The 57,671-nt window shown below is 48.2% G+C and carries 53 protein-coding genes and 4 pseudogenes (2 of these 57 cut by a window edge); 32 read left to right on the plus strand and 25 right to left on the minus strand.

What is annotated here, in order from left to right; translation table 11 throughout:
• The 4 genes from SPI9445_RS0117945 to SPI9445_RS0117960 all read left to right on the plus strand — a co-directional run.
• Nucleotides 1–132, plus strand: partial view of a CPBP family intramembrane glutamic endopeptidase gene (locus SPI9445_RS0117945; RefSeq protein ID WP_033374013.1) — the 3' end only. The gene continues 756 nt to the left of window position 1, outside the view; the window shows 132 of its 888 coding nt (coding positions 757–888); the start codon falls outside the window, past its left edge; it ends in the stop codon at nt 130–132.
• A 108-nt stretch (nt 133–240) separates the two neighbouring features.
• Nucleotides 241–1,662 (plus strand): NupC/NupG family nucleoside CNT transporter, encoded by a 1,422-nt coding sequence (locus SPI9445_RS0117950; protein ID WP_017306155.1) that lies wholly within the window; start codon nt 241–243, stop codon nt 1,660–1,662.
• 19 nt (nt 1,663–1,681) lie between these two features.
• Nucleotides 1,682–2,374, plus strand: coding sequence for a hypothetical protein (locus SPI9445_RS0117955; RefSeq protein ID WP_017306156.1), 693 nt, complete (start codon nt 1,682–1,684; stop codon nt 2,372–2,374).
• Between the two features lie 356 nt (nt 2,375–2,730).
• Entirely contained in the window at nt 2,731–3,300 is a 570-nt protein-coding gene (locus tag SPI9445_RS0117960) for a DUF3318 domain-containing protein (protein WP_017306157.1), read from the plus strand.
• A 133-nt stretch (nt 3,301–3,433) separates the two neighbouring features.
• On the opposite strand, the gene SPI9445_RS0117965 is transcribed toward SPI9445_RS0117960, so the two are convergent.
• A complete protein-coding gene (locus SPI9445_RS0117965) occupies nt 3,434–3,802 on the minus strand; it encodes a hypothetical protein (RefSeq protein ID WP_017306158.1) in 369 nt (122 codons plus the stop codon).
• A 268-nt stretch (nt 3,803–4,070) separates the two neighbouring features.
• On the opposite strand from SPI9445_RS0117965, the gene SPI9445_RS0117970 reads away from it, so the two are divergent.
• From SPI9445_RS0117970 to SPI9445_RS0118005, 7 genes are all read left to right on the plus strand, one after another.
• Entirely contained in the window at nt 4,071–4,391 is a 321-nt protein-coding gene (locus SPI9445_RS0117970) for a hypothetical protein (protein WP_017306159.1), read from the plus strand.
• A 43-nt stretch (nt 4,392–4,434) separates the two neighbouring features.
• Nucleotides 4,435–5,412, plus strand: a complete 978-nt coding sequence (locus tag SPI9445_RS0117975; protein WP_017306160.1) for a glycosyltransferase family 2 protein — start codon at nt 4,435–4,437, stop codon at nt 5,410–5,412.
• A 53-nt stretch (nt 5,413–5,465) separates the two neighbouring features.
• Nucleotides 5,466–6,140 carry a TVP38/TMEM64 family protein gene (locus SPI9445_RS0117980; protein ID WP_017306161.1) on the plus strand — a complete coding sequence of 225 codons (675 nt, stop codon included), beginning with the start codon at nt 5,466–5,468 and terminating at the stop codon, nt 6,138–6,140.
• Nucleotides 6,141–6,428: 288 nt separating this feature from the next.
• A complete protein-coding gene (locus SPI9445_RS0117985; RefSeq protein ID WP_017306162.1) occupies nt 6,429–8,606 on the plus strand; it encodes a transglycosylase SLT domain-containing protein in 2,178 nt (725 codons plus the stop codon).
• 69 nt (nt 8,607–8,675) lie between these two features.
• A complete protein-coding gene (locus tag SPI9445_RS0117990) occupies nt 8,676–10,457 on the plus strand; it encodes a M61 family metallopeptidase (protein ID WP_026079911.1) in 1,782 nt (593 codons plus the stop codon).
• 699 nt (nt 10,458–11,156) lie between these two features.
• Nucleotides 11,157–11,480 (plus strand): nucleotidyltransferase family protein, encoded by a 324-nt coding sequence (locus SPI9445_RS0118000; protein ID WP_017306165.1) that lies wholly within the window; start codon nt 11,157–11,159, stop codon nt 11,478–11,480.
• Nucleotides 11,461–11,805 (plus strand): HepT-like ribonuclease domain-containing protein, encoded by a 345-nt coding sequence (locus SPI9445_RS0118005; protein ID WP_026079913.1) that lies wholly within the window; start codon nt 11,461–11,463, stop codon nt 11,803–11,805. The genes SPI9445_RS0118000 and SPI9445_RS0118005 overlap by 20 nt, the downstream gene beginning before the upstream one ends.
• Nucleotides 11,806–11,994: 189 nt before the next feature.
• Here the strand turns inward: SPI9445_RS0118005 and SPI9445_RS27070 are convergent.
• The 3 genes and pseudogenes from SPI9445_RS27070 to SPI9445_RS0118020 all read right to left on the minus strand — a co-directional run bounded on the left by SPI9445_RS27070 (nt 11,995) and on the right by SPI9445_RS0118020 (nt 13,634).
• Nucleotides 11,995–12,277 (minus strand): annotated as a pseudogene (locus SPI9445_RS27070) (hypothetical protein).
• A gap of 338 nt (nt 12,278–12,615) precedes the next feature.
• Complete coding sequence (locus SPI9445_RS0118015) at nt 12,616–13,098, minus strand: VOC family protein (protein ID WP_017306168.1); 483 nt, start codon at nt 13,096–13,098, stop codon at nt 12,616–12,618.
• Between the two features lie 23 nt (nt 13,099–13,121).
• The gene (locus tag SPI9445_RS0118020; RefSeq protein WP_017306169.1) at nt 13,122–13,634 is read right to left on the minus strand and encodes a TIGR02652 family protein; all 513 of its coding nucleotides are present in this window, start codon (nt 13,632–13,634) and stop codon (nt 13,122–13,124) included.
• A gap of 136 nt (nt 13,635–13,770) precedes the next feature.
• On the opposite strand from SPI9445_RS0118020, the gene SPI9445_RS0118030 reads away from it, so the two are divergent.
• A complete protein-coding gene (locus SPI9445_RS0118030; protein ID WP_017306171.1) occupies nt 13,771–14,292 on the plus strand; it encodes a gamma carbonic anhydrase family protein in 522 nt (173 codons plus the stop codon).
• Between the two features lie 625 nt (nt 14,293–14,917).
• On the opposite strand, the gene SPI9445_RS0118035 is transcribed toward SPI9445_RS0118030, so the two are convergent.
• Nucleotides 14,918–16,339, minus strand: a complete 1,422-nt coding sequence (locus SPI9445_RS0118035; RefSeq protein WP_017306172.1) for an NADP-dependent isocitrate dehydrogenase — start codon at nt 16,337–16,339, stop codon at nt 14,918–14,920.
• A gap of 133 nt (nt 16,340–16,472) precedes the next feature.
• Here SPI9445_RS0118035 and SPI9445_RS0118040 point away from each other — a divergent pair, with 133 nt between their 5' ends.
• Nucleotides 16,473–17,174, plus strand: coding sequence for a response regulator (locus tag SPI9445_RS0118040; RefSeq protein WP_017306173.1), 702 nt, complete (start codon nt 16,473–16,475; stop codon nt 17,172–17,174).
• Between the two features lie 172 nt (nt 17,175–17,346).
• Here the strand turns inward: SPI9445_RS0118040 and SPI9445_RS0118045 are convergent, their stop codons facing one another.
• Both SPI9445_RS0118045 and SPI9445_RS0118050 read right to left on the minus strand, forming a co-directional pair.
• A complete protein-coding gene (locus SPI9445_RS0118045) occupies nt 17,347–17,814 on the minus strand; it encodes a ferritin-like domain-containing protein (RefSeq protein ID WP_017306174.1) in 468 nt (155 codons plus the stop codon).
• A gap of 53 nt (nt 17,815–17,867) precedes the next feature.
• Nucleotides 17,868–19,166, minus strand: coding sequence for a DnaJ domain-containing protein (locus SPI9445_RS0118050; RefSeq protein WP_017306175.1), 1,299 nt, complete (start codon nt 19,164–19,166; stop codon nt 17,868–17,870).
• A 29-nt stretch (nt 19,167–19,195) separates the two neighbouring features.
• Between SPI9445_RS0118050 and SPI9445_RS26040 the strand changes: the two genes are divergently transcribed.
• A complete protein-coding gene (locus SPI9445_RS26040) occupies nt 19,196–19,456 on the plus strand; it encodes a hypothetical protein (protein WP_017306176.1) in 261 nt (86 codons plus the stop codon).
• On the opposite strand, the gene SPI9445_RS0118060 is transcribed toward SPI9445_RS26040, so the two are convergent.
• Complete coding sequence (locus SPI9445_RS0118060; RefSeq protein WP_017306177.1) at nt 19,416–21,125, minus strand: transglutaminase-like domain-containing protein; 1,710 nt, start codon at nt 21,123–21,125, stop codon at nt 19,416–19,418. The two genes, SPI9445_RS26040 and SPI9445_RS0118060, sit on opposite strands and share 41 nt — an antisense overlap.
• Nucleotides 21,126–21,474: 349 nt before the next feature.
• On the opposite strand from SPI9445_RS0118060, the gene SPI9445_RS0118065 reads away from it, so the two are divergent.
• The 3 genes from SPI9445_RS0118065 (at nt 21,475) to SPI9445_RS0118075 (ending at nt 25,153) form a co-directional block, all read left to right on the plus strand.
• Nucleotides 21,475–22,227, plus strand: coding sequence for a DUF928 domain-containing protein (locus tag SPI9445_RS0118065; RefSeq protein ID WP_017306178.1), 753 nt, complete (start codon nt 21,475–21,477; stop codon nt 22,225–22,227).
• 383 nt (nt 22,228–22,610) lie between these two features.
• Entirely contained in the window at nt 22,611–23,924 is a 1,314-nt protein-coding gene (locus SPI9445_RS0118070) for a nucleoside recognition domain-containing protein (RefSeq protein ID WP_017306179.1), read from the plus strand.
• Nucleotides 23,925–24,034: 110 nt separating this feature from the next.
• Entirely contained in the window at nt 24,035–25,153 is a 1,119-nt protein-coding gene (locus SPI9445_RS0118075) for a hypothetical protein (protein WP_017306180.1), read from the plus strand.
• Nucleotides 25,154–25,362: 209 nt separating this feature from the next.
• Here SPI9445_RS0118075 and SPI9445_RS0118080 read toward each other — a convergent pair whose 3' ends face one another.
• On the minus strand, nt 25,363–26,217 hold the full coding sequence (locus SPI9445_RS0118080) for a methyltransferase domain-containing protein (RefSeq protein ID WP_026079914.1): 855 nt from the start codon (nt 26,215–26,217) through the stop codon (nt 25,363–25,365).
• Nucleotides 26,218–26,436: 219 nt separating this feature from the next.
• Complete coding sequence (gene glcD, locus SPI9445_RS0118090) at nt 26,437–27,918, minus strand: glycolate oxidase subunit GlcD (RefSeq protein ID WP_017306183.1); 1,482 nt, start codon at nt 27,916–27,918, stop codon at nt 26,437–26,439.
• 212 nt (nt 27,919–28,130) lie between these two features.
• Here glcD and SPI9445_RS32290 point away from each other — a divergent pair.
• From SPI9445_RS32290 to SPI9445_RS0118105, 3 genes and pseudogenes are all read left to right on the plus strand, one after another.
• Nucleotides 28,131–28,232 (plus strand): annotated as a pseudogene (locus SPI9445_RS32290) (helix-turn-helix domain-containing protein); the annotation flags it as partial.
• Nucleotides 28,233–28,259: 27 nt separating this feature from the next.
• Nucleotides 28,260–28,869: pseudogene (locus tag SPI9445_RS26045) on the plus strand (RNA-guided endonuclease InsQ/TnpB family protein); the annotation flags it as partial.
• Between the two features lie 455 nt (nt 28,870–29,324).
• Nucleotides 29,325–31,739, plus strand: coding sequence for an NACHT domain-containing protein (locus SPI9445_RS0118105; RefSeq protein WP_017306186.1), 2,415 nt, complete (start codon nt 29,325–29,327; stop codon nt 31,737–31,739).
• Between the two features lie 163 nt (nt 31,740–31,902).
• Here SPI9445_RS0118105 and lepB read toward each other — a convergent pair whose 3' ends face one another.
• Entirely contained in the window at nt 31,903–32,940 is a 1,038-nt protein-coding gene (gene lepB, locus SPI9445_RS0118110) for a signal peptidase I (RefSeq protein ID WP_017306187.1), read from the minus strand.
• 20 nt (nt 32,941–32,960) lie between these two features.
• Nucleotides 32,961–33,812 carry a diaminopimelate epimerase gene (dapF, locus tag SPI9445_RS0118115; RefSeq protein ID WP_017306188.1) on the minus strand — a complete coding sequence of 284 codons (852 nt, stop codon included), beginning with the start codon at nt 33,810–33,812 and terminating at the stop codon, nt 32,961–32,963.
• Nucleotides 33,813–33,893: 81 nt separating this feature from the next.
• On the opposite strand from dapF, the gene SPI9445_RS0118120 reads away from it, so the two are divergent.
• The 4 genes from SPI9445_RS0118120 (at nt 33,894) to SPI9445_RS0118135 (ending at nt 36,386) form a co-directional block, all read left to right on the plus strand.
• Complete coding sequence (locus SPI9445_RS0118120) at nt 33,894–34,106, plus strand: Hfq-related RNA-binding protein (RefSeq protein WP_017306189.1); 213 nt, start codon at nt 33,894–33,896, stop codon at nt 34,104–34,106.
• Nucleotides 34,107–34,231: 125 nt separating this feature from the next.
• Nucleotides 34,232–34,774: a late competence development ComFB family protein gene (locus tag SPI9445_RS0118125; protein ID WP_017306190.1), complete on the plus strand. Its 543-nt coding sequence runs from the start codon at nt 34,232–34,234 to the stop codon at nt 34,772–34,774.
• A gap of 212 nt (nt 34,775–34,986) precedes the next feature.
• Entirely contained in the window at nt 34,987–35,646 is a 660-nt protein-coding gene (locus tag SPI9445_RS0118130; RefSeq protein ID WP_026079915.1) for a sigma-70 family RNA polymerase sigma factor, read from the plus strand.
• Between the two features lie 233 nt (nt 35,647–35,879).
• Nucleotides 35,880–36,386, plus strand: coding sequence for an anti-sigma factor family protein (locus SPI9445_RS0118135; protein WP_017306192.1), 507 nt, complete (start codon nt 35,880–35,882; stop codon nt 36,384–36,386).
• 8 nt (nt 36,387–36,394) lie between these two features.
• On the opposite strand, the gene SPI9445_RS0118140 is transcribed toward SPI9445_RS0118135, so the two are convergent.
• Nucleotides 36,395–36,964 (minus strand): gamma-glutamylcyclotransferase family protein, encoded by a 570-nt coding sequence (locus tag SPI9445_RS0118140; protein WP_017306193.1) that lies wholly within the window; start codon nt 36,962–36,964, stop codon nt 36,395–36,397.
• Between SPI9445_RS0118140 and SPI9445_RS26050 the strand changes: the two genes are divergently transcribed.
• The 3 genes from SPI9445_RS26050 to SPI9445_RS28815 all read left to right on the plus strand — a co-directional run bounded on the left by SPI9445_RS26050 (nt 36,883) and on the right by SPI9445_RS28815 (nt 38,880).
• Entirely contained in the window at nt 36,883–37,560 is a 678-nt protein-coding gene (locus SPI9445_RS26050; protein WP_033374015.1) for a hypothetical protein, read from the plus strand. The two genes, SPI9445_RS0118140 and SPI9445_RS26050, sit on opposite strands and share 82 nt — an antisense overlap.
• A gap of 193 nt (nt 37,561–37,753) precedes the next feature.
• Complete coding sequence (locus tag SPI9445_RS0118155; protein ID WP_017306196.1) at nt 37,754–38,485, plus strand: class I SAM-dependent methyltransferase; 732 nt, start codon at nt 37,754–37,756, stop codon at nt 38,483–38,485.
• 41 nt (nt 38,486–38,526) lie between these two features.
• On the plus strand, nt 38,527–38,880 hold the full coding sequence (locus tag SPI9445_RS28815) for a transposase (protein ID WP_237747982.1): 354 nt from the start codon (nt 38,527–38,529) through the stop codon (nt 38,878–38,880).
• A gap of 141 nt (nt 38,881–39,021) precedes the next feature.
• Here SPI9445_RS28815 and SPI9445_RS0118160 read toward each other — a convergent pair whose 3' ends face one another.
• The 3 genes from SPI9445_RS0118160 to SPI9445_RS0118170 form a co-directional block, all read right to left on the minus strand.
• Nucleotides 39,022–40,146 (minus strand): hypothetical protein, encoded by a 1,125-nt coding sequence (locus tag SPI9445_RS0118160; RefSeq protein ID WP_017306197.1) that lies wholly within the window; start codon nt 40,144–40,146, stop codon nt 39,022–39,024.
• Nucleotides 40,147–40,171: 25 nt separating this feature from the next.
• Nucleotides 40,172–41,512 (minus strand): coiled-coil domain-containing protein, encoded by a 1,341-nt coding sequence (locus tag SPI9445_RS0118165; protein WP_017306198.1) that lies wholly within the window; start codon nt 41,510–41,512, stop codon nt 40,172–40,174.
• 141 nt (nt 41,513–41,653) lie between these two features.
• On the minus strand, nt 41,654–42,841 hold the full coding sequence (locus SPI9445_RS0118170; protein WP_083883559.1) for a pentapeptide repeat-containing protein: 1,188 nt from the start codon (nt 42,839–42,841) through the stop codon (nt 41,654–41,656).
• Between the two features lie 133 nt (nt 42,842–42,974).
• Here SPI9445_RS0118170 and SPI9445_RS26055 point away from each other — a divergent pair, with 133 nt between their 5' ends.
• The 3 genes from SPI9445_RS26055 (at nt 42,975) to SPI9445_RS27785 (ending at nt 45,514) form a co-directional block, all read left to right on the plus strand.
• A complete protein-coding gene (locus tag SPI9445_RS26055) occupies nt 42,975–44,576 on the plus strand; it encodes a tetratricopeptide repeat protein (protein ID WP_164674550.1) in 1,602 nt (533 codons plus the stop codon).
• Nucleotides 44,577–44,684: 108 nt separating this feature from the next.
• A complete protein-coding gene (locus tag SPI9445_RS0118180; protein WP_017306201.1) occupies nt 44,685–45,257 on the plus strand; it encodes a Uma2 family endonuclease in 573 nt (190 codons plus the stop codon).
• A 53-nt stretch (nt 45,258–45,310) separates the two neighbouring features.
• Nucleotides 45,311–45,514 (plus strand): hypothetical protein, encoded by a 204-nt coding sequence (locus SPI9445_RS27785; protein WP_017306202.1) that lies wholly within the window; start codon nt 45,311–45,313, stop codon nt 45,512–45,514.
• On the opposite strand, the gene SPI9445_RS26065 is transcribed toward SPI9445_RS27785, so the two are convergent.
• The 4 genes from SPI9445_RS26065 to SPI9445_RS0118205 form a co-directional block, all read right to left on the minus strand.
• Nucleotides 45,504–46,907, minus strand: coding sequence for an MlaD family protein (locus SPI9445_RS26065; protein WP_071525309.1), 1,404 nt, complete (start codon nt 46,905–46,907; stop codon nt 45,504–45,506). The genes SPI9445_RS27785 and SPI9445_RS26065 overlap by 11 nt on opposite strands.
• 21 nt (nt 46,908–46,928) lie before the next feature.
• Nucleotides 46,929–47,717: an ABC transporter ATP-binding protein gene (locus SPI9445_RS0118195; protein ID WP_017306204.1), complete on the minus strand. Its 789-nt coding sequence runs from the start codon at nt 47,715–47,717 to the stop codon at nt 46,929–46,931.
• 287 nt (nt 47,718–48,004) lie between these two features.
• Entirely contained in the window at nt 48,005–49,678 is a 1,674-nt protein-coding gene (locus SPI9445_RS0118200) for a serine/threonine protein kinase (protein ID WP_017306205.1), read from the minus strand.
• A 352-nt stretch (nt 49,679–50,030) separates the two neighbouring features.
• On the minus strand, nt 50,031–51,398 hold the full coding sequence (locus tag SPI9445_RS0118205) for a hypothetical protein (RefSeq protein ID WP_017306206.1): 1,368 nt from the start codon (nt 51,396–51,398) through the stop codon (nt 50,031–50,033).
• A 173-nt stretch (nt 51,399–51,571) separates the two neighbouring features.
• On the opposite strand from SPI9445_RS0118205, the gene SPI9445_RS0118210 reads away from it, so the two are divergent.
• Both SPI9445_RS0118210 and uraD read left to right on the plus strand, forming a co-directional pair.
• The gene (locus SPI9445_RS0118210; RefSeq protein WP_017306207.1) at nt 51,572–52,540 is read left to right on the plus strand and encodes an Npun_F2552 family protein; all 969 of its coding nucleotides are present in this window, start codon (nt 51,572–51,574) and stop codon (nt 52,538–52,540) included.
• A gap of 100 nt (nt 52,541–52,640) precedes the next feature.
• A complete protein-coding gene (uraD, locus tag SPI9445_RS0118215; RefSeq protein WP_164674551.1) occupies nt 52,641–53,138 on the plus strand; it encodes a 2-oxo-4-hydroxy-4-carboxy-5-ureidoimidazoline decarboxylase in 498 nt (165 codons plus the stop codon).
• A gap of 186 nt (nt 53,139–53,324) precedes the next feature.
• Here uraD and SPI9445_RS0118220 read toward each other — a convergent pair whose 3' ends face one another.
• The 5 genes and pseudogenes from SPI9445_RS0118220 to SPI9445_RS26075 form a co-directional block, all read right to left on the minus strand.
• Nucleotides 53,325–53,753: a VOC family protein gene (locus tag SPI9445_RS0118220; protein ID WP_017306209.1), complete on the minus strand. Its 429-nt coding sequence runs from the start codon at nt 53,751–53,753 to the stop codon at nt 53,325–53,327.
• Nucleotides 53,754–53,975: 222 nt separating this feature from the next.
• Nucleotides 53,976–54,848, minus strand: coding sequence for an intracellular short-chain-length polyhydroxyalkanoate depolymerase (phaZ, locus tag SPI9445_RS0118225; protein ID WP_017306210.1), 873 nt, complete (start codon nt 54,846–54,848; stop codon nt 53,976–53,978).
• Complete coding sequence (trmB, locus tag SPI9445_RS0118230) at nt 54,849–55,508, minus strand: tRNA (guanine(46)-N(7))-methyltransferase TrmB (RefSeq protein ID WP_017306211.1); 660 nt, start codon at nt 55,506–55,508, stop codon at nt 54,849–54,851.
• A 93-nt stretch (nt 55,509–55,601) separates the two neighbouring features.
• Nucleotides 55,602–56,835: pseudogene (locus tag SPI9445_RS27075) on the minus strand (RNA-guided endonuclease InsQ/TnpB family protein).
• A gap of 105 nt (nt 56,836–56,940) precedes the next feature.
• Nucleotides 56,941–57,671 carry the 3' portion of a hypothetical protein gene (locus tag SPI9445_RS26075; protein WP_017306213.1) on the minus strand. 103 nt of this gene lie beyond the right edge of the window, so the window shows 731 of its 834 coding nt (coding positions 104–834); the start codon falls outside the window, past its right edge — the gene reads right to left on this strand; its stop codon occupies nt 56,941–56,943.

The raw sequence follows: 57,671 nt of genomic DNA on the forward strand, positions 1-57,671 counted from the left end.
GAACTGATGACCTACTCCACGGAAAGAGGGCAATGGTTCACCGGATGGCAAGGCAAACCTCTTGCAGGAGTCGGAGGCCTATTCTGTTTACTCTTCACAGGCCTAGTGTTAGGAAAGTTTGCGTTTTTCTAAAAAACCATCTCAAGGGCAGAATTTTCAGGTATCGTCTTGTTTAAGTTCCTGTTGAACCCCTGTCTAAACAATAGGTCTTGTTGTCTTTACTCTAGTTGAGAGCAACCCGTGGACTTTTCAATTCTCAACATTATTTCCCTCGTCGGAATCCTTGGCTTTTCTGTCATTGCTTGGTTAGGGTCAGAAAATAAACGTCTGATCCCCTGGAATACCATTATTTTTGGTATTGCTCTACAACTAATCATTGGAGCATTTGTTTTTATCGTGGGGAGTCAGGTTGTTGAGGGGTTAAACAACCTACTCAATGCCGTTCTTGATGCCTCCGAAGCGGGGGCGCGTTTTTTATTCGGTTCTGGGATTGTACCGGAACCCGGTCGCACCGTTGGCCCCGGTGTAGCAGGGCGTTGGATTGTCCGCGCTGTCGGAGATCCTTTAGTGACGGTGCCGGGGGATACCATCGGCTACGATAACTTGAATCTGGGCTATATTCTCGCCTTCCGCGCCCTCCCCCAGGTGATTTTCTTTGCAGGATTGGTCAGTTTACTCTATCGCTTGAAATTGATTCAACCCGTAGTGAAAATTTTCGCCATCCTATTCAGTCGCACGATGAAAATTAGTGGGGCGGAATCCCTCTCCGGGGCCGCCAATATTTTTGTCGGCATTGAATCCGCCTTGGCCGTCAAACCCTTTTTAGGCAGTATGACGCGCAGTGAACTCTGTGCCATCTTAACCAGTTGTTTCGGCTCCATTGCCTCGTCAGTTTTGGGACTCTATGCCGGGATTTTACGCCCGACCTTTCCCTCCATTGCCGGACATCTCGTTTCCGCCTCCATTTTGACCATTCCCGCCTGTTTTGTGATTTCCAAGTTGCTGGTTCCTGAACAGGGAGAACCAGAAACCATGGGTCATGTCCCCGATGAACCGGAAGAAGAGGGCAAAACTCGCCCCAGTCCCGTCGATAGTCTGATTGTGGGGTCATTGGATGGGGTCAAAATGGCTGTAGGGATTGCGGCCGTGTTGATTGCCATTTTGGGCTTATTGGCCTTGGTCAATGCCTGTTTTAATGGTTTAGCGGGCTTATCTAACAGTCCCTACACCCTCTTAGCCACTGTTGGGGGGATCTTCGAGTTGATCACCATTCAGAACATCCTTGGGGTGTTATTCCTGCCCTTAACGGCCTTAACAGGGGTTTCCTTGGATTGGAATGAACTGTGGGAATGTTCCTTAATTATTGGGCGGCGCTTGGTGGAAACCAGTATCCCTCCCTACCAAACCTTAGCGGTTTTATCTGCTCAGGAGGTGTTGAGTAGTCGGGCGTTGTTAATTGTGAGTTATGTCCTGTGTGGTTTTGCTCATATTGCCTCCTATGGGATTTTCGTGGGGGGATTGGCGACCCTGATTCCTGAACGGCGTTCTGAGGTGTCGGCGTTAGGGTTTAAAGCCCTGTGGGGTGCGACGTTGGCCACCTTAATGACGGGCTGTGTCGCGGGTCTGTTCTATTTTGGTCAACCGACGGCCTTGGGGTTGTAGTGATATGGAAAGAGGAAGGATGAAACGGAAATATTTATGGCGGATTGGACTAGCCTTGCTGACGGCGGTCTTGTTGGTGGGGTTGGGGCGATCGCCTTTTAACGCCAACATCGCTCTAAGTCCTACTCCCGCAAGGGTTGCCGTGGCTCAAACTCCTAGCCCTCCCCCCGAGGGAGCAACAGAGGAAGCACCGGAAGAAGCCCCAGAAACAGAAACCCCAGAAGCAGAAGCCGCCCCCACCCTCCAAAGTGCTGTACAGGTCGAGGGAACGTATATAGACCCCGGCCAACGTTTTCAGGTCGGGATTTTGAACGGTTATAAGTCCTCAGTGATTGCTGGGGTTCCCCTGTTTGAGTCAGAAAATGGTCAGTTAGCCTATTCTGTCGCCGTGCGTCCTCGGGCAGCGTTAGAGGAAGAATTTAGTGATGCCGCCTTAGCCCAGGTAGCTATTGACACTTTCCGCCAAGGGGAAGGCTTTACACCAGGCTTTTTTGAACCTACCCTTTTCGGTGGGGCGCGCATTCCTTGGCGGGGAACCATGACCATCGGCCGCAATAGTCAGCCCATGCAAGGGGTGATGTTATCTCGGGCGTTGCCTATGCCGAACCGGATTGTTATTTTAATGATTGCGGCTACGGAGTCGGAAGCGGATCAAGTCGAAACGGTATTTTCGACCCTGGCCCCCACTTTAACGGAAGTCGAGAATGAGTAAGGCTTGCGGGAATAGGGAGAGGGGGAGAGGGGGAGAGGGGGAGAATTGATAATTAGGGCTTGCTGAATAAGTCCGAGAGTTGGGGAATCGGGAGTCGGGAGTCGGGAGTCGGGAGTCGGGAATAGGCAATCGTGCCAGTTTTAGATGATCTGTTCCCTGTTAAGAGTTCCCTGTTCCCTTGTTGAGCCTAGCATAGGCGTGTTATTCAGCAGACCCTAATTATTCCCTATTACCTATTCCCTATTACCTATTCCCGACACCCTAGGGCGCAAGCATTGCGCCCCTACACCGACTCCCAATTCCCTGTTCCCTGTTCCCGACTCCGCACTAGCAGACCTATTCAGCCATCCCTTGTAATGAACCTTGATCAAGAAATTGCCCATCTCCGGGAATTAATGCCCGCTTCTGGGCGAATGTCCCTCAAAATTGTCCCCACCTCCCAAGGAAGTCAGGTGATTAGTACCCCCACCCCGAAACCTTGGGAACGCAAGATGCGCCCCATTTACCTCAATATGTCGTTATGGGAAAAACTGTCTCGGGGACAACGGGATTTAGTGTTTTTGCGCTTGGTGGCCTGGTCTACAACGATTCCCTGGTTAAAACCTAACTGGTATCAAACCCTTGCCCTCGTGGGGGTGGTGGGAACTGTGGCTCAGTTTACCCAAGGGGATGCGGTGGGTGTAGTGATTGCGGGGGGGTTAAGTGCGATCGCCGTGCGTCAACTCTGGCGAAATTATCGCGGAACCGAACGGGAGGTAGAAGCGGATGAAGTCGCACTCAAAGTCGCCACCAGACGGGGCTATAATCCCCCAGAGGCGGCGAGAAACCTGTTAGAGGGCATTCAAGCGGTTGCCGAATTAGAAGGGCGTTCTAAGCTCAGTTTCAGTGAGTTATTGCGCATTCAGAACTTAAAAACCTTGGCCTAGTCTCACTTGGGGATAGGGAACGGGAAATCGGAGTCGGGAGTCGGGAGTCGGGAGTCGGGAGTCGTGCCAGTTTTAGATGATCTGTTCCCTGTTCCCTTGTTGAGCCTAGCGTAGGCGTGTTATTCAGCAGATCCTAGTCAAAAAACCCCCCCGTATCACCCCCAGCCCAGCATCCCCCTTCACATTCTGGAAATACTTCGTCCGCCAATTGTTTAAACGCAGTCGCGGCACTAATATCTTGTCCTTCATATCCCATTGGATGGAAAATCTGACCTATATAGCGTCCTTGAAGGCGAATTTGTCCAACAACATAAATGCCTCCCCCAACTCCATAAACCGAAATGTCAGGATTGCGTGAATAGATGGCAATATAACCCCCATCTTCCCCAAGATAGCGATTCACAGTGGGTAAAATACGCGACTCAACTGTTCCATCACTTTGGGTTACATCAACGGTAAAATCTTCCGGAAGCATATTGACCCCTAATTCAGATTCATTCATGGTGTTTTTCCCCTACTCGCTAGGGTATTATAAAGGATCTCTTAGTTAAGAAATGTAAACTTTTGGGACAAAATCCAGTAACTTGGAGATGATACTTGCAGTTACTTTTTTTTAAAATGGGAGTAGTTGCCTATTTTCGAGAATTTCACACGATCCCATTATCTAGCATATCATCCTAAAAAACAATAATCAAGCCTAAATCCTACTTATTTTTAATGTTTTTTGCTTAGATATTGTCCACTGAATCTACATTCCCAGAACCCTAAAAATGACTATCTTATACGAAGATGAATACATCGTCTGTGATGATGACGCTATCACGATTCATTATTACTATTTCCCCTTGGGCAGTAAACGGATTCCTTACCGTGAAATTCGCAAGGTTGAAACTGAACCAATGACCTGGTGGGCGGGAGGGTTAAGAATCTGGGGTGGAAACTTAGCCTATTGGTTTCATTTAGATCCTAAACGGCCTTGGAAAGAAAAATTGATTATTATAGATGAGGGAGACTGGACAAAGCCTGTTATCACACCGGAAGATCATCCCCGTGTGTGGCAGATTTTACAGGAGAAAACCAACTCATTTTAGATGTAAGCGACCCGTGTGAAGTATTAACCGTGAAGTATTAACGATGATGAATACTGCTTCAGATGCCGTTACACTCTCTATCGTTGTTCCTATTTACAACGAAGAGTCTAATCTAGATGCGCTATTTAATCGCCTAGAAACCGTTTTAGAAAACTTAAACCTCTCCTATGAAATGATTTGCGTCAATGATGGCAGTCGGGACAACAGCCTGCAAGGATTAATCGCCCATCACCAGCGCAATCCTCGGATTAAAATTATTAACCTTTCCCGCAACTTTGGCAAAGAAATTGCCCTCACGGCCGGACTCGATCATACCACAGGCCAAGCGGTGATTCCCATTGACTCCGACTTACAAGATCCCCCAGAATTAATCGGCGAATTAGTCGCCCAGTGGCGGGCGGGTTATGATGTAGTGTATGCGACAAGGCGATCGCGCCAAGGGGAAACCAAACTCAAAAAACTCACCGCTACCCTGTTTTACCGGACTATTGGGAAAATGAGCAATATTGCCATCCCCCCCAATACGGGGGACTTTCGTCTGTTAGATCGTCGAGTCGTCGAAGCCCTCAAAACTCTACCCGAACGCACCCGTTTTATGAAAGGATTATTTACTTGGGTAGGGTATAAACAAACAGCCGTTTACTTCGACCGAGAACCCCGATTTCAGGGAAAAACCACTTGGAATTACTGGAAACTGTGGAACTTTGCCCTAGATGGTATTATTTCTTTTAGCTCCCTTCCTTTAAAAGTCTGGAGTTATATGGGTTTAGCCGTGTCCATTTTTGCCTTCTTTTATGCTGTATTCCTGATTATCCGCACCCTGATGTTAGGGGTGGATGTCCCCGGTTATGCTTCTACTATTGTTTCTGTTCTCTTTTTAGGGGGAATTCAGTTAATTAGTTTGGGGGTAATTGGGGAATATTTAGGGCGTATTTATGAAGAAGTCAAGGGTAGACCCCTTTATTTAGTCAGGGATATCTATGGTTTAGAAGCTAAGGACGATCCCACTATTCAACTTTAGTCTATTTCTCCCACCTCCAATATTCCTAGTATTACCAATGAAGAACAGTTAGTATGAACCTAAAAAAAAGTGCCATTGCCATCTTTATTTTTTGTGTTGTTATTACCGCATTTGGAGTGTACTTAATTGGGGGAATTGACCAAGACACCTTAGAGCAATGGCTAGAGCAAGCGGGAATTTTAGCCCCGATTATTTATATAATTTTGTACACCCTCGGCACAATTTTATTATTGCCGTCTACCCCCCTTAATTTGACGGGCGGGGCAATTTTCGGAACAGTTTGGGGAACGATTTGGACAACGGTAGCTGCGATTATTGCTGCCTTAGTTGCCTTTCTCTTTACCCGCACCATTGGACGGGATTGGGTAGCCCAAAAATTTCAGGGAAAGTGGGAAGTTTTAGATGCAGAATTGCGACAAGGCGGGTTATTTTATATGTTCGCCATTCGTCTGTTGCCCCTGATTCCCTACGGAATTGTTAACTTTGCCGCCGGATTAACCTCTATTCGGGTGCGGGATTATTGCATCGGGACAGCATTAGGGACTGTACCCGGAATCTTGCCCTTTGTGATGATGGGGGCGGGATTACAGGCCTTAAAACAAGGGGATATGTTGCCCATTCTAGTGGCTTCGACTTTAACGGGCTTATTAGTGGGGGGAGCCACTTGGTATCGTCGCCGTCGTCAGTCGCCCCGTCGTGCTTTGGAGGAAACGGAAAGGGGGGAATAGGGAATAGGTAGGGCTTGCTGAATAAGTCCGAGAGTTGGGGAATCGGGAGTCGGGAGTCGGGAGTCGGGAATAGGCAATCGTGCCAGTTTTAGATGATCTGTTCCCTGTTAAGAGTTCCCTGTTCCCTTGTTGAGCCTAGCATAGGCGTGTTATTCAGCAGACCCTAGGTAATAAGTCTTAATTCCTCGTCTCCCCTGCTCCCCTGCTCCCCATTTCCTGTTCCCCAACTCTCCACGACCTAGACCGAAAACGGTTATGATGGCTATTGGTCACTGCACATGAGAAGGAATGCTAAAGGGACGCACCATTCAAACAGTCTTAACCGTTAGTTCCGGGTTCGTAATTGTGGGACTTGTGGGCGCTACAGTGTTTGTCGGTCAACAACAAGGCTGGCTGACACAGTTGGAACGCTGGGTGATGAACACTACAGGAGGCTCGGCGAATTTATCCCGTAAGCCTACTGATGAAAAGTCCGAGGTGCTTCCTTTGGCACTCCTCCCGATGGAGGAACGCCTTCCTCGTCTCGAAGAATTAGCGAATGGCGCGCCTTCCTATGAACGGAGTCGCGCCCGTTTGATTTTGGCGAGTGATTGGATACAACAAGGGGAAGGGGGGAGAGCGATCCGCACCCTCGACGGGTTAGAGTTGGACTATCCTCTGCTGGGGCCTTGGGTGCTGTTGAAACGGGCGAGGGCTTATGAGTTAACCAATGATTTAAATCGTTCTAGGGATACGCTACAAAAGCTGCTGGAGAGTTATCCAGAGTCGCTGGCAGTGGGGGAGGCGCTCTATAATTTGGGGCGGTATGATGAGGAATATTGGGAACGGGCGATCGCAGAACATCCCCAACATCCTCTAACTCACCAACTGGTGCGGGAAAAGCTCGAAGGCAATCGAGATCAACCAGAATTATTACTCTTTCTCGCCCACAACACCCCCGACAGTGAACGCATGAGTGAAATTCGGGATTACCTCGTGCAACGCTTCAGTGATCAACTCACCCCCGAAGATTGGGAAGTCATCGGCTTTGGCTACTGGCAACAGTGGGAATATGGCAAAGCCGCCAGCGCCTACTCCCGCGCCCCTCGCACCCCAGAAACCCTCTTTCGGACTGCTCGGGGTCGAGAAATTGCCGGAAATAACATCGCCGCCAGAATTGACTATCAGCAATTAGTCAGTGAATTTCCCGACAGTAGAGAAGCCGGACAAGCCTTGCTCCGTTTAGCCGCCAGTTCCCCCCCCCAAGAAGCGATCGCCTTTTTAGATCAAGCCATTGCCAACTATCCCGATCACGCGGCCGAGGCCTTAATCAACAAAGCCAATATTCTCGAACAACAGGGCGCTCGCACCTCAGCCGCCCAAGCTCGTCAGTCCGTATTATCTCAACATCCCCAATCTGAAGCCGCCTCCCGCTATCGTTGGGAAAGAGCTAAGGCCTTCTCTAGTCAGGGCAATTATATTGAAGCATGGCGCTGGGCCCGTCCCATTGCCATTAACACCCCCAACAGTTCCCTCGCCCCCCGTGCCGCCTTTTGGGTGGGGAAATGGGCGAGTCGGGTCAATCGGACCGAAGATGCCGAATCCGCCTATCAATATGTCTTAGAACAGCATCCCGAATCTTACTATGCTTGGCGTTCTGCCGTCCTCCTCGGTTGGGATGTGGGGGACTTTACCACCGTGCGCCCGAAAAACCCCGAAATCGTCACCCCTGCCTTTTATCCCCATCCTCCGGCCGGGTCTGAAGCCTTTCGGGAACTCTACCAACTGGGTCAATATAATGACGCTTGGAAACTCTGGCAGGCGGAAATCGGCAACCGACGGGATAAAACCGTAGATGAACAGTTTACCCAGGGTTTAATCCTGCAAACTCAAGGGAAATATCTTGATGGGATTAATGCCATTTGGAACTTGACTCAACGGAATGCTCCCGAAGAGCGGGAAGAGTGGCAAGCCTTACGACAGGAGTCTATCTACTGGGAAACTCTCTTTCCCCTACCCTACTCTGAGTTAATCCTAGAATGGTCAGAGGCACGGACTCTAAACCCGTTCTTGGTTTTTTCCCTGATTCGTCAAGAATCCCGCTTTGAAAAAGAAATCCGTTCCTCAGCCGGAGCCCTTGGTTTAATGCAGGTGATGCCAGACACTGGGCGCTGGATAGCTGAACAAATCTCCCTTGAGAATTACTCATTAATTAATCCGGCGGATAATATTAAATTAGGGACTTGGTACTTGGACTATACTCATCAGAGGTATAACAATAACTCCCTGTTGGCGATCGCCAGTTACAACGCTGGCCCCGGCAATGTCAATCAATGGGTGCAACGGTACGGCTTTGATGATCCAGATGTCTTTGTTGAACAAATTCCCTTCCCCGAAACCAAAGGCTATGTCGAATCAGTCTTTAGCAATTATTGGAATTACCTCCGCATCTACAATCCCGAAATTGCTCAACTGATGCAACGTTAGAGCTTCATCCTTCATCAGGGTAGTTCCCCCGCTCCTTTTTCCTTGTTTTTAACACTCCCGCCTATTGCAATGACTCAAACCTCCACCTTGCGCGTTTCTCCTTCTTCCCCCACGGAACCCACCTTTCATTATCAGGTGGCCATGCCTAACCCCCAGTGTCATCTCTTTGAAATCACCCTCCACCTCGACAACTGGCAGGCAGACACCCTCAACCTCAAAATGCCCGTCTGGACCCCCGGTTCCTACCTCGTCCGGGAATATGCCCGACACCTGCAAGACTTCCACGTTACCACTCAAGGAAAACCCCTCCCTTGGCAAAAAATCAGCAAAAATCACTGGCAAATCTCCACCCCCAAAACCCCCAACCTCACCATCACCTATCGCATCTTTGCCAATGAACTCACGGTGCGCACCAACCACCTGGACAGCACCCACGGTTACTTTAACGGTGCCGCCCTTTTCCTCTACAGTCCCGCGCACCAAAACCATCCCCTCCAAGTGACCATCATCCCCCCCGATTCCCGTTGGCACGTTTCCACCGCCCTCCCCCCTCTGCCGGGGGGACAAAATACCTTTGTCGCGGCCGATTTCGACACCCTCGTAGACAGTCCTTTTGAGATAGGAACCCATAAAATTCATCACTTCAGCGCCCTAAATAAGCCCCATCAATGGGCGATTTGGGGTCAAAATAACTTGGATGTCAAAAAATTGATTGCAGACACCAAGAAGGTCATAGAAACTGAAGCCGAAATTTATGGCGGTCTACCCTATGAACAGTATTTATTTATTCTTCACCTCACCGGAAACAGTTTCGGCGGGTTGGAACATAAAGACTCTTGCTCTTTAATTTACTCCCGCTTTGCCTTTCGTGAACCAGAGAAATATAACCGTTTTATTCAGTTAGTGGCTCACGAATTTTTCCACCTTTGGAATGTGAAGCGCATCCGGCCTGATGCCTTAGAGAAATTCGATTATGACCAAGAAAACTACACCCCCTCTCTTTGGTTTTGTGAAGGGACAACCAGTTATTATGATACTCTCATCCCTCTGTGGGCAGGGGTCTATGGTGAAAAGGCGTTTTTAGATATCCTGAGTAAAGACATCAACCGTTTTTTAAATACTCCCGGCCGCGCCGTACAGCCTTTGAGTGAGTCCAGTTTTGATGCTTGGATTAAACTCTATCGCCGAGATAGTAATAGTGACAATTCTCAAATTTCCTACTATCTCAAGGGGGAATTAGTGAGTTTATTACTGGATTTACTAATTCGCCAAAAATACCAAAACCAACGCTCATTTAACGATGTGTTAAAGCAAATGTGGGAACAGTTTGGCAAGGCAGAAATTGGCTACAGTCCTGAACAGCTTAAAGGGGTGATTGAATCGGTGGCGGAGATGGACTTAACAGACTTTTTTAATCGTTATCTTCACGGAACGGAAGAGTTGCCCTTAAACGAGTATTTAGAACCCTTTGGCTTACAAATTAAGGGGGTTCGAGAGAAGCATCCTAAGCCAGATTTAGGGGTGCGAGTAAGTGGTAGTAACGGCACCGCAACCATTCAATTTGTGGAGGCCAATTCCCCGGCCGCTTTAGCGGGAATTGATGCCGGAGATGAACTGTTGGCGCTGGATGAATTGCGGGTGACGGCGGAGGATTTAGACAGTCGTTTAAAAGATTATCGAGCGGGAGATTATGTGAAAGTGACGGTATTTCATCAAGATGAATTGCGTCATTATGCGGTGTGTTTGGGAGAGCCTAAACCTGTGAGTTATCAAGTGACAAGGGTGAAGTCGCCAACGCCAGAACAGCAGGCTTTGTTAGGGGGATGGTTGCGCATCAGTCAAGAGGATTGATTCTTTTGAAGGCATTGCTTTTTGGGCGCAAGCATTGCGCCCCTACGAGATAATGAAATTGTTGTAGGGTTAATCGTTGGAGTGGATATCTAATCACATTGTAGGGGCGTATTGCCTAGGCCCTTAAGCTGGGATAAGGAAATTATGGTGGGTTGAATTTGTGGGGTTTATCGAACAGTCGGGCAAAGTGCCTCAAACCCGCATTCTTTCGTTCAATAACTTTGATGTGGGTTTTTTCGGGGGGTGGGTTAGGTGGGGAGGAGGTAGAGGCCGGGTAGGGTATATCAAAAAAATATCTCCGATCCTAACAGACCCCTCCTTAACCCGTCAATCCCCCAATTTATCCAAATCAAGTATCACCCCCTCCCCCTTAGATCGGTGAATAGAGCGATCGCCCCCTAAAAATAGACCAGCCACAACCCAAAACCCTACCCCAACCCCAAAATTCACCCCATCAAACCCCAAAAGTAAACTTATTCAAAGAATTTTAAAAATCTTCAAAGGATTGTAAACTTTAATGAGACTCAATATTCATAACTCACCCCCTATTAGGGTTTTGCCCCTCTTGATGATAGGGGCGATCGCCCTAGACTCCCATCCATGACAAGCCTCAGAAATTTAGCTACAATCCCCACAGCACCACCCCCAACCCAGATCCACCAATGGTTAGTTAAAAACTAGACCTACCCCGCTCAATCTATGCCAGTAATCCCCGTACAAACAAAAGCCCAAGTCCTCGCTCTCCTTCAAGAACATCACCAAACATTACACAACTTTGGCGTTAAACGTTGTGGCATCTTTGGTTCATTTGTCCACGACCATGCAATTCACCCCCAAAGTGATGTTGATATCTTAGTCACCTTTGAACCAAACCAAAAAACCTTTGATAACTTCATCCACTTATCTTTTTTCCTAGAAGATATTTTTGGTAGATCCGTCGATCTCATCACCATTGAATCCTTAAGTCCTTATATCGGGCCACACATTTTAAATGAGGTTGAATATGTCCCCATCGGCTCGTGAATACCTACAACACATCTTGGATGAAACAACATACATGATGACAAACTCTGTTGATTTAGATAAAACAGAATTTCTGCAAAATGAAACCATAAAACGTGCCTATGTTCGCAGCATTGAAGTCATTGGCGAAGCCGTCAAACAATTGCCGGATGAATTGCGTCAAAAATATGATGCTATTGAATGGCGGGCTATGGCTGGGATGCGCGATCGATTAATTCATCATTATTTTGGTGTAGACTATGAAATTGTTTGGGATGTTGTCATCAATAAAATTCCTCAACTAGACACCAATATTAGGCTGATTCTTCAGGAATTAAAAAAATAGAAAAATTCACATCAGGCTCTGTTCTACTCAGTTTCGACATTTGCCCGATGGGGCGATCGCCCCCTAAAAATAGACCAGCCACAACCCAAAACCTTACCCCAACCCCAAAATTCACCCCATCAAACCCCAAAAGTAAACTTATTCAAAGAACTTTAAAACTCTTTAAAGGATTGTAACTTTTTGCTTAAATCACCATGTAATTCCCTTCATCTCTAGGGGAAATAACCGCCGATCCGAGAGCCGATCTGCATCAATTGCTCCCACCAAATACTCCCCAGTTTCCTGCTGTTCCACAATATCCTCATCATCAATCCAAGATTGCAACAGATCAATCACCTCAGCTTGTTGTTGCCGCTCTAAAGACTTTGCCACAAGCTGTAGCATCATCGCTTCCGGTGATAACCCCCTGCCGCGCTGCTTCCTGACAAAGGTATTGCTCCAATTCAAGGGGAATATCTACTGTTAACGTCATCAGCTTTCCACAACACTAACCCCATTGTAACCCGCTCTTTTATGATTCCAGACTTCCCAACTCTTCCCGGTTCAGAATATCTCTCTTCTGTCAAACTGGGGTCAAACCCTGATTCTCTCGTTGGCTGTGATGGCGAAGATTCGTTAAAATCTTCTAGAGTGACAGAAGAGGGATAGTAGCTTACTGACATGAACCGATTATACAATATCTAGGGATAAATCGTCACTCCCTAGTAAATGATTGCCCTAGTAAATGATTGTTGGTTAATTTTCGGGGCATCGAACCCCTCAATTAACCGTCTTTCATCCCGACACTGACATTTGCTACGCAACGCTTTGCTACGCAACGCTTTGCGAACGCGAACGTACAGTGCGGGGCTTCCCGACGTGAGCTAAAACCCGGATAAATTCTAAGGGTAAACCATCCGTATCGGCAATAAAGGCCACTTCATAAACTCGTTGGCCAATGATTTGCTGGGTGGGTGCTAATAAAACTTGTAGGGGTTGATACTGCTCAGGATTCTCCTCTGTGGCGGCGGCAAAAACTTGTATCATGCCTTGTAACCATTGGGGCAAACTGGGGGTTGTGGTGGTGAGGTCGAAGGATAGATGATAGTAGCCGACATAATGTTCATCCCCAAAGGCATCGGGGGCGGGTTTGGGTTCAGGAATTTGAATCAGTTCAATTCGTCCTCCTAACCCTTCTAACCAACAGGCTAAGGTGTAACCTGTGGTGAAGCGTTCCTGAACGATAAAGCCGAGTTTTTCGTAAAAGGCGATCGCCTTGTGAATGTTAGCGGTGCGAATGGAGGCATGGTGCATGGGGAGAAAGCAGAAAACAGCAACTATTCAAACAAACGGAAGTAGGGATAACGCACAGGAACTCCCGGTTCTTTTTCCAAGGCGAAATTAATCACCTCCCACCGGGGATCTTGATCGGTTTCTGGGCTAAAATCGACGGGCAAACCGTACAATTTCGGGAGATGGGGATCAACGTTGTTATTCCGCCAACTGGTATTCCGTTCTAAATAGCCACTCACTAAGTCTCGATAACGGTTGGCAATAATCACCTTCGTTGCTCGAAATCCTTGGGTGTACAGACGATCTAAGGCCTCGTGAATTTCAAAACGAATACCATCAGGATGGGTGTGTTGACGATACCATTCCTCATTCCACTGTCGCCAGTGTCGTCCTGACTGGAGGTGAACTAACTCTCCCGTTTTGGGATCTGCCTCAAAAGCCCCATGTCGAGGACAGAGATAGGTGTCAGTTAACGTCAGTGCAGGAATGGCTTGGCGACAGTGTGGACATTTTATCTCTGCACCAAAAATGGGATACTGGAGACTAGGATTCATCATGGAAGGTGGTTCTCATGGTCGCAACTTAAAGGGTGTGAGTTTCATTATATAAGGTATTTTTGGCAACCCTTGGGCTTTCTTGGCTATTCTCAGCATTCTCAAGACTATTTTGTTGATTTTTTTGCGGTTTAATAACATGAATCATTTACCCTCCTATTGGAGTCCTCCGGATCTCTCTCAAGCGGCTTTTGTGGCCTCTAATGCTACGGTGATCGGGGATGTTCTCGTCCATGAGGGAGCGAGTATTTGGTATGGGGCGATATTACGGGGGGATGTGGAACGGATTGAGGTGGGCGCCCATTCTAATATTCAAGATGGGGCGATTTTTCATGGCACCCCCGGTTTACCAACGATTTTAGAGGAATATGTCACTATTGGCCATCGGGCGGTTATCCATGCCGCCCATATTGAACGGGGGAGTTTGATTGGCATTGGGGCGATTATTTTGGATGGGGTGCGAGTGGGGGCTGGGAGTGTGATTGGGGCGGGCTGTGTGGTGACGAAGGATGTTCCGGCGCGATCGCTCATGGTAGGGATTCCGGCTAAATTCCGCCGAGACGTGAGCGAGGAGGAAGTGGAGGAAATGATCCAACACGCCAAGAATTACGAAAAACTCGCCCTCGTTCATGCCGGGAAAGGTACGGAAACGGGGTTCTAATGTAATCGGGAGTCGGGTGTCGGGTGTCGGGTGTCGGGTGTCGGGTGTCGGGTGTCGGGTGTCGGGAATAGGTAATAGGTAATAGGGAATAATTATCAACTCCCCTGCTCCCCTGCTCCCCCTCTCCCCTCTTGCCCCAAAGAGGAACACCCCGATCTAGGATCAGGGTGTTCCTCAAAATTTCCCATTAATAGGTTGGCCTTTATAAAAGCGACCAGCGTCATTCATAAAACCCGTCTTGTTTCAAGTGACAGGCGTGATTTATCTTTTCTTATGGTTCTCAATGTAAATGGCAAATGTGAGGATTTTGTGAGAAATCCCTGACAAAATATTATTATTCCTTATAGAAAAATCTGTTGCTGGTGATTTTTACTATTAATGATTCTCCAGTATACCATGAAACTCAGCAAATGTTGTCCAGATTACCAAAAAAAAAGACCAGAACTGTATTAGTTCCCCGGCAAGTGGGGGGGGAGTTTAGGATGGGTTGGAAAATCTGGTCAAGGGCGAGAGGACACAGCTAGGCTGTGTCCTTTGCTCAGAGATGAATTACCCGACCCCTGAGCAGGGCGGGGTTACTAAAACCTCGCCCTTCTTGAGTTTGGAGCTTTAAGGAGAGGGGAACTTAGAAGTGATCAATAATGGCCTGGGCGAATTCAGAACACTTCAAGGGGGTATCTACCCGAGGTTCCATGAGACGGGCGAGATCGTAGGTAACTTGACGATTGGCGATCGCATCTCCAATTCCCTTTTTAATCAAATCCGCCGCCTCTTGCCACCCCATGAACTCCAACATCATCACCCCCGAGAGAATAACCGATCCCGGATTAATGCGGTCGAGTCCCGCGTGTTTCGGGGCCGTGCCGTGGGTCGCTTCAAACACCGCACAAGTATCACCAATATTCGCCCCGGGACCCATACCTAAGCCCCCCACAATGGCCGCCGCCGCATCAGAGATATAATCCCCATTTAGGTTCATCGTGGCCAAAATTGAATATTCATCCGGTCGAGTCTGAATTTGCTGGAAAATACTATCGGCGATGCGATCGTTGACCATCACCTTATCTTTCCATTGACCCTTACCATGAGTCTCCCAAATGGCATTTAACACCCCTTCCACCTCTTGACAAACCTCCTGTTTTTTCTCGGCCGTCAAGGCATCATAACCGGGGTCTACCATGCGCGCATTGTCTTCAATAGACAAATCAGGATTTTTCTCCTTATTGCTCAAAATCCAAGACTCCCGTTCCGTGACACATTCAGCCCGAAACTCGGTTGTTGCCAGTTCATAGCCCCAATCTCGGAACGCTCCCTCGGTGTACTTCATGATATTGCCCTTATGAACCAGTGTCACCGTTTGCTTAGGTTTCGGCAAGGTCAACGCCCGTTCAATCGCCCGACGAATCAAACGCTGAGAACCTGTTTTACTCACAGGTTTAATGCCAATTCCTGAATCTAGGCGAATTTGCTTGCTACCATGTTCTGGAGTGGCCGGAATCAGGTTTTGGTTGAGAATGTCAATCAACTTCTGGGCGATTTCGGTTCCTTCTCGCCATTCAATCCCTAAATAAATATCTTCGGTATTTTCCCGATAGATAATGACATCTAACTTTTCTGGGGTTTTGTGGGGGGAAGGAGTGCCGGAATAGTACCGACAGGGACGCACACAAGCGTAGAGGTCATTGATTTGCCGCAAGGCCACATTTAAAGAACGAATCCCGCCCCCAATGGGCGTGGTTAACGGGCCTTTGATGGCGATACCGTATTCTTTAATGGCATTGAGGGTATCTTCCGGCAAGTATTGGTAGGTACCATAGACCTCACAGGCCTCGTCGCCCGCGTAAACTTTAAACCAATGAATTTTACGCTGACCGCCGTAGGCCTTCTCCACCGCCGCATTAATCACCTTTTCTGTGGCTGGCCAAATATCAACGCCCGTGCCATCTCCACGAATAAAGGGGATAATGGGATCATCAGGAACAATAGGTTTGCCATCCTTAAAGGTAATGCGTGAACCCACTGTCGGAGGAGTAATTTTTTCGTACATAGCTTTTACAGCTTTTCTGAGTTAGGTTTCTGGTAGGCTACCAGATCCTATTGCCAAAGGGGTGTATTCTGAACGCTGAATTAAGATTTGAACCCGTTGTCCCGTCTGTTAGCACCACATAGAATGAATAACTATGAAACGAATTTTACTCGTTGATGATGATAAAACCCTGCGCGATGTTCTCCAAGAGTATCTGGAAAAGGAAGGATACCAAGTGGATGGGGTAAATTCTGGGGCGGAGGGATTAGTGGCTTTTGAGAAGAATCCCCCGGATTTAATTGTCTCGGATGTGATGATGCCCGATATGAATGGGTTGGATTTTTGCCGCACGCTACGGGGTACGCCTTCGGGGCAGTTAGTGCCTTTTATCTTTTTGTCGGGGATGGGTGAATTAGAAGATCGGGTGAAAGGCCACGAAATGGGGGCTGATGATTATGTGACGAAACCCTTTCAAATGCGGGAGTTATTGGCTAAGATTGAATCCCAGTTGGAGCGATCGCGCCGGATTCACAGCGAAATTGTCCGCATGATGCAGCAGTTAACCGCCCATCAAGTCTCGGAGTCTAGTAATGGTCATGGCTCCCAAGCGGAACACCTCCCCCCAGAACCCCTACCCCTCACCCCAGCAGAGGAACGGGTATTCTGGGAGGTCATCCAAGGCTATACAAACAAGCAAATTAGCGATCGCCTGTTTATCTCCCCCCGCACGGTACAAAGTCATCTCAGCAACATTCTAGGCAAGTTACAACTCGACAATCGCGCCCAATTAGTCCGTTTTGCCTATGAGCAAGGCTACCGCACCCCCCAAGGGGAACAAGTGGAGGGGCATGGGTAAGAGAACAGGGAATAGGGAGCAGGGGAGCAGGGGAGAGGGGGAGTTGATAATTATTAACTATTCCCGACTCCCGACTCCCGACTCCCGATTCCCGACTCCCGACTCCCGATTCCCGATTCCCGACACCCGATTCCCGACACCCGGACTTATTTAGCAAGCCCCCGTTAGCTCTTTATCCCCCCATGCAACCTCTTCCTTGTCCCCACCCTCTTCCTCGTCCTCCCCGATGTGCTGGGGAGTTTCCCCGTGCTGCACAGCGTTGAAAAGCCCGTAGATGATTATTTTGGGATGCCCATTGCAAGTTCAAAAAAACTCGTTGTACATCAGGATAGTCACGGGTTGAATCCAGCAAGCGCTCATACATTTCCCCATTGGCAATTTCTGCTTGAACTCCGGCTTCACAAGCTTCTTGAATCGAGGCCGGAATCTCAACTCGTTGCTCCCAATCATCTTGGGGAACCGGAATTTCATATTTAGAAAATAAAGACAAAAGGGCTTGAATGTGTCGTCCTTCTGACTCAACAATATTGATAAAGGGGCGGATTGCGCCAAATTTGTTGATAATGAGGCGATAGGTTGCCCGTGCTTTATATTCGTCCTCAATTGCTTCTATTAAAGCCTGTTTCAGATTTTCCAACATGGCTATCCTCACTAGATATTTTCTCAAATTTCCTCTTCCCGATCCCCCACATCCTACCCCCCACCCATCAAAGACAGAAAGGCCGTTAAAGATAACCAACCACTGGCAAAAAGGAGGAGGGGAACACACCAGACGGCCACTTGTTCCGGGAGATGAGAGATTTGGTGGTTGGCGGTGTAGAGGTTAAAGACCACAATAACAGCGCTGAGGAGGGTTAACAAACTCATCATTGTCGGGCCCAGGAGGGTGGAAAAACCGCTACAGAGGGCGAGAAAACCGACGGGGAGGGTGGTTGTACCTGCGAGGAGGAAATCCCCTCCCCAATGGCCTTGGCTGGGGAAAATGAGCCGGAGGAGAGCGCTAAGGAGGACTAAACTGGTGAAGGGGATGAGTCCAATAAAGATTAACTGTGGCCAGGAAAGACGACTGAGGGTATTTTGCCACCCGATGAAGACTCCAAGGAGAAAGGCAAGGTGGGCGATCGCACCATAAATCAAACCCATGACTAGGGCGGCGGTAGGATGGAGATGGGGGAAGACTTCACCCAATCCCCCTTTTGGTTGTAAAAACAGACGGAAAAACACCCGCCAGAGGTTTAGACAAAATTGGCGCAAACGATCCCAATGGAGGAGGAGGGGTTTAAGTTGTCGTCGGGTGTCATTGGCGAGACGATACCCGCTATAATCCCCTTGTTCTTGGAAATAGAGGGCAGCCTGTCGCAAGTCCTCGGCGGCGTGGGAGTCCATGCCTAAGTCATGGTAGGCTACCCCTCGATGGTAGTAGGCGGCGGCATAGTCAGGGGTGAGTGCGATCGCCTGATTGTAGGCTTCGAGGGCGGATTGAGTATAGCCTAACCGATAGCGCGATCGCCCTAAATAAAAATAAATCTCCTCACACCCCTCCTCAAACTGCAACACCTGACGGCAATTTTCCAGCACCTTTTGATCTTGACCTAGCTTGTAATACAACTCCCCCCGTTTTAGGTAAGCTTCCACAAAACTAGGATTGAGTTTAATCGCCTCGCTATAACAATCAATGGCGGCTGAATAATTCTGTTGAAAAGCTTTTTCTATCCCCTGAATATATAAATCTCGATAGGTTTGGGTGGCTTGAGAGGGACTATTTTCCGGCTTGTGGAGTCCCAACTTTTGGTCATACAAACTACGCTGCACCGGATCCGATAAGACCTGATAGGCCTCGGAAATCTCCTGAAACTTATGCTGTGCCTCCTGTTGCGGGTTAACATCTGGATGATATTGTCGCGCTAACTGTCGAAACGAGGCTCTAATCTCATCAAGACTAGCATCCGGCGGAATATTCAGGATTTGGTAGTAGGTGCGCGAGTTAGACATAACGGGGAACAGGGAACAGGGAACAGGGAATGGGGAATCGGGAGTCGGGAGTCGGGAGTCGGGAGTCGGGAGTCGGGAGTCGGGAGTCGGGAGTCGGGAATCGGGAATGGGGAGTCGGGAATCGGGAGTCGGGAGTCGGGAGTCGGGAGTCGGGAGTCGGGAGTCGGGAGATTGCCTCTCCCCTGCCCCCCTGCCCCCCTGCTCCCTTGCTCCCCTCCCCTGCTCCCCCTCTCCCCTGTTCCCCGTTCCCTATTCCCTATTTCCCGGAGATAACTCCTCCAGAATGGTAAAACAGACATGATTAATAGCTAACTCTCCAATGGCGGCCTGTTCCTTGGGGATGGGTAAACCATCTTTACTATAAATCTTTTCAAAGGGAACGCCCTTGGCCATTTCGGCGTGATACCAGGCTAACCCCATAAAAAAGCGAGTCGGGTAAGGCCCCCCCTCATGAATATCATCGGGATTGGATTCCATCGGCAACCAACCAAATCCCGGTAGATAAAACTCCATCCACACATGGTTAAAGTCCGGTTCAAGGGGGACAAAACGCTCTAGGGGTTTGGCCGGGCATTTATAACGGCCTACGGTGCGGCAAGCAATGCCATTTAACCGCGACAGTGCCAATAAAACCCCTAAATATTCCCCACAAGACCCTACCCCTCTCGCTAAGGCCACATCAGGAGTGTCAATGTGGGGTTTAATGCCATAGGTTAGCCGATCATAAACATAGTTGCGAATATTGTACATTTTGCGTAACAGGTTGGTTTCTTCCGCGACCGCATCCCGAGCCGCCCGTTGGATATTTTCCTTATCCATCGCTAAATTGTCATTGTCAATTAAATAACGGGCTTCATATTCGGGGGGCAATTCTGGCACATCTTCCCCGTCGGTGGGGTCGAATTGATACTTAATCCCCCACACTTCTAGAGTCGCTTTCCAGCCGAAAATATAACGCTGGTCGGAGGTGAGATGGTCAAACTTAAAGACGGCAATCCGTTGACCGTCTACGTGCCGTTCCTCAAAGGGTAAACCCACAGGTTCAATTTTGCGCAGTTTTTGCCGAGGGGTTTCGGCGGGGAGGGCGATTCGCCATTCTATCTCTTGGATGTCGATGGGGTCGAGGGGGGAGAGTTCTTCCACATAGGACATCTCGACTAAATAACCATTAGAAAGGGCGTAATGGTCGCCTTGTTGGTAGTGAAAGTAAAGGGGATGGATGAAGGTGCGATCGCGATATTGTAACTCGTGGTTGGGTTGGGCGTTGGGATTATCCCGCAAATAGGGTTCATTGTGGGAATAAGCTACATAGAGCGTTTCCTGCTGGGTTTCTGGGTCTTGATAAAAGGCCAATCCTGTGGGATTCTCAAAGGGCGTTAAAACACTAAAGTTCACCTCTCCTGTCGCTCGGTCCAAACAATAGACCGTTTGTTCCAAGTCATCACAGAGCCAAAGTTCCTCCCCCCGCACGGTAATATTTTCAATGCCAATCCCCGGGGCATAGAAACGGGTAATTTCCCGGCGAGTTTCCCGGCTATAAATCAAGATATAGCCCGATTTCTGACAGGTCAGATAAATGGTTGACCCTAAAACCCCAATCCCATCGGCCGGATAGTACAAACTAATGAAAAGATGGGGGGTTAATTTTTCCTCGTTCGTGCTGTGTTCCGTAGGAAGGGAACAAAAATACACATCTTCATTTCTAGTAAACCAGAGGGTATCTCCCGCGATCGCCAATCCCGTCGCCCCGACAAAATCTTGCCAACAGTGAGAATTGAGGATGCGAGTGTTGTTCGTGTAGGGATCCACTTCTAATAAATAGCCACTGGTGGCATCGAGAGCGTACAAGCTGTTGCCCCGAAAGGCAATCCCGTAGATTGTCGCGGCAGCAATGGGGCGAATCGTCCGACCATTTAAGGCTTGTTGAGTTACAAAAGAAGTAGATGAATCAGGAATCATGCTCTGTCTTGGTGAAGATAAAAATGGGAAGACCGTAGTTTTCTTGCTTTCGATCTTGCCCTAAGTCCTCTAACTTAGCAAAATCCTAATTCAGACAATGCTCGATCTGAACTTTTGATCCTTCGTTCCCACTAAGAACTTTCGTTCTCTAGAAGCAATCATCAAAACCGCACATCTCAGGGTGATGTTCAAGCATCTTTTAATGGTTAATCCTGATGGCGCTAAGGCAGAAGGCGTTTAGATTAGACATAGCGGCGGGCAATCGGATTTTTTCCCTTGGCTTTTGACCTTCAGCTTTAACCTCTAAACCGTTTCCACTGTTCTCCTGATCTAACACGAGAGTATCATTATGCAATTCTCATCTCCCCTGATTAAAACCTTAGCCCTTTTGAGTGGAACTTTTGTTCTGTCTGTCTCTTCGAGTTTGGTTTTGGCGCAATCGTTGATTTGGCAAGGGGCGAACTATCAACCCCCTTCAGGTATTGGCTCCCCTGGCCGCACGGAACCCGGAGGGACGAGGGGTTGTAATGTGAAACCGGAGTTAACCCCTTTAGTCCCCACTGTCCCTTCTGCTGCTCAAGAGGAAGCCATCCGCTTTGGGGTGACAACTCAGGCTAAACCGACGGTCTTAGTCCATGTGGCGAGTTTGGATAATAGTCTATGTCCTTTAGGGATGATGGAACTGGAAGTCACCAATAAACAAGGGGAAGTCGTCCTGATTCAGGAAATTACGCCCCCCACTGGATCCGGTATTCTCCCCGTGGTTTTAGATACGGGAGAAAAGCCGTTAGTGGAAGGAACAGACTATCAATGGACGGTTTATATCTACGACCGCAATAATGAGTTTTTGGGGGCAACAGGGGCCTGGATTCGCAAAGTTCCAGTCGATCAAAATCTGCGCAGGGCTTTAAATAATTCATCTCTCCATGAGCAAGCGCGGGGCTTGGCGGCGGCTGGGATTTGGTATGATGCGATCGCCTCCCTCGCCCAACTCTATCAACAATCCCCCTCCCCCGAAGTCCAAACCGATTGGCAAACCCTCTTAAAAGCGGTTCAACTGGACAAACTCGCTCAAGAGAAAGTCTTTCAACAGGGCAGTTAATCCTGATCAGGATCAATCAGCTTGAATCCTTGACAAATAATCATGATTGTGTATAAAGACCTGAACCCTTTGGCTCAGGTTTTTATACACATTGACAGTCATTGATGCGTGAACTACCCCACCCTGCCGAGGCGCGAGGATGGGGCTTCCTGATTCAATGGGAAGTGCTTTCTATACCGAAATATAGCGAGTCTTATCTTCCCTCCCCAGGCAGAAGTCCTAGTTCCTAAGACCCAAATTTTCTCTTGCAACACAGCCCTTTTTAGCTTGGTTTTCGCTTTGGGAGTTAGTGGTCAAGTCCATCGGGTCCCTGCAAGGGAGGGGAATTCCGCAACATTTTTGTTAAATTCAGGATTAACCTTGTTCATTGACCCCGATAATCTGTGAAAAAATCTGACTCCCCCTTAAACGGCATTTGGCTGTTTATGATTCTCGCCTCCACCTGTGTGGCTGCCCTCAATGGCACCATGTCGGAACTCAGCGAGGCCGTCTTTGAATCCGCCGCCAATGCCGTTACCTTGGCCATTGGTTTAATCGGTGCCCTTGCCCTGTGGTTGGGCATTATCCGGGTGATTGAAGTAGCCGGACTGATGGAAGTGATTGCCCGTCTCATTCGTCCCCTGATGTTGCGCCTTTTCCCAGAAGTCCCCCCCGACCATCCGGCCATGTCCGCCATGATTTTAAACATGGCCGCCAATGCGTTAGGGTTAGGCAATGCCGCCACTCCCATTGGTTTAAAGGCCATGACGGAACTGAATCGCCTCAACCCGGAACCGGGAACCGCCACTAATGCCATGTGTCTGTTTTTGGCGATTAACACCTCTTCCGTCACGATTTTACCCATTAGTGCGATCGCCGTGCGAGCCTCCGCCGGAGCCAGCAACCCCGGCTCTATTGTCCTCCCCTCCCTCATCGCCACGATTTGTTCTACCACCGTCGCCATTATTGCCGCCAAACTCCTCGCCCAACGCAACCGCGAAGACATCCCCCCCACCCCCCCACCTGAATCAGAACCCAATCCCACCCCAGACCCCCAACTTGACCCCACCCCCCCTCAACCCCTCAATCCCCCCGGTTTCGTGGGACGGTTTATCTTTGGCGGCCTAATCGTCCTTTTCTTCCTCGCCATCATCTACCGCCTCACCGTCGAAGGCACCCCTGGCCTCACCACGACCCAGTTTATGGAAGGTATCTCCAACTGGTTATTACCCATAATTATCTGTAGCCTATTGCTCCTAGGGTACTTCCGAGGGGTTAAAGTCTATGAAGCCGTCACCGAAGGGGCAAAAGAAGGCTTTAACATTGCCGTGACCATTATCCCCTTCCTCGTCGCCATTTTCGTGGCCATTGGGATGTTTCGCTCCAGTGGTGCCCTCGACCTGATGACTACCCTCCTTTCCCCTGTCACCAACTTAATCACCCTACCCGCCGAAGCCCTCCCGATGGCCTTAATTCGGCCCCTGTCTGGTGGGGGAGCCTTTGGCTTAATGTCGGAAATCGTCAACAATGACCCGGATAGTTTCCTGTCCTATCTCGTCTCCACCATGCAAGGTTCCACCGAAACCACCTTTTACGTCATGGCCGTATATTTCGGCAGTGTGGGAGTCATGCGCACTCGTCACACCCTCCCCGCCGCCTTATTAGCCGATTTAACGGGAATTTTAGCCTCCTTGCTCATTTGTCGCTTAACGTTTTAGGAATTGAGCGGTTCGGCGTTGTATCATCTACTACCTCTCACTCCCGCGCTAACCGCGCCACTCTCTTTTTTATCGACAATCATCACCATTTCGTTAATTAGTGTTTAAATATGTCTCAACCTTGGATCTTCTCCAGCCTTAAATCCGCCTTGACCCTGAGCCTCATTGCGACCTCTGGGCTATTTGGAGCCTGTGAAAAACTGCCGAATATCGCGATTAATGTCTCCCCCCCCTCCTCGGAAAACAACGTTCTACCAGTTGGGGAAGAAAATCCCAATCCGGCCACCTTATCCGCCGCCGCCCCCTCTCAGAACCGAGGACAAGCCCCCTCAGCCCTCTCCTCCGCCTCCAGTCCCACAACGATTAACCAAGAGTTACAACGCCTCAAAAGTCGTCCCTGTGAAGAGCGTCCAGAACGGAATATTGGGGCGGTGTTGTACTCACTTTGTATGGATACCACTGTTGGGGGAAGAACTCGGATTTTATCGGCTTCTTCCTCTGTCCCCGGTGAAACAGGAGCAACCTATTGGTTTCGAGATGATGGGGAATTTTACGCTTTTGAACAGATTCTGCCCGAGGGAACCACGTTTTTTATTCTTTTGGATGACCAAGAAACCATTCTAGAACTGAATCCACAAGGGCAAGTGGACAGTATTCGCGATCGCAGCGAATGGCAAGACCTTATGGAACACTCCCGCGAAGCCATCGCAATGATTCAGCAAGAATTAGGCGTGGGGGCAGTGAGGGCGGCTGGCAGTCCCCCCGTGGGAAGCTTGCTTGTAGCGGGTCAGGGCGGAGACTTTAATCACCGCACCCTCACCTTAACCGTTCCTCAGTCCGACACCTCAAGCTCTATCCGGGGTGGGGCTGCACGTTGGTATGATCTCCATTTGGCGACCATGGTCGCACTGACAGCAGACTACTACTGTAATCATCAGTCTACACGCGGGGTGTATTTTAACTATCGAGCCGATGGGGGGGATGTCTTTATGGGGCAGGTGTTTATTAGTTGCCCCGAAGCCCGGTCTATTATGGATCGTTTCGGTCGGGAAGAAGAGGCTTGGGTAACGTTAGACCGCCCAGATGTCGATGGAGACAGCATTCACTATGAAATCCCCAATTTCACGGATACCAAAGCCCGTGAGTTTCAGAGAACTATTGTCCGCCAACTCACGCCAGACTGTATTGAGTCTGGGGGGAAACAGTTTTGTCCGGGAGATCGGTATTAGTTAGGGCTTGCTGAATAAGTCCGGGTGTCGGGAATCGGGAGTCGGGAATTGGGAATCGGGAGTCCGGGAACTCTCCCCCCTGTTCCCTGTTCCCTAAAATAAAAGAGTTTTGGCTATTCACTAGCCACTATTCCCCTGTTCCCCTGCCCCCCTGCTCCCTTGTGGAGTGGAGCGACGGCGCAACCCAAATGACAATAAGCGTTTGAGGCTTATTTCCGACCCGATAAAACACCAAATCGCACTAAACCGCGCTTATAGCCTTGACTCATCAAGGGTAATGCTAAAGCGGCTTCTACTGTAGACCAACCGGAAGCGAATAAATCGGCCAACACTTTGGGGTTTAAGGCGGAGTCAATGACAATATCCCAGAAGGGGGCGACGGCTGTAGACCAGTCATCGCTGTGGATCTCCCGGAAACCACAATTTTGTGCGATCGCCTCATAATCGGGCAAGGACAAAACATAGGGTAAACAATACACCCGATAAATCCCATCTAAATGCTGCTGTTCCCCTACTGTCAACTCCCCCGCTAAGGAATGGGTCGGACGATGGCACCAAGTCGCACAGAGGAACAATCCCCCCGGTTTCAGCACCCGATAACATTGGCGGAAAAATTCGGCTTTGTCGGGCATATGTTCCCCACTTTCCAAAGACCACACCAGGTCAAAAGAATCATCAGGAAAGGGCATTTCTAGGGCATTAGCGACCTGAAAAGATACCGTTTGGTCTAATTTGACCTCTGAGGCTCTTTCCTTGGCTCTCGCCGCCTGAATGGGACTCAGCGTAATTCCCAACGCCTCGGTATTATACTTTTGGGCTAAATACAAGGTACTGCCGCCAATCCCACAGCCCACATCTAAAATCCGTTGGGGGGACTGGACTTGACCCCAATAGAGTAACTCCTCAATCAGATCAATTTGTGCTTGACGACGGTTGACTTTATAGGTGCCGGAGCGTCCATAATAGCCGTGGTGCATATGTTCGCCCCAGACTTGCTCCCAGAGGCCACTGGATTGGTCATAAAATTGACGGATTTTCTCGTAAATGCTGGTTGTATTGCTCATAGTTTGATTAGGGAACGGGGAACAGGGGAACAGGGGAACAGGGGAGCAGGGGAGCAGGGGGGCAGGGGGGCAGGGGAACAGGGGAATAGTGGCTAGTGAATAGCCAAAACTCTTGACTATTGCCTTTTCCCGATTCCCTAGGGCGCAAGCATTGCGCCCCTACACCGATTCCTGACTCCCGACTCCCTATTCCCAACTCCCCAAAATAGACCTTCTCAACTAGAAAACAGAAGCCCCTTTAAATTCTCCTTGAGGTCGTTGATTGGCGGCCTCTCCACAAGTGCGAGGGGTAGGGAATAATTTGCCCGGATTGGCTAATCCGTCGGGATTAAACACCGCCCGCACATACTGCATGGTTTCTAAATCCACCTCGTTAAACATCCGAGGCATAGAGCAATTTTTATCGGCGCCGATGCCATGTTCTCCCGATAAACTGCCCCCCGCTTCCACACACAGCCGCAAAATTTCCTCCCCGACCTTTTCGACTTTTTCAAAAGCCCCCGGCACTGCTTGATCATATAAGATGAGGGGGTGTAGGTTGCCATCTCCAGCGTGGAAGACATTGGCGATCGCAAAACCCGACTCACGACTTAACGCCTCAATTTCCCCCAACACCTGCACCAACTTTGTCCGAGGAATTACCCCATCCTGAACAAAATAATTCGGACTGATTTTGCCCGCCGCCGCAAACGCCGCCTTGCGCCCCTTCCACAGCTTCAAACGAGTTTCCCCATCAGAAGCTGAGGTAATCTGACGCGCCCCATTTTGGCGACATAACTCCGCCACACGCTGCTTATTCCCCGAAACCTCCACCTCCAAACCATCCAACTCTACCAACAAAATCGCCCCGGCATCCCGAGGATAACAGCCCGTGGCTACCACATCCTCCACCGCATTAATGCTGAGATTGTCCATCATTTCCATCCCAGCCGGAATAATCCCCGCGCTAATAATATCCGCCACCGCCCCCCCGGCCGCTTCGATACTCTCAAAATCCGCCAACAGGACACAAACAGCCTCGGGAGTCTTGAGGATGCGTAGGGTGATCTCCGTAGCGATGCCCAGCGTCCCCTCAGACCCCACAAATAGCCCGGTCAGGTCATACCCCGGCATTTCAGGCACAAGGCCCCCCAGGTCGAGAATTTCGCCCTCTGGGGTGACAATTTTTAAGCCCAAGACGTGATTTGTTGTTACCCCATATTTCAGGCAGTGAACCCCCCCAGAATTTTCGGCAATATTGCCCCCAATGGAACAGATAATCTGACTTGAAGGGTCTGGGGCATAATAGAAACCCGCCCCACTTACAGCCTGTGTCACCCAGTTATTAATCACTCCGGGCTGCACGACGACGCGCTGATTGGCTAAATCTACCTTGAGGATGCGCTTCATCTTAGCGGTGACGATTAACACCCCATTCTCCACAGGTAAGGCTCCCCCAGACAGTCCGGTTCCGGCCCCCCGTGCCACCCAAGGCAGTTGGTACTCTCGACAAATCTTGACGGCTTGGGCTACTTCTTCAGTGGTGCGGGGTAGGACGACTAAAGCAGGACGTTGACGATAGGCCGCGAGTCCGTCACATTCGTAGGTCAGGAGTTCATCTTTACGCCGGATGACATTTTGCGCGCCCAAGGCTTTCGTAAAGGCTTGAATAATCGGTTGCCATCGATCCGAACGGGTAGCAAAGGGGTTTTTTAAGATCATGGGGACTCTCAAATCATGGAGGATGATTCACCCCATTTTAGCTCATCGTCGGGAAGCCCCGCACTGTTTTCATCACGAATGTCAGTGTCGGGATGAAAGACAGTTAATTGAGGGGTTCGATGCCCCGAAAATTAACCAATAATTATTTACTAGGGATTGACGATTTATCCCTAGATATTGTATAATAGTTTCAGGTCAATAAGCGACTATTCGTGTTAAACCTCAACTATTGCTACAGAATTTATCCAGATGCCAGTCAAGAACAAGAATTACTTGACTGGCTAGAAATCTGTCGAGGGGTATATAATTATGCCTTGGCTGTTCGCGTTCGCGAAGCGTTGCGTAGCAAAGGAAAATCTCTAGGGATTGATTTGGGACTGGAGAAGTTTATGGCAACATCTCAGGGGGAATTAATGGCTAGACCTAAGTTTTTCTTGGAACTTCAAAGTCAGCTTAAATGGCTACAAAGAAGATTATCAAAGAAACAGAAAGGGTCAAAAAACTGGCATAAAGCCCGGGAAAAAGTAGCTAAACTTCATGAACATATTTACAACACTCGCAAGAACTTTCATTATCAAGTCGCTCATCATCTTTGTGACCAAGCTAATATCATTTTTGCCGAAGATTTGAACGTCAAAGCCATGTCTAGGGGGATGTTGTGCAAGCATACCCTTGATGCTGGTTTTGGGGGTTTTCTAGAGGTATTAAAGCACGTGGCCTGGAAGCGAGATGTTTATTTCGAGAAAGTTGATGCTAATTTCACTAGCCAAATTTGTCCGAATTGTGGTGTAGTGACTGGTAAGAAAGACTTGTCTCAACGAGTGCATGTTCACTTCGTGACGCTTTGCTACGCAACGCTTTGCGTTCGCGAAGCGTCACGAAGTGAACGCGAACGGGGATGTCCCTAAAAAGACATCTAGAGCCTCCCGTAGAAGCAGGAAAGCCTCATAGTGATATGGGGAAGCCCGCACCGTACCCCTAGGGTCGGTGTCGGGAGGATGTCACAGCTAATGGGAATTCTCTACATCTTTCGTGGGTTAAGGGAAGAGTAAGTCTATTGGACAATCCACGACCTCACACCCCACACCCCGTAAAGTGGGATTGTTGGAATAATGGGGGATAATTTCATCAGCCTACAATGATGGATAAGCATGGGTGAGTGAATACACCCTAGAGAAGAGGGGACTTTTTCACCCTTGCGAATGGGATCACTGTGCAAGACTGAATCGGGTTTTTTGGTCATGGAGGATTAATCATTGATGGAGTCTATTCTCCGCCGAACCTGATAATTGATAATTAATTATTGATAATTCATTATTGATTGTTCCCGTTTGTTCCAGAGTAGGATGGAACTTGTACAATTTATTGGCAGTGGTCGTTTAATGCAGTGCCATTGAACGGAAGTTATGAAATCTTTTTTGAGCGCTGACATGGCACAACCCGCAAAGCAATTGCTCAAAGCAACGCCAGATGGCATTAAACAGGCGAAGTTAGCGTGGTTGGCTTCTGCGAATCAGATCATGAGAAATTTGGAGTCTGCCCCTTACTTTATTTCTCAAACGACGATTCATCATTTTTTTGAAGGTCAACCGATTGAGTCTCAAGATTTTCAGAAAATTTGTATTGCTTTGGGTTTGAAGTGGCGAGAAATCGCGGGTTTGCCCCAAAAGACGCGACCGATTCCACCTCCTCCGGCGGCTCCTCCTCGGGTTAATTCTCCTTTGCGTGCGATCGCCGACTCGGTAAAGGAACGCCTCTATGGCAAGCTAAAAGAACGTTATAGTCAAATTACACTCCTCAATCACCGACTAGCCCCCACTAGCGGGGTGGAGTTTGATGTGTATCGGGTGAGTCGTGTCTCTCGGGAAACCTACCTAGACTTAACTGAGTTTGTTAACCACCCCCATCAACGGGCAGAAGTCGAACGTTTAGGCCTCGGAGAACGTCAAGATCGTTTAGGGGGATTGCAAGCGGTGCAAACCTCACCCCGTCTAATTTTACTCGGCCCGTCGGGGTCGGGGAAAACCACTTTTTTATCCCGGGTTGCGATCGCCTGCACTCAAGGAGAATTCCCAGAACATTGGATTCCTGTCTATATCTGTTTACATGATTTTCCTGACGCAACCCTAGAAAGTCCCAATTTTTTACGCACTACCATTCAACAAATTTTAGATACGGAAGAGAATAAACATACAGAATATTTACTCAATGCCGGACAGTTGTTCATCCTAATTGATGGCATGGATGAAGTTCCTCTAACCATCCGCAGACATTTACAATATCAAATTCGTTCTCTCTTACAACGATACTATAAAAATCGTTTCCTCCTGACCTGCCGCACCCAAATTACAGAATATACATTCCCCACGTTTGAATATATAGAATTAGCAGAATTTAACCGTTCCCAAGTTCAAAAATTTGCCGATGTTTGGTTCACGGCTCAAAATATTGAAAAACCACAAACTATCCTCAAACAGTTTTTAGCGGAGTTAGACTTACCTAAGTATGAGAAGGTTGTTCCCCTCTTCAATACTCCCCTTTTTCTTAGCTTTGCTTGTTGGATCTTCCAAGACTTAAAAAAACTCCCCAAACGCCCTTTTGATTTTTATGAGCAAGGTCTGGATCGTTTCTTAGAACAGTGGAATCTGGTTTATCCACGCTTCCAAAGTTATATTTATCAAACCCTTGACAAAACTCATAAACTTAAGTTATTGAGTCTTTTATCATCTTTGATTTTTCAAAAACAAGAATTATTAGTTGAGTATGATGTAATGTGTCAGCATCTTTACAATTATGTGACAGAAGTTTTACAAATTCCTGCCCATCCCCAAGAATTATTAAAAGAAAGTCAACAAGTTTTGCAAAGTATTGAGGGACAACATGGTTTGATTATTGAAAAATTGCCTAATATCATGGCTTTTGGCAATCATGGCATTCAGGAATACTTAACCAGTGAACTCATTTTAGACCATTTTAAAGCAGATGATCTCGATGCCGTTATTAATCCTTTTATCAAGGTTCAATGGCAAGAGTATTTATTGTTTGCCGTCAATCATCTAGAAAATGTCAATGATTTGTTGCTACGATTGAAGAAGAAAATTGATTATTTATTAGTCACTGATCCTAAAATTCAAATCTTTTTATCTTGGGTCAATCAAAAATCTTTGTTAGTCAAAGTTCCCTACAAACCTTCGGCGGTTCGGGCTTTTTATTTTTCCCAAGCTTTAGCTCGTATTTTTGAACCTAAATTAGCGCGTCCGTTAGACTTTTCCCATGCCGTTGATCGAGTGTTACGGTCTTCTTTACATGATCGGACATTAGCTTGTGAACTGGACGAAAAGTTAGATCAAGCTTTCCGACGGTATCCTCTGAGAAATTTAGATTACGATTTACTGATTGATTTAGTGTTGGATTGTTTATTAGGAACTTTTGCCAATGATTTGGGTTTGTTTATCACATTTATGCAGGATCGTCAACTGAAATTAGATCCAGATTTACGGGCTGCATTGAATCGGTTTAAGGAACAAATTCCTGACGCAACTCAAGACCGCAGTAAGTATCAGAAATGGTGGCAAGCGAATAATAAAATCTGGACGAGAAACTTAAGGTTAGTGATTATTGAGTCTCGGAATATTGGCTATGATTGGCAGTTTAGTAAAGCACAGCAGGAGTTGTTAAAGCAGTATTATGAGGCGAACAAGTTGTTAGTTTCTTGTTTGTATAGTAACAAGAAAATTAGTCCTGATGTGATTCAGGAAATTGAGGAGACTTTAATTCTCTCGGTGGCTGAGTTGGAGTCACGATATGATGATCACACCTAGGGCTTGCTGAATAACTCTGCTCCGCGAGGGAACAGGAAGGGGGAGTCGGAAAAAGGCAAGCCTTTTTGATTCTTTATCCCTAAAACCTTGCACTTTCTCGCTCCCAATCGAAAACCCTAGTAACAGTGCTTAGAAGGATATTCAGCAGACCTCAATTAAAGAGTTATAACGGTTGAATACGACCGGGGGGGAAGACAATTTTATAGGCTTGTCCAATGACGAGATCGGCGGGGAGAAAGCCCCATACATGGGAGTCAAAACTGTCATTGCGGCGATCGCCTAAAACCCAGTATTTATCCTCTGGCACGCGCTGGGCGGCGATGTTATAGTTAGCCGGAGCAGTGACATAACGTTCAGCGATGGCTTGATTATTGATATAAACTACCCCATTTAAGACTTCAATCCGTTGCCCCGGAGTCCCCATGACTCGTTTCACATAATATACTGTATCGTCGGGATGACTGAGGGGATCCATTGCTTTGACGAAATCCGGGGCTTCAAAGACAATAATATCCCCCACTTGGGGCTGATAATTCTTCGATTTGCGCACTAAAATCCGGTCGTTGACCTGAAGGGTGGGCTGCATTGACCCACTGGGAATTACGAACATTTCCACCTGTTGATTGAGCCAGAGGGGGAAGTAATTGCCCAATAATTCTAAACTGAATAAGACTCCGGCTAAGATGGCGACCCAGCGGCGACCTTGGGGGGTGGTTTTGGCTCGGGGGAAGGCTTGATAGGCATGATAGGCGGCGATCGCACTAATCAAGGGTGAGATAATCAACAGGGAGGGAAAAACCTGATCAAAAATCGACAACAGGAGAAACGCCCCCAGAAAAAACGCCCCCCAGCCCACCTTATCCCCGTAAAATTGCCCTACACCGGGCAAAACACGCGATAAAAACACCGCAAACCAAGGGTTTTTCACCCGACGGGGGATTTTCTCCCCAGTGGTGTCACTCTCAACGCTATAGTAAGCGTCAAACAGATTACCGATGTACACCCCGGCAATTAAGAAGAAACAACTTAAGCCTAAAACGGTGTTGCCATAGGGGGCAAAAATCGACCAAGCGGAAAAGGCAATTAGCCCCACTTGTGCCAAGACCCAAATCCCTCCTTTTAACCATTTGCGGGCATACCACTGTCCTATTCCGGGGAAGAATAGGGACAGATTAATGGCTAGCCAAGGGTCTTGTCTCATTAGAGGGAATCAAGGGCAACTTAACGATTGAGCAGGACTTGTCCCGTAAACACTTTTTGAGCGGGGCCAGTCATATAAATCCGTTGACTACTTTGATCCCATTCAATGGTTAAACAACCACCGGGCAATTCTACCGTACAAGTGGCCTCGCTGTGACCTGTTAACACACCCGCCACCACCGAAGCACAGGCCCCTGTCCCACAGGCCAAGGTAGCCCCGGCTCCTCGCTCCCAGACGCGCATTTTTAGATAGTTGGGGGCGACGACTTGAATAAATTCGGTGTTGGTGCGTTGGGGAAAGACAGAATGATGCTCAAATTGAGGGCCGAGGGTGGCGAGGGGGATATGCTCCACGTCGTCTACGAATGTAATACAGTGGGGATTGCCCATGTTCACACAGGTGACAGCCCAAGTTTGTCCGGCCACGTTGAGGGGAATATTGATTACCTTTTGGTCGGCGGCGTTGAGGGTGGTGGGGATTTGGGCGGCTGTGACCTTGGGAATGCCCATATCTACCTTGATTTGACCTTCTGGGGTAAGTTGGGGGGTGATTAAGCCTGCTAGGGTGTGGATAACGAAGGTTTGGTTAGGGGTGGTATTGCCTGTTAATTCGGCGATGAAGTGGGCGAAACAGCGAATCCCATTGCCACACATTTCGGGTTCTGACCCATCGGAGTTAAAGATTCTCATGGTGTAGTCGCTGCCGTTTTGACCGGGGAGGGCAAAGATCACGCCGTCGGCTCCAATGCCAAAATTGCGATCGCACAAGTTAACCGCTTCTTCTGGACGAATTAAAGGGTCTGGACTTTGACGATTATCAATTAAGATAAAATCGTTACCGAGGCCGTGGTACTTAGTAAAGGCGATTTCCATGATCTTTCTGGGGTGAGTGAACGGGCTACAAACAGAATAGGCTAATTTGAATTAAATCTCGTTAAGCTACAGGTTTAAATTATGACTGACTTTGACACTGGATTACCGAGTACAAGACAACTCCAAAATTTTAACCGTGAAAAGGTAGAGGTTGAGTTTAAGTTAATGACGGGGGATGTGATCACGGGAAAGATGGTCTGGCAAGATGCCCAATGTATCTGTCTACAAGACGCATCGGAGCAACTAACGATTATCTGGCGACAGGCGATCGCGTATCATAAACCTGTGGGATAGGTTCTGCTTCGGCGGGGGAAAAATAGCGGCGTTGCCTAAGCCAAGAGTCACTAGCGTTTCCTCCCAAGATAAGAGATGATGAAAATACATTGGAATCCCGCACAACGTAATTTTTCAAAGAAGCAATGAGTAGCATCGAAAAAATTGTGGAACAGGCGCTACGAGACGGTTATCTGACACCGACGATGGAAGCGGAAGTAGGGCGCATCTGTGATACGGCTTCGGAACTGTCCATTGAGGAGTATATGGCGCTGGACCGACTGATGGGAGCCCTCCTCACCGGGGAAGTCGTTGCGGTTCCCCGGAAGCAGTTTATTAACGTGATGGAGGAATTGGTTCTCAGTGAAGCGATTGCTAGAGTGGCAGAAATTGAGGCTACCACAGATAAGGTTTTGGATGTGGGGGATATTGCGGCCTATACCTTAAACCGTTTACCGCCTTTGTATGCCACAACGGAAGAAGGGGCGAGTTATCAGAGGCAAAAGGCGAAGGAAGAGTTACAGGAGTTGATTAATCAACAGATTAGTGATGCAATCTCCCGCAGTTTAGAACAACCGGAATTTTACCCCGAACGGACTCCTGTGGCTAAAACCTCCTCGGGAGATGTGTTGAAGCAAGTCAGCAACTTGTTACAATCCCATGCCACCCAGTATGAAACTCAAGATTAGTCGGTGCTATCTGGACTTATCCCCCCTAGCCCCCCTGAGTAAGGGGGGAACAAGACGGGAGGACAAGATGGGGGAAATACGGGCTTAATGGGTCAGCTTGAGTCTTGCTGATCCCCTCCCCCCTCTCGAACTTTTGTAACAATCTCGGGAACTTTCCTGAATCCAGACGGTCAGAATGGGAAAAGGATGGAAATTGTTCCTTTGAGAAACCCATGAGTCAGTCAGTTCCTGCAACTTGGTCAACCATTGAGGCGAAAGTTCCTCAATCTTCGGTGTCTCTCGACAAACTCCCTAACTACGATTTGATTTTACGTTGTCAAGAGGGCGTTAAACCCGATCGGGCAGCGTTTGCCGAACTTCTCCGTCGGTATCAGTCCCATGTGGAAAAAATCCTGTATCATCTAGCACCAGATTGGCAGGATCGCGCCGACTTAGCTCAAGAGGTTTGGATTCGAGTCTATCGGAATATTAATCGTCTCAAAGAGCCGGTTAAATTTAAAAGTTGGTTGAGTCGCATCGCCACAAACCTGTTTTATGATGAATTACGCAAACGGAAGCGCGTCGCAAGTCCCCTTTCTCTGGATGCTCCCCGAGCAATGGATGACGGAGAAATGTCCTGGGAACTTCCTTCCGATGCACCGAGTCCTGATGATAGTCTAGCGACTCGCGAGTTTTACGAACAGTTACAAACGGCGATCGCAGACCTACCCGAAGCCTTCCGAACCACCATCGTCCTGCGCGAAATCCAAGGCCTAGCCTATGAAGAAATCGCGGAAATTACGGGGGTTTCTCTCGGTACCGTTAAATCTCGGATTGCTCGCGCCAGAACGCGCTTACAGTCTGAATTACAACCCTATTTGGATGTGGACTAAGGGGGAATGAGCATTTTCTGTGTGGGGAAAAGGTTCAATTATTCCAACATTCAAGAATTCCAAGACAATAGCCTTTCGTTTTCTTTTATTCGGCACAATCAGGGAGCAACCTGAATTAAGAGGTGGGTGATCAAACCATGACTTCTAACAAGAACAGGGATCAAAATTCTCATCAAGACCTGTCTAGCCGCAAGGTCTTCTCAAACCATTCTCACACACATTCCTACAAGGATATGGATACTCGTCAACGCGATCGCTTTGAATTAATTAGTGCTTACCTCGACGGAGAAGCTAATCCCGCCGAACGGAAACAAGTTCAGCAATGGCTGGATACAGATCCTGAATGCCAACGTTTGTATCGCCGTTTACTCAAACTCCGCAACGGTATCCAATCCCTGCCCACTCCTGCACCCGCTCAAAGTGCGGAAACCGTGGCCAATCAAGTAATCGCCAAAGTGCGACAACGGGAACGCCATCGGGCTTTTGTGTGGGGAGGAAGTGCGATCGCCGCCCTCGTCGTTGGAGCCGTCTCTACCCTATTACCTGGTGAAGGTGCTTTTGCCCCCCGTATGGCTTGGAATAGCCTCAACTACCCCGGTCAAAGCGAAGAGTTAATGATTGCCCTCAATCAACCCTTAGTTGAAATTCCCGTAGATTCTCAAGCCCTCATGATTCCCCTTGATCGTCCTCTAGTAGAACTGCACAAACCCACCGTCGCCAGCCCCAGCTATCCTTACTAAGGGTTAGTCTAGAATTCCCCCCGCTGGGAGTCATAGCTAGACCAACAGCCAGACGGCAACCACACCCCCTTAAAGCGTCGAATGTTCTGATCCGACATAATGTAAGTCCAAGCCTTGTCTAGAGGCTTGCCTGACCCATCATAAACGATGATTTCCCGCCGTTGGTATTCGTTCTCGTGGGCAGGGCGGCTAGGCGAATAACTCTCTAACTGATCCAACTGTTCTAAAACCCCTTCATCCTCAAACGTTAAGATCACCCCCTGAATGCGCTCTGTTCCTTCGGCCATCCCCGGATACCCTAGGCAGAGCGCATATAATTTCCCCCAAGCATAGGCCAAGCGTTCTTGACAAGTTTTTCCGGCACAGTACCGGAAATAATTGATTTCCCCCGGTTTTAAAGTTCCGTAAACAAAAACATTGAACAATGATCGAACCTCCCGTACTATGGTGATTAAAATAATGATGACCGCAGGACGTAAGCGAGCGACAACCGATTGTGCAAACTCAACGTTTTTCTGAATGCAATCACCCCCTAGTAAAATCGCTATTCCATCATAGCGATCGCGAACTATTGGCACTGTTTCAACGTTATCCAGAACAGGGCAAGTATTTCGTCGCCATTTTCTGCCGTTATAGTCCTATTGTCTACACCCTCATCGCCCATTCTGCGCGATCGCCCGTACAAGGAGATTACCTCTTTGCCCTCACCTGGCGACATATTTTCTATGAAATGCGCGGCCTGGAAATGCGAGGCATCGAAGAAAACGAAACCAACTCCTTCCAGAATTGGTTAATCAACATGACCGCCATTTGTATTAATCAGGCCAATCTACCCCCCGTTGAGTCCATTAACTACAAACTTCAGGAGGCCTCCCCTCCCCTCTGGTGTTACTTAGAACAAGCCCTTGATGCCCTTCCCCCCGTCATCCGTCTAATTGTCGTCATGGCGCAAACCTTCCACTGGAGCCCTACCCGCATCGCCGCCTACTTACAAGCCGAAGGGGATATGTTCTCACCCGCCCAAGTCCAAGAATTCCTAGAGCAAGGTTATCACGCCCTAGAGAATAACTTACCCTACGATATCCGCAACATTTACCTAGGAGAAGAACATGACCTCAGTCAGTTATCAGGACAATCCTCCCCAGATAACCTACTGGTCATTGATTCCGTCTGAACTCCTGTTGAGCCATAGCAGTATCCCCCGCCCGACTTTCCAGAGAAAGTTCATTCAAAACCATCTCTAATTTCATCTAATCTTCTCCTAAAGGGGTTAACAAAGCCTCTGAAATCTTGTCCCAAGAACGAATAAATAGGTTATAAGAAAATGATTAGTCCTCATCAATCATTAAACCGCAAAAAATTAAACCATGAATATTTTCTTTGAAATTCACACCAATCTCACCCGAGAAAGTCCGGGAGGGGAAGACTATACCCGACAAGCTTTAGAACTGTTACCAACCTTAGAACATCCTACCATTCTAGATATTGGTTGTGGCCCAGGTTCCCAGACCCTCACATTAGCTCAATCTACAGATGGCTATATTACCGCAGTAGACAACCACGAACCGTTTTTAGTAGAGTTACGCTCAAAGGCCAAAACACAAGGTTATAAACAGCGCATTCACTGTGTTAACCAAAGCATGGACAGCCTATCTTTTCCCCCTCAGTCTTTTGATTTAATTTGGTCTGAAGGGGCGGTTTATATTATGGGATTTGAACAGGGGTTAAAAAATTGGCGTTCTTTCTTGAAACCTCAAGGGTATTTAGTCGTGAGTGAATTAGTTTGGTTGCGTGCTAATCCTCCCGCAGAAGTTGCCCAATTTTGGGGGGTAAACTATCCGGGAATGAAGGCAGGGGATGAATTGTTAGCAGAAATTCCCCAGTGGGGATATCAGGTGTTGGCCTCTTTTGTTTTGCCCGAAGTAGCATGGTGGAATTATTATCACCCTCTAGAAGCAAGATTGGCAGACTTAAGCCAAGTCTATGCACAAGATGAGGAAGCACTGCAAATTATAGCCCAAGAAGCCCAAGAAATTGAGATGTATCACCAGTATAAAAACTGGTATGGCTATCAATTTTTTGTCCTGCAAAAGGTTTAAAATCTGTTCGATTTTAATTTAACTCTAGACAGCCATTTATCTTGTTTGTTGAAGATATTAACTTCACAGCTTGGAGTAGGGGACTATTCTGTAAGCAGTCTCTAGATATGGGTTTAGGTCAATTCTTTACTATCTTGCAATATGTTGCCTCTCAAACGGATACATATTTTGCCAAGGTCAATCCAGACTATACCTCTCAACTTTGTCCTGAATGTGGAACCCATACAGGTCAGAAAGAACTCTCTCAAAGGGTTCACTCTTGCTCTGAATGTGGCTACACCGTGGATCGGGATGTTGCTGCTTCAATAATAGTAAAACAGCGTGGATTAACTGCGGTCGGTGCGCCCGTGGTCAAACAGCCCAGTCATGGCGTTCTGTCGGGGACTTCGGTCTAGATAAGAGTCTATATGGGAATCCCTCGCTTTCAGCGATGGGAGGTTCAATCCTGTAGTTTTAGACCTTTGGACTAAAATTACCAACGTAGCTGTCTAACATTGTCTACCTTTGGGTAACTGTGTCCAGATTTTTACGAGCGGTTAAGACTGACTCCAATATCGAGTATAAACCGCCGAGGATTTTGGTTTAGACGGGGTTGTACTGCGAACCACGATTTGCTCCATTGATTGCAAGTGAATAATATCTGATTGAATTTGATTGAATTTATCTTCCAAGTTCAAAAGCGGTTGAATCTGGCGCTCAAATTGACTATTTTGCTCAACAATTCTCAGGTTAAACTCATCATAGCTTTGGGTTAAATTTTGCTCTATTTTCTTGACATAATCTATTAGTTGTGCTTGTTGATTTTCCCATTTTAGCTGTTCCTGCCGTTGACTCGTCATCTCCTGTTGGAGAGTATCGACTGTCGTAGCAAGTTGTTGCTGAGAGGTAGTTACATCTTCCATTTGTGCGACAAGGGGATTAAATTCCTCCCGGAAGTTATCCCGTTGACTCGTCATCTCCTGTTGAAGAGTATCGACTGTCGTAGCAAGTTGTTGCTGAGAGGTAGTTACATCTTCCATTTGTGCGACAAGGGGATTAAATTCCTCCCGGAAGTTATCCCGTTGACTCGTCATCTCCTGTTGGAAGAGGTATCGACTGTCGTAGCAAGTTGTTGCTGAGAGGTAGTTACATCTTCCATTCGTGCGACAAGGGGACTTAAATTCCTCTCGGAAGTTATCCCGTTGACTCGTCATCTCTTGTTGAAGAGTATCGACTGTCGTAGCAAGTTGTTGCTGAGAGATAGTCACATCTTGTATTTGTGCCACAAGGGGATTCAATTCCTCTCGGAAGTTATCCCGTTGACTCGTCATCTCCTGTTGGAGAGTATCGACTGTCTTAGCAAGTTGTTGCTGAGAGGTAGTAACTTCCCCGATTTGTGCCACAACAGGATTTAATTCCTCTCGGAAGTTATCCCGTTGACTCGTCATCTCCTGTTGGAGAGTATCGACTGTCTTAGCAAGTTGTTGCTGAGAGGTAGTAACTTCCCCGATTTGTGCCACAACAGGATTCAATTCCTCTCGGAAGTTATCCCGTTGACTCGTCATCTCTTGTTGAAGAGTATCGACTGTCTTAGCAAGTTGTTGCTGAGAGGTAGTAACTTCCCCGATTTGTGCCACAACAGGATTTAATTCCTCTCGGAAGTTATCCCGTTGACTCGTCATCTCCTGTTGGAGAGTATCGACTGTCTTAGCTAAGTTGTTGCTGAGAGGTAGTAACTTCCCCGATTTGTGCCACAACAGGATTTAATTCCTCTCGGAAGTTATCCCGTTGACTCGTCATCTCCTGTTGGAGAGTATCGACTGTCTTAGCAAGTTGTTGCTGAGAGGTAGTCACATCTTGTATTTGTGCCACAACAGGATTTAATTCCTCTCGGAAGTTATCCCGTTGACTCGTCATCTCTTGTTGAAGAGTATCGACTGTCGTAGCAAGTTGTTGCTGAGAGGTAGTCACATCTTGTATTTGTGCCACAACAGGATTTAATTCCTCTCGGAAGTTATCCCGTTGACTCGTCATCTCTTGTTGAAGAGTATCGACTGTCGTAGCAAGTTGTTGCTGAGAGGTAGTCACATCTTGTATTTGTGCCACAACAGGATTTAATTCCTCTCGGAAGTTATCCCGTTGACTCGTCATCTCTTGTTGAAGAGTATCGACTGTCGTAGCAAGTTGTTGCTGAGAGGTAGTCACTTCCCCAATTTGTGCCACAAGGGGATTCAATTCCTCTCGGAAGTTATCCCGTTGACTCGTCATCTGCTGTTGGAGAGTATCGACTACAGACTCAAGGTGACTGAGAAATAAAGGCACTTCGGGAATTTGTGCTTGATATTGCTCCACAAGTCCTCGCAGGGAGTGAATCTCCTGCTCCTTTTGTTGAATTAAATCCGTTAAAACCAAACGTTCCTGTTTTTCTGACTGCAATTTATCCTCGATTTGCTTCAGCTTGACTTGAATTTTTACTCGTTCATCCGATAAAGCATTTAACTCTTGCTCAATCGAGCTAAAATGCTTTAACTGCTCATGAATGGTCTGATAATCTTGTCTCGCTTGTCCTAATTGTTCTTTAATGAATTCCTGCTCGTTTTGGGTCTTTGTCCACTCATAAAATAACTGAATTAACTCCTCTTGTCCCAAAACAGGGGCTTCTCCTTCCAGTAGGGGAGGAACTTGTTCTAAGGAGGATTCAGGACTGCTGGGAAGTTCTGGGAGATTGTCTAAACTGGGGGCTAAACTTTGAATATCATGGTAAGCGTCTGTTAGTTTTTCCAGTTGATATTTAGTCTGTTCCCGTTCGTGTTTAATCGTTTTAATTTGGGATTTTAATTTAGAAAGTTCTGATAAATATTTCTGCTGCTCTTTCCAGACATATCTAGCCCAAGCTTTGACTTGAGATTGATACGGTTCGGGTATTTTCTGGTTAAACAAAACTAGGCTGGGAGTGGTGGGAACGGAATCTTGTAAGTACCACCCACAAACATGGCAATGGTTTTGTCCTTCGGTATATTGGGTTTGACATACGGGACAATCTGGCATTGTTTAAATCCTCTTTTTTAATAATGGTTTTTAAAATTCTGGCTCTTAACTTGGTCGCTCTGATTGCCAATACTGGGTAATCCCTAAATCAGGAAATAATACCTATATTTTCTGATAATTTATGCCAATATTTCTCGCTTTTTACTGTTGCATTCTACAGCGTTCTATGCTACCATCGGGTAAAGTAGTGCCGCAAAAACTAACGTTAATAAAGCCCGTTTCTGTAAGGTTAGCACCGCGTAGGTTTGCCCCGTCTAATATCACATTGCGTAAAACAGCCCCTCTTAAATCGGCGGATTGTAAATCAGCCCCGGTTAGGTCTGTATTTTCTAGATAGGCATTGGTTAAATTGCTCCGTCGTAGGTTGGCATGGCGCAAATTTGCGTTAATAAATTGCCGCTCACTTAAGTCTGATTCACTCAGGTTTACGCCTTCTAAAGAAACACTAGGTAGGGCGGGATTATTGACTCGACTTTCTCGGAAGGGGGTGACAATTAAATCATCGGTGTTTAGGTTGCTGTCCAGAATGGTGGTTTCGTTAAAGTTGGCTCGACGGAGTTCTGTGTTGGGGCTAAATCTTACACTGTCGAGGGTTGCCCCTGTAAATAAACTGTTGGTGAGGTCGGCGCTGGTGAGGTTGGCGCGGCTGAGGTTGGCGTTGCGGACATCGCTGGCGAAGAAACTGGACTGTTGGAGACTGGTGCGGGTGAGGTCGGTGTTTTGGATGTCGGCGAGGGCGAGGTTGGCTTGAGAGAGTCGGGCGAGACGGAGGCTGCTGTTGGTGAGACGTGCGCCTTGTAGGTCAGCGCCGGCGAGGTTGACGGAGGTTAATTCGGCGTTGGTGAGGTCAGCGCCTCGGAGGTTGGCGTTGCGGAAGTCTCGACCGGAGAGGTTGAGGGGTTGGGGTGGGGGGGCGGAGGGGTCGGGGATGGGGCGGTTGACGACTTCCCAGACTTCTAACCATTTGGGGGCGATGAGGGTGTGGCGGTCGAGTTTTACGCCTCGGAGGTCTACGCGGTCGAGGTTGGCGTTGCGTAGGTCGGCGCCTCGGAGGTCGGCGTGTCGGAGGTCGGTGTTTTCGAGGTTGGCGTTGCGGAGGATGGCGTTGCGCAGGTCGGCGTGTCGGAGGTCGGCGTTGCGGAGGTTTACGTCGCGGAGGTCGGCGCTTTGGAGATAGCGATCGCGCAATTCCACCCCCTCTAGATTACACCCTCGACAATCCCGGGTTTCGTTGAGTTTAGTTAAATCATTGCGATTGTAGCCAAAAGCAGGATAGACCCCACAGAGGAAACTGCATAACGTGAGAAGGGGAAGAAAACGGAGCATCATAGGAAAGTTTTAGGGTTTAATGTGGGTGGGTGTGTAAGTTGAAGGTATTCTAAGGCCATTTTTCGGGTGTAAGCATTAGACAATGGGATAGATTAACGGCAAATGGTTTGTAGTGGAGGAGTTGGTGAAAAAAATGCGTTCACGTAGCGTCTCGAAGAGATCGCTCTTAACCCAGTTCATAGTAACCGTCATCCTCTGGGGTGCCGTTTCAGAAGCCGTTCTAGCATTACCCGCTAGGATTCGCCTACAACAGCCTTTTCGGGAATTAGAAGATTTTGACTACTGGGCGAACCTCTGCCGCCTCCAGAGCAAAGCAGAAGCCTTTACCGAAGCCCTAGAAGCCTGTGATGAAGCCATTTTAATTGAACCCAAAGACCCAGATATCTGGTCGGACCGGAGTTATGTTTTACTCCGTCTCAACCGTTACGCTGAAGGGGTGGCCTCGGCAGAAAATGCGATTCGGTTTCGGGGGAACTATTCCGAAGCCCAGACCTGGCGCTGTCTAGGGTTTTCCGGGTTAAACCGGGAGGAGGAAGCCCTAGACGCTTGTGAGGCCGCCCTGTTAGCCGATGCCCACTGGCGCAATACTAACCCCGCCGAGGCTTGGTTTTTCCGGGGTGAAAGTCTCACCCGCTTAGGCCGCCATGAGGATGCTGTGGTGTCCTATGAACGGGCGCTGGTCATTGAGCCGGAATATTCCCTCGCCCTCGCCCGTCAGTGTGAAGCCCTTTCCCAACTCCAACGCCCCCTAGAAGCCCTGACTTCTTGTGATGCTGCCCTTGCCCAGAATCAAAACTGGGGAACCCTCAACGAAAGTTTAGCTTGGGGGAATCGCGCCCTTGCCTTTGACCAACTCCAAGGGGATGTACAGGCGATCGCATCCCTAGACCAAGCCCTTAAACAAAGTCCCCGTAATCCCATGCTCTGGGCGCAACAGGGAATGTTATTGGCCCAGCAAAAAAACTACCCCGAAGCCCTCCTCTCCTTTACCCAGGCCGTTAATATTAAACCGGACTACACCCTAGCCCTCGTTAAACAATGTACCGCCCTCAATAAATTACAACGCTATGAAGCCGCCCTTACAGCTTGTGAACAGGCCTTGGCGGGGGATGGCAGTTGGGATAAATTGGGGGTAGCCGAAGCTTGGGATCAACTGACCATCACGTTGACACAACTGGGACGTTATGAAGATGCGATCGCCACAGCCAACCGCGCTGTCGGATTCCAGCCCGACTTTGCCGAAGCGTGGAACAATCGCGGCGTTCCCTACTGGTACCTCGGACGCTACAACGAGAGTCTCGCCTCCTACGACCGCGCCATAGCCCTCAATCCCCGTTATGTCCAAGCTTGGATCAATCGCGGCCGCGTTTTCCTCTCCCTGCAACGCTACAATGAGGCCTTGATTGCCTATGACCAAGCCTTGAGCATTGACCCCCAGAGTGATGTGGCTTGGGCAAATCGGAGCGTTATCCTCTGGCACCTGAGAGATTATAGTGGAGCCATTCGCGCCGCCGATCAAGCCCTAGCGCTCAATCCCCGCTCAACCCTCGCCTGGTTTGCCAAAGGGGAAGCCCTCGCCGCCCTCAGACGCTACGAGGCCGCCCTAGTTGCCTATCGGGAGGCACTAGCCATTAGTCCAGAGCGGGCTGATTTACAAGCGGCCGTTGAGCGGGTTTTATTACAGTTAACGCCTCCAGAACAAGACCTGCCCTTTGATCAGACACTCGGGGATTAGGCGAGAGAGAACAGAGGAAAATTCTCTCCCTCCCTGCCCCCTCTATGGCTCAACTGGATGAACCACAAAGACACAAAGAACACTAAGATTTCCCTTAAGGAGACTCCCTTGATTGCCCTAAACCTAGGACCCACCGTTCAACTGACGGATCAAGTCTTTGCCCAACTTTGTCAGCAAAACCCCGACCTGCGCCTAGAACGGACTGTCCAAGGAGAATTGATTGCTATGTCCCCTGCCGGAAGTGCAACTGGAGCCCGTAATGCGGATCTGCTGGGTCAACTCTGGCAGTGGAACCAACAAACGAGGCTCGGTGTGGCTTTCGACTCCTCCGCCGGTTTCACCCTGCCCAACGGGGCGATCCGCTCTCCTGATGCGGCTTGGATTGAGCGATCGCGCTGGGAACGCCTCTCCCCAGAGCAACAGCGCCAATTTGCCCCCCTCTGTCCCGATTTTGTCCTAGAACTCAAATCCCCTAGTGATGAGTTATCGACGCTTCAAGCCAAACTAGAAGAATATCGGGACAATGGCGCACAATTGGGCTGGTTAATTGATCCTGATGCGGGGCGAGTCTACTGTTACCGTCCCGGACAACCCATGGAATTGTGGGAGCGTCCTGACACCCTCTCCGGCGATCCCATCCTTCCCAACTTGGTGATGGACTTCACAGCGATCTGGGGTTAGGGAACAGGGAACAGGGAACGGGGAACGGGGGAATGGGGAATAGGGAGTCGGGAATGGGGAATAGGGAATCGGGAGTCGGGAGTCGGGAGTCGGGAATCGGGAGTCGGGAGTCGGGAGTCGGGAGTCGGGAGTCGGGAGTCGGGAGTCGGGAGTCGGGAGTCGGGAGTCGGGAATCGGGAGATTGCTGCTCCCCTGCTCCCCTGCTCCCCCTCTCCCCGACTCTCGGAGTTGTTCAGCCAGCCCTTCCTAGGGGTTAACCCGTCGTCCTTGAATCACCGGACCAGCTGGGAGGGGTCTAGGAGCGTCAGGAGAAGGCTCGGCTGAGGGAGTGGGGCGGGAGAGGCGAGGGGCGACTAAGGTAGGTTCTGAGGGGCTAGAAGACTGGGCAGAGGGCGATTCTGGAGCGGTCATCAATTGGGCTTGCTCTAAAGCCTGCTGAACAGGTTCTAATTCTTGGGCAGTACGGATTTGTTGCTCTAACTGTTCCGTCGAAGACACCAAACCACTCAAGCCATTAACCAACCGTAACAAATTCTGACGAAACTCAGGATTACCCGTTAACTCGTCCAAATCAGAGGTAATTTTTTGAGCATTTTCAAAAGTAGCCCGGGCTGAATCTAAGGTGCGTTGCAGTGCAAGGATATTCGCCGGATCATTAAACGCCTGGGTCATATCCCGCAAATTAGCCGAAGCTTCCGCCGAATTCGCCGTTAACTGCTCCAAATTTTGCACCAGTTCTTCAATCTGCACATTATCGAAACGCCCTTGAACCGTGGCCACTGTGCTATTCAATGTTCCGGCCAACTCACTGAGGCGATCGCTCGTTCGGCTAATACTACTCAACGTTTGCGAGACACTCGCCCGATTTTCCACCACCGCCCCATTGAGACTATCCACTAAACGATTGAGTTGAACCGCCGTTAATTGATACTCCCGCATCGTCCGGTTCACCTGTTCCGTCGTAGACTCAGCCACATTAGCCACACTCTGGGCAGCCCCGGAAAACCCCCGGATTTCCCCCCGCACCGCCCGAGACAGCAACGTTAACTCAGTCCCCAACTTAGCCACCTCTTCCGCCGCTTTACTGGCATTCGCTGTTAACTCCGTCACATTGCCCAAAAGTTCAGGATTGGTCAAACTATCGCCAATTTGTATCATACTGCGCATGGCATCATCCAAACTAACCCCAATCACCCCTTCCATCTCGTCATCATGACAAATAATCAGCGCCGCATTGCAACGACGACTTAAGGGTTTTTCCAACTCCTCCGCATTAACCAAAACGGATCGAGGGGAAATATCAATAATGGTTTCACTAATTAAGCCCGATTGATTGGCTTCAATTAACACATCCTTGGGAATGCGTAAATCCGTGGGCGTAATTTCCAGCGTGACCGCAATCCCGTTAGTCGTTGGCACAATCCTAGTAATACTGCCCACTTTCACCCCCCGATAACGCACCGCCCCCCCAATATTCATGCCATTGGAATTATCAAAACGCACATTCACCCGGTAGCTATCTTGACCAATGGTGAGACGACGCAACCATAGGGAAAACCCCCCAAAGGCAATTAAACCCATTAGGATAAACAATCCCAAAGCCCCTTCCCGCATCAGTCGGGTGGGTGCGATGTTTCGGATGAATCTCATAAAACCTCCTGCACAGCCTAATTAGTTGATAACACGGATGGGGCCTTGGGTACTGGCGCTAAAAAATTGGCGAACCAGGGGATTATCGGTCTGGTCGATGTCTTCCACTCGTCCTTGCCACTGCACCTTTCCACCATACAAAAACACCACCCGATCAGCAGTGCGGCGAATGGTACTTTCTTGGTGTGTCACCATGACGTAACTCCCACATTGTTCATCCACACACTGAAGTTGACGCACCAAATCTTCAATCACGGTTGAGGCAATGGGATCTAAGCCTGCCGTGGGTTCATCATAAAGGATAATTTCCGGATTTGTGGTGGGATCGGCTGGATTAGACATAATCGCCCGGGCAAAACTAACCCGTTTGCGCATCCCCCCGGATAATTGGGCTGGATAACGATCGGCAATACCTTCTAATCCCACGGTTTTCAGTTTTTCTTCCACCAGATGGCGGATGGTCTGGCGGCTTAAATTAGAATGTTGCAACAAACTGAACCCCACATTTTCCTCAACGGTCAGCGAATCAAACAGGGCGGCCTGTTGGAAGACCATACTAATGGTAATGGGATCGTTGCCGTCTTCGGCTAACCCTTCCCGACGTTGCCCTTTGATATAGACTTCTCCAGCGTCGGGGGCTAACAATCCGGCAATGATCCGTAAAATGGTTGATTTGCCTGTACCCGATGGGCCAATAATCACGAGGGCTTCCCCATGATAGATGGAAAGGTCTACGGCATCTAAGATCAAGGCCTGACCAAAGGCTTTACTGACCTGTTTGAGTTCAATTAAGGGTGCTACATCAGTCATTGACAGGGCGAGGAATCGGTGTCGTGAGGGAAGGGGGGATCAAAGTTCTCCAGACCCTATGCTACTTGATCGACTTGGATCTTGACTACAGGGGAGCAGGGGAGCAGGGGAGAGGCAATTTCCCGATTCCCGACTCCCGACTCCCGACTCCCGACTCCCGACTCCCGACTCCCGACTCCCGATTCCCGATTCCCGATTCCCGACTCCCGACTCCCGATTCCCGATTCCCGATTCCCGACTCCCGATTCCCGACTCCCGACTCCCGATTCTCTGTTCCCTAGCCCTAATTAACGATTAATCGGTTCTCGTTTAAACCAATAGAGGAGGGGCAAAAAAATGTAGTGACTTAGACCTAATGCTAAACCAATAGACATTCCGATTAAAGCAAAAAAGGCGACGGTTTGAATGAGGTCTGAGAATTGGAGAATTTTGATAAAGAATTCAATTTGATTGAGATGGGTTAGACTGCCAAAAATGCCCCCAGTGGCTAAAAGAATGACGCTTAAATGTAACCAGTGGTGACTGGGTAAACCGAGGCTGAGGGTAAGGATGGTGACGGAAACACCGATTAAGCTCAGGAAACGGTAGAGGTCAGAAATCATAAGGGACTGATAGAGAATCCAAGCGAGGGCATAGCCTACAAATCCGGCGATCGCACAAAACAAAGCATATCCCCGTTGTCCGAAGCGGCCGGCCTTGGCTAATCCCCATCCTGTCCCTAATCCGGCGATCGCACAAACCAAAATCCCGGCCTCAACTTCTAACTCTAATCCCTGCAAACGGCCTAAGAATTCGTCGTTAATCTGATACAGCAGCCAATCCCGCCAACTGGGAAACTGGAGAATCATAAAGCCCACAGCAGAGCCAAAAACCGCCCCAATCCCCCCAGACACCATTTCCGTTAAAGTGTTTAAACTTGCCCGCCCCAGATATTGTAAAAACTCCCAACTCCAATGACCCATCTGGCTAAGGGTATCCTGTCCCCATTGTAAGCCCCACACTAGGTTATTCTGGGCTGATTCAAACCAACGGGCGATCGCCTCACTCCGGGCTTGTTGTTTCACCTGGGACAATTTCCCCCAGCGTTTTTTCACCCGTCGCACATTTTGCGGGCGTAATTTGGGGTCTAACCGCACCATATCATCCAATAAATCAGCAAAAGCCGGGGAAACTTGGGTAAAAGGTCGCCAATTCAACTCCCCTGTATTAATATCCTCCATATCCGTCGGATATTTCCCCGTTAATAAATGGATCATCGTCCGTCCCAAAGCATAAATATCCGCCGTCGGTTCCACCCCACCCCCAATCACCTGTTCTGGGGGACTATACCCCGAGGAAAATAAACGAGTGGAACTCGGGGAGGAGTCGATTTGTTTAGCCCCCCCAAAGTCAATTAACACCAAAGGAATTCCCCCACCAATCCCACTCCCGGCCGTTTGTAACATTAAGTTAGACGGTTTAATATCCCGGTGAACAATGTGGCGTTTGTGGAGTTCTTCCAAAATAGACAGCGCTTGTCCTAACCAGTGATAAACCAAGGTTTCAGGACAACCTCCGGGATAATATTCTTGGAGAAACTCCTCTAAATTTTTCCCGGTGATTTTTTCCATCACCAAGCAGTAAATCCCCCGCTTCGGGGTGCGGATTTCAAAAAAACTGTTGTGGGTTTCTACTAAAGGAACCCCCGGATGTCGTAGAGTGCGTAAAACTAAGGCTTCTTGAGCAAATAACTGTAGAGCTTTGTCCGAAATAACTGTTAAGACCTTTAAGACTTTTTCCTCTTGTTGTTCGAGATCCCAAACGGTATAAATTGCCGCAAATCCGCCCGCTCCCAAACGTTCTAAGGGGATATAACGGTTTTGTAAACATAAAGATGTGCCGCAACGCTGACAAAATTTGTGATGTTGAGGTTGAGGATAAGGGGCAGGACAATCTGGGTTAATACAGTGAATAAACGACATTGCTAGTTTTCAGACTGTCCCTCATGAATAGGTAAACAGTAATCAGTAATCAGTTTCGGGGGTGGGGTAATAGGTAATAGGTGATGGGTGATGGGTGATGGGTAATAGGTAATCTTGACAAGTTAAGCTTGTGTGCATTTTGTCAAGTCCCATATATAGCGTCCAATAAATTGGACGACACTATTTATACGGTCTTCAATTTTGGACACAACCGGATTTTCCCTCCCCCCTGTTCCCTGTTCCCTTGACTTCTAACTTGGGGTCTTAACTTGTCAAGGTTGGGTAATGGGTAATGGGTGATAGGTAATAGCCGAAACTTTTGCCTTTTGCCTCTTCCCTATCCCCTATCCCCTTAACTCGCCCGCATTAAGGCCGCTTTGCGATTATCAAACAGCTTGATCAAGCTATTGGTAATAATTTCGACCACCATCGGATCACAAACAGCTAAGAAGGACTCCCCATCTAGCTTACCCTCAAAAAACTCCTTAGCGTGATCATGTAACTGTTGAATCCGCTCAAACCCCATAATTTTCACCATTAAGGTAGTTAAAGGCGAGTTTTTTAAATCATAGGACGATGAACTATAACGCCCTTTTTCCAATAGTTCAAAAACATCTTCTTCTAAACTATTTTTTGGGGGATAATTATTGGTAATATCGGGCAAAAAGTCTTCTAATTTTCCGATGTTTAACCCTTCCGGGTTTAACTCACCCATGATGGTAGAAAGGGGAATATTGCGCCCAAAGCGTTGGGATAAGGCCTCCAATAGGGCAATGGTGAACAATTTACTCCCTAAATATAAACGAGCCGTTTCTAAGTTTTTCCCGGCTCTCGTGAGTAAACTTTGATAGGTTTCCTCGTTGGGTTCTCCTGCATAGTCTTGGAATACTAAATCTGGTTTGAGGAAGTTCATAAACCCTTCCATTTTTTGCAAAGCTACCCGATATTGATTCACCGTGTAAGAGTTAGTAAACCGCAGATTATGATTAGTTTCCGGTAAGAGATCCCAAGTGCCATCAAGGAAAATTTTCGGGTTAGGATTGGCAAAACTCCCCACATCTCGGTTGGCCATGCGTACCGCCTGACGGACGGCCTCCACTAATTCCTCTGAAGATAGCCCTAATTGAAACGACTCATTCACTGTCACGAGTCGTTCATAAAGGCGTTGGGCTGGACTCACTCCATCTTTATGGGGACGGAAGGGAATCGTGGCCTCAATGCAGGCGATGATTTGTAAAATCAGGGCAGGGGGGATGAAGGGTTCGAGAACTTTAACCGCCACTAAAGCGCTCAAAAACTCATTTTGTCCGCCAAAGGGGGATAACTGTTGACTGGGAGTAAACCCAAAAACCTCCATCACCATGTCAAACATGGAGTCGTTGCCTAGGTCTTCGCGATCGCGAATATACAAATTTTCTCGAAACTCTCGCACAAAAGGCGTGATGTAAAACGTGAGGTTAAAATGAACACTTTGATCCACCTGCACATACACCAGATCATGGAACAAAGCCGCCAGCACCTCAATTGGGTTGTCTGACCCCCCCACCTCAAATATATGATCTGGGGTATGGAAAGAACGCCAGCGTCCAGTCATGGCCTGAACAATCAACTCGGCGATCTTGGAAAGGTCCCGTTCCGTCGTGTTGATGTTAAGCTGGCGAGTTGCCCAGATTAGCTTATCTAAGCAGCGTTGGTGATCCCGTTCAAAATCAAAGTTCATCCAGCCTTCTGCACCTCTAGTTGACTTATTTGTTATTTTAACGAGGTCTGTCGAGAGGGGAACCAAATTTTAGAATTTGGTAAGCGAAGTAAGTAGTTATACGGACGGTTCTCCTCCGCTTCTCGAAAAACCGTGATAGCTTAAGAGAAATTTTACAGGCAAATATCAGTTCGATGTCTACTGTTAGTTTAATTCAAGGGAAATCTTACGATCTCGCTGTTCTTCGTCAGTCTCTGGAGGAATTGCTAGCGCCTTGGGGAGGGATGGGGGCTTTTGTGAAAAAGGGCGATCGCGTCCTCCTCAAACCCAATCTCCTCACAGGCAGTCAACCCCAACGGGAATGTATCACCCGCCCCGAAATCGTGTTCTGTGTGGCGCAATTAGTCCAAGAAGCGGGGGGAAAACCCTTTTTGGGTGATAGTCCCGCTTTTGGCAGTGCTAAGGGTGTGGCGGCGAATAATGGCTATTTACCCTATTTGGAACAACTCAATATTCCTATTGTGGAATTTCACGGCCAACGCTGCACCATTGAGAATGAAAGTTTCTCCCATTTGCGTCTGTCCAAAGAAGCCTTAGAGGCCGATGTAGTGATTAATTTGCCTAAAGTAAAATCCCATGTTCAACTCACGTTGACCTTGGGGGTGAAAAATCTTTTCGGTTGTGTGCCGGGGAAAATGAAAGCGTGGTGGCACATGGAAGCGGGGAAGGATGCCAACCGCTTTGGGGAAATGCTCGTCGAAACTGCCCGGGCAATCCAACCCCAGTTAACGATTATGGATGGGATTATCGGCCATGAAGGAAACGGCCCCAGTGGCGGAGATCCGCGCTTTCTGGGCATTTTAGGGGCATCCGATGATGTTTTTGCCCTTGACCGCGCTTGGGTGGCGTTATTACAGGCGGATCCTCAACAGATCCCTACGGTGGCGGCCTCCCAACGGTTAGGGGTTTGTCCGGATCTCTCGGAGATTGAGTTTCCTCTCCTACAACCGGGGGATCTGCTGGTGCAGGATTGGAAGTTCCCCCAAAACCTTGTTCCGATTGATTTTGGTCTGCCTCGTGTCGTGCGTTCTACCTTTAAGCATCTCTATATCCGCTTGACGGAAACTGTGCGATTTAAAGGATTACGCGGGGAAAAGGTTTGATTGTAGGCAGTAGGGGAGGGGGAGCAGGGGAGCAGGGGAGAGGCAATCTCCCGACTCCCGATTCCCGACTCTTTCTAAACTCTAATCAGGAGGAATTAAGTTGATTTCAATAGCTGAACTTAACTCAATGGATCATGAGGCGTTTATGGCTACAGTGGGGCATATTTTTGAAAATACACCCGAATTAATGGAGCAGGTGGGTCAAGAACGCCCTTTTCTCAATGTTGCCGACCTTTACGCCAAAATGAACCAAGTGGTGGCGAGTCTGAGTGTTGAGGCACAACTAGCACTGATTCGCGCTCATCCTGATTTAGGCACTAAAGCGAAAATTGGGCAACTCTCGACGCTGGAACAAAAATCAGCCGGACTGGATCAACTCACTCCGACGGAGTTTGAGGAGTTTCATCGTCTCAATGAGGCCTATAAACAACGGTTTGGTTTCCCGTTTGTGATGGCGGTTAAGGGGAAAAGTGCGGGGGAAATTCGGGAACAGTTGCGCTTGCGTCTGGGGTGTTCGCTGGAGGAGGAACGGAAAGAGGCGATCGCACAAATCCTCAAAATCGCCCAATTCCGCTTACAAGATATCATGAAGCCGTGATCCATAAACCGTGATCCATTTAGGGTCTGCTGAATAACACGCCTATGCTAGGCTCAACAAGGGAACAGGGAACTCTTAACAGGAAACAGATCATCTAAAACTGGCACGATTGCCTATTCCCGACTCCCGACTCCCGACTCCCGACTCCCGATTCCCCAACTCTCGGACTTATTCAGCAAGCCCTATTTAGCGATCGCCCACAGCCGCCAATTCCCGACCGCCAAAAATAGCCTCATAATGGCAATAATACTTAAATTCGAGGTAATTATAGAAGGGATCCTCTAAAAAAAACGTGCGATGTTCGGTTAACTCTCCCGGAAAACGCCGTTTCGGTTCTTGATAAAATGGGAGTTGTTTCTCTTGAACTTGATTTAATAACTTTTCCCAATCCTGTTCTTGGGTAAAAATTAAGCCAAAATGCCGGGGATAAATGCCCTTTTGTCGCGTTAAAGGGTCTTTAGTCATATGGGCAACCACTTGATGACCATAGAAGTTTAAAATCATCGCCTGAGCCGATTCTCTCCCGACTTGACAGCCTAAACCTTCCACATAAAAGGCTTTGGCCTGTTCAATATTATTAATGGGAATGGCAAGGTGAAATAAAATGTTAGTCATAGTTATACCAATTTAACTTGGGTTGTGTGCAGTAGAGGAAGGTTTGGGAAATGGGGAACACCGGATCTGGGAATAGGGGAAATTCAGGCTTTTGCCCTCAAGTCTATTTAATTTGGTATTATATCTCTTTTGTCAAACTGGGGTCAAACAACAAAAACTCATGGTCTGTGATGGCGTAACTTCGTGGAATTATCCGATAGTGACAGAAGAGAGCTAGTTATCCTAAAAGGCTTTGATTTCATTTAACACGCTCGCTAAATTATCCACTAATGGAGAATGTCCGGTATTTTTCAAGATAACTAATTTAGGCTGATTCTCTAACATTTGCACCCCTTGTAATGCCTTGCTTTTGGGGATGACATAATCGCGATCTCCATGTATAATCAAGGTGGGCGATTTTAACTTTTTTATTTCCCCTGTTCCCGGCACTACACCATTATAATTAAAAGACAAATTAAAACAACTAAGGGCGTAAATTACATCTAAATAGTTCCGTTGTTTTAAAGTCGCTCGGAGATAACGACGATAGTGTTGAGCATCGGGTTTATTTTGGGTGTAAACGACTTGATTCCAAATGGATTTAAAAAAGCTTTGATCTTGGGCTTCAAAAGCCTTTAAAATCGGTGTAATGACCAAGGGATCTTGTGCGAGTTCGGTTTTGGTTTGGAAAAATTCTCCCGGAATAGGTCGGCTATAGAGATCCCGTTTGGGGAGGGGGAATCCTTGGGGATTGACAGAAGCGAGTAGGACTAAGCGACTGAGGAGTTGCGGGCTATTACAGGCTAATTGTAAGGCGATCGCACCCCCCAAAGACCACCCCAGGATCATGGGTTGTATTAGCCCCAGTTGGCGGATAAACCCCTGTAGATCCTCGGCGAAATCTTGGATAGACTCAATAGGGTGATGGTAGGAAGAATCGCCAAAACCCCGCAAATCTGGGGCAAAAACCTGATAATCCTCCGGCAATTGTTCCATCAGCACATCCCAATACTGGGAGGAGGACAAGTTCCCATGAATCAATAATAAAACCCGCCCCCCTTGTCCAGATTGGCGATAGGTTAAGGTTTCCCCATTATCCAATAGGATTGATTGCATTCAACCTCCCCGGTTCACTACTCCCTGAAAACGCCAAAGTTGATGACCACTTTCATGATACTTGCGCTCAAAAGGAGTCAGGGGTGAGGAGGGGGTAAACGCAGCCCATTGTCCAGGAGTCCCAGTAGCCAGATGGAACGCTTGGGCAAATTCGGCCACATAAATCTGCCAGTTACTGCGCAACTCCAAGATTCCCCCCAATTGTAACAGGGTGGGAAAAACCGGGTGGCCGTGCCAGCGCCGCTTAAAATGGACAGGTTTGGGGTAGGGATTGGGATACAAAATATAATGGCGGGTGAGGGAAATGGAGGCCTGAGCCATTAAACGCCAAAAATCCACTAAATCGGCGCGAATCAGGCGATAATTCTCTCCTTGGGGGTCACTTTTGCTCAAACGGTGTAAGGATTGATCGACCCCTAAAATAAAACACTGGGGGAACATCTGAGCGAGGTGACGGGTACTTTCTCCCACACCACACCCAGAGTCAAGGATGAGGGGAGTCTGGGGGGGAATTTGTGCGATCGCCTGCTGAAAAATCTCCCGTTGATAATCAGGAATCGGTTTGCGGAACTGATGGTCTAGATGCTTCTGCACCACCTTTTCTAAGGCACTGTGAACCGTCCTTTGTGAACTGGTGACAGAACGACTATTAGCACGCATTCTCTTGTTGTTGCTCGAACTCTGCACTCCCCGAGATTTGTGACATCCTCCCGACACCGACCCTAGGGGTACGGTGCGGGCTTCCCCATATCACTATGAGGCTTTCCTGCTTCTACGGGAGGCTCTAGATGTCTTTTTAGGGACATCCCCGATAACCTCTTCCGACCCAGGCAGCTTGACCCCCAGTCCAAGGGCTGCAAGTCCACGTTGCTCAACAACCATCGCCGCCGCAACGCCCCTATCCGTTACAAACCCACAATGAGAACATTCATGCACTCGTTGAGACAAGTCTTTCTTACCAGTCACTACACCACAATTCGGACAAATTTGGCTAGTGAAATTAGCATCAACTTTCTGGAAATAAACATCTCGTTTCCAAGCCACGTGCTTTAAGACCTCTAGAAAACCCCCAAAGCCAGCATCAAGGGTATGTTTACACAACATCCCCCTAGACATGGCTTTGACGTTCAAATCTTCGGCAAAAATGATATTAGCTTGGTCACAAAGATGATGAGCGACTTGATAATGAAAGTTCTTGCGAGTGTTATAAATATGTTCATGAAGTTTAGCTACTTTTTCCCGGGCTTTATGCCAGTTTTTTGACCCTTTCTGTTTCTTTGATAATCTTCTTTGTAGCCATTTAAGCTGACTTTGAAGTTCCAAGAAAAACTTAGGTCTAGCTATTAATTCCCCCTGAGATGTTGCTATAAACTTCTCAAGTCCCAAATCAATCCCTAGAGATTTTCCTTCAGGCTTTGGAGAAGGAATATTAACATCCGACTGAATATAAATGACAGCATACCAACCCGAAGCTTTTTTAACGATCTGAACTTGTTTAACTACAAATCCATCGGGGATAGGTCTGTGTAGATTAATGACCACAGAGCCTAGCTTAGGGAGTCTCAATTGATATCCAGTTACAGGGTTTTCCTTGAATTGAGGAAAGTTAATCGACCGAAACTGACCGTATTTCTTAAACCGGGGAAAACCAAAACTTCTTTTCCAGAAAAAGTTAAACGCTTTGTCTAAACGCCCCATAACCTCTTGCAAGACCTGAGACTGAACCCGTTTTAGTTCTGGGTATTGCTGTTTGGCTTGAGTTAAAGCTTTTTTCTGTTTATAGTAGTCGGGAAAGTTGATCCGCAGGTATAATATACTCAGAATGAAGGCTACAAGCGTTAACCTGACACTTGCGAGAATTTATCCACTCTTTTCGTTCTGCCAAGGCATAATTATATACCCCTCGACAGATTTCTAGCCAGTCAAGTAATTCTTTTTCTTGACTGGCATCTGGATAAATTCTGTAGCAATAGTTGAGGTTTAACACGAATAGTAGCTGATTGACCTGAACCTATTATACAATATCTAGGGATAAATCGTCAATCCCTAGTAAATAATTGTTGGTTAATTTTCGGGGCATCGAACCCCTCAATTAACCGTCTTTCATCCCGACACTGACATTTGTACAGTGCGGGGCTTCCCGACGATGAGCTAAATCACTCAGGGGACGAGACACTTTAAACTGTAACGGCATTTTTAGAGGAGAGAGGGGTTGAGCATCCACCGGGGAAAAATGCCACTGTTGCAGTCCATCTAAAATCCCCTGACGTACTGTGGGATCGTCTTCCCGCAATAACAACAGTTGAAAATATTCCATCAGTTGCCGCTTTTGGGTGCTGTCTAACTGTTCACTGAGTCGGGTTAATTGTCGCACCCCGATTAACCGTTTCAGGGGATCAGGCTGGGTTAACTCCTGTAATAATCGCTCATAACGGCTTTCGTGACCTTGGGTTTTTTGGTGGGTCATCTGCCACCCCAATAAACCCAGCGTGAGGAGTGTTCCTAAACCTTGGGCGATCGCACCCGTCGCCAACCAACGATTCTCCGTATTGACCCAAATTGACGCAATGAGATAAGTCCCCACCGCCGCCAAGCCCCCACTCCCCACCGCAATGGCCAAAGGCCGCTGAGGGCTCTTTAAAAACCCTTGCATCCGTAACCAATACTTCGACCAATCCCACCCTTGACCCACAAACACCAACCACATCACACCGCCCCCGGTTCCCGTTGCCAGCGTCAGTTTCCAATTCCACACCAACAGCAACACCACAGCCAAACCGCTCATCATCCACAGCGCCCATAAACGGGACTGACGAGAGGCAA

It is taken from the genome of Spirulina subsalsa PCC 9445 (assembly GCF_000314005.1).
In the GTDB taxonomy this organism is placed as follows: Bacteria; Cyanobacteriota; Cyanobacteriia; order Cyanobacteriales; family Spirulinaceae; genus Spirulina_A; species Spirulina_A subsalsa.

Bases quoted from the DNA above. Each gene is read 5' to 3' on its own strand.
- SPI9445_RS0118165 (WP_017306198.1), bottom strand. From the start codon at position 41,512: ATGCCAGATTGTCCCGTATGTCAAACCCAATATACCGAAGGACAAAAC.
- SPI9445_RS0118160 (WP_017306197.1), bottom strand. From the start codon at position 40,146: ATGACGAGTCAACGGGATAACTTCCGAGAGGAATTAAATCCTGTTGTG.
- SPI9445_RS0118015 (WP_017306168.1), bottom strand. From the start codon at position 13,098: ATGCACCATGCCTCCATTCGCACCGCTAACATTCACAAGGCGATCGCC.
- SPI9445_RS0118135 (WP_017306192.1), top strand. From the start codon at position 35,880: ATGGATACTCGTCAACGCGATCGCTTTGAATTAATTAGTGCTTACCTC.
- SPI9445_RS0118220 (WP_017306209.1), bottom strand. From the start codon at position 53,753: ATGACTAACATTTTATTTCACCTTGCCATTCCCATTAATAATATTGAA.
- dapF (WP_017306188.1), bottom strand. From the start codon at position 33,812: ATGGAAATCGCCTTTACTAAGTACCACGGCCTCGGTAACGATTTTATC.
- SPI9445_RS26040 (WP_017306176.1), top strand. From the start codon at position 19,196: ATGGGGAATCGGGAGTCGGGAGTCGGGAGTCGGGAGTCGGGAGTCGGG.
- trmB (WP_017306211.1), bottom strand. From the start codon at position 55,508: ATGCGTGCTAATAGTCGTTCTGTCACCAGTTCACAAAGGACGGTTCAC.
- SPI9445_RS26055 (WP_164674550.1), top strand. From the start codon at position 42,975: ATGCGTTCACGTAGCGTCTCGAAGAGATCGCTCTTAACCCAGTTCATA.
- lepB (WP_017306187.1), bottom strand. From the start codon at position 32,940: ATGAGACAAGACCCTTGGCTAGCCATTAATCTGTCCCTATTCTTCCCC.
- SPI9445_RS0117980 (WP_017306161.1), top strand. From the start codon at position 5,466: ATGAACCTAAAAAAAAGTGCCATTGCCATCTTTATTTTTTGTGTTGTT.
- SPI9445_RS0118045 (WP_017306174.1), bottom strand. From the start codon at position 17,814: ATGTTGGAAAATCTGAAACAGGCTTTAATAGAAGCAATTGAGGACGAA.
- SPI9445_RS0117955 (WP_017306156.1), top strand. From the start codon at position 1,682: ATGAAACGGAAATATTTATGGCGGATTGGACTAGCCTTGCTGACGGCG.
- glcD (WP_017306183.1), bottom strand. From the start codon at position 27,918: ATGATCTTAAAAAACCCCTTTGCTACCCGTTCGGATCGATGGCAACCG.
- SPI9445_RS0118075 (WP_017306180.1), top strand. From the start codon at position 24,035: ATGTCTCAACCTTGGATCTTCTCCAGCCTTAAATCCGCCTTGACCCTG.
- SPI9445_RS0118000 (WP_017306165.1), top strand. From the start codon at position 11,157: ATGCCAGTAATCCCCGTACAAACAAAAGCCCAAGTCCTCGCTCTCCTT.
- SPI9445_RS0118080 (WP_026079914.1), bottom strand. From the start codon at position 26,217: ATGAGCAATACAACCAGCATTTACGAGAAAATCCGTCAATTTTATGAC.
- SPI9445_RS0118030 (WP_017306171.1), top strand. From the start codon at position 13,771: ATGAATCATTTACCCTCCTATTGGAGTCCTCCGGATCTCTCTCAAGCG.
- SPI9445_RS27785 (WP_017306202.1), top strand. From the start codon at position 45,311: ATGGGGAATAGGGAATCGGGAGTCGGGAGTCGGGAGTCGGGAATCGGG.
- SPI9445_RS0118040 (WP_017306173.1), top strand. From the start codon at position 16,473: ATGAAACGAATTTTACTCGTTGATGATGATAAAACCCTGCGCGATGTT.
- SPI9445_RS0118005 (WP_026079913.1), top strand. From the start codon at position 11,461: ATGTCCCCATCGGCTCGTGAATACCTACAACACATCTTGGATGAAACA.
- SPI9445_RS0118105 (WP_017306186.1), top strand. From the start codon at position 29,325: ATGAAATCTTTTTTGAGCGCTGACATGGCACAACCCGCAAAGCAATTG.
- SPI9445_RS0117960 (WP_017306157.1), top strand. From the start codon at position 2,731: ATGAACCTTGATCAAGAAATTGCCCATCTCCGGGAATTAATGCCCGCT.
- SPI9445_RS0118035 (WP_017306172.1), bottom strand. From the start codon at position 16,339: ATGTACGAAAAAATTACTCCTCCGACAGTGGGTTCACGCATTACCTTT.
- SPI9445_RS0118195 (WP_017306204.1), bottom strand. From the start codon at position 47,717: ATGACTGATGTAGCACCCTTAATTGAACTCAAACAGGTCAGTAAAGCC.
- SPI9445_RS0117990 (WP_026079911.1), top strand. From the start codon at position 8,676: ATGACTCAAACCTCCACCTTGCGCGTTTCTCCTTCTTCCCCCACGGAA.
- SPI9445_RS0118120 (WP_017306189.1), top strand. From the start codon at position 33,894: ATGACTGACTTTGACACTGGATTACCGAGTACAAGACAACTCCAAAAT.
- SPI9445_RS0117975 (WP_017306160.1), top strand. From the start codon at position 4,435: ATGATGAATACTGCTTCAGATGCCGTTACACTCTCTATCGTTGTTCCT.
- SPI9445_RS26065 (WP_071525309.1), bottom strand. From the start codon at position 46,907: ATGAGATTCATCCGAAACATCGCACCCACCCGACTGATGCGGGAAGGG.
- SPI9445_RS0118210 (WP_017306207.1), top strand. From the start codon at position 51,572: ATGTCTACTGTTAGTTTAATTCAAGGGAAATCTTACGATCTCGCTGTT.
- SPI9445_RS0118065 (WP_017306178.1), top strand. From the start codon at position 21,475: ATGCAATTCTCATCTCCCCTGATTAAAACCTTAGCCCTTTTGAGTGGA.
- SPI9445_RS0118020 (WP_017306169.1), bottom strand. From the start codon at position 13,634: ATGATGAATCCTAGTCTCCAGTATCCCATTTTTGGTGCAGAGATAAAA.
- SPI9445_RS0118125 (WP_017306190.1), top strand. From the start codon at position 34,232: ATGAGTAGCATCGAAAAAATTGTGGAACAGGCGCTACGAGACGGTTAT.
- SPI9445_RS0118130 (WP_026079915.1), top strand. From the start codon at position 34,987: ATGAGTCAGTCAGTTCCTGCAACTTGGTCAACCATTGAGGCGAAAGTT.
- SPI9445_RS0118060 (WP_017306177.1), bottom strand. From the start codon at position 21,125: ATGATTCCTGATTCATCTACTTCTTTTGTAACTCAACAAGCCTTAAAT.
- SPI9445_RS0117965 (WP_017306158.1), bottom strand. From the start codon at position 3,802: ATGAATGAATCTGAATTAGGGGTCAATATGCTTCCGGAAGATTTTACC.
- phaZ (WP_017306210.1), bottom strand. From the start codon at position 54,848: ATGCAATCAATCCTATTGGATAATGGGGAAACCTTAACCTATCGCCAA.
- SPI9445_RS0117970 (WP_017306159.1), top strand. From the start codon at position 4,071: ATGACTATCTTATACGAAGATGAATACATCGTCTGTGATGATGACGCT.
- SPI9445_RS0118155 (WP_017306196.1), top strand. From the start codon at position 37,754: ATGAATATTTTCTTTGAAATTCACACCAATCTCACCCGAGAAAGTCCG.
- SPI9445_RS0117985 (WP_017306162.1), top strand. From the start codon at position 6,429: ATGCTAAAGGGACGCACCATTCAAACAGTCTTAACCGTTAGTTCCGGG.
- SPI9445_RS0118205 (WP_017306206.1), bottom strand. From the start codon at position 51,398: ATGAACTTTGATTTTGAACGGGATCACCAACGCTGCTTAGATAAGCTA.
- SPI9445_RS0118170 (WP_083883559.1), bottom strand. From the start codon at position 42,841: ATGATGCTCCGTTTTCTTCCCCTTCTCACGTTATGCAGTTTCCTCTGT.
- SPI9445_RS0118050 (WP_017306175.1), bottom strand. From the start codon at position 19,166: ATGTCTAACTCGCGCACCTACTACCAAATCCTGAATATTCCGCCGGAT.
- SPI9445_RS0118200 (WP_017306205.1), bottom strand. From the start codon at position 49,678: ATGTCGTTTATTCACTGTATTAACCCAGATTGTCCTGCCCCTTATCCT.